Annotated in this window: 49 protein-coding genes, 4 tRNA genes and 1 pseudogene; 21 read left to right on the plus strand and 33 right to left on the minus strand. The window is 70.1% G+C overall.

All coding sequences use genetic code 11. From position 1 onward, the window contains the following. The first annotated feature begins 201 nt into the window (after window positions 1–201). Window positions 202–1,071, plus strand: coding sequence for a peptidoglycan-binding protein (locus tag AQJ58_RS13450; RefSeq protein WP_067249229.1), 870 nt, complete (start codon window positions 202–204; stop codon window positions 1,069–1,071). A 99-nt stretch (window positions 1,072–1,170) separates the two neighbouring features. Here the strand turns inward: AQJ58_RS13450 and AQJ58_RS13455 are convergent, their stop codons facing one another. From AQJ58_RS13455 to AQJ58_RS13500, 10 genes are all read right to left on the minus strand, one after another. Continuing rightward, complete coding sequence (locus tag AQJ58_RS13455; protein WP_067249232.1) at window positions 1,171–5,067, minus strand: DNA-directed RNA polymerase subunit beta'; 3,897 nt, start codon at window positions 5,065–5,067, stop codon at window positions 1,171–1,173. Between the two features lie 94 nt (window positions 5,068–5,161). Next, on the minus strand, window positions 5,162–8,647 hold the full coding sequence (gene rpoB, locus AQJ58_RS13460) for a DNA-directed RNA polymerase subunit beta (RefSeq protein ID WP_067249235.1): 3,486 nt from the start codon (window positions 8,645–8,647) through the stop codon (window positions 5,162–5,164). A gap of 548 nt (window positions 8,648–9,195) precedes the next feature. Next, window positions 9,196–9,579 carry a 50S ribosomal protein L7/L12 gene (gene rplL / locus AQJ58_RS13465; RefSeq protein ID WP_107122032.1) on the minus strand — a complete coding sequence of 128 codons (384 nt, stop codon included), beginning with the start codon at window positions 9,577–9,579 and terminating at the stop codon, window positions 9,196–9,198. 124 nt (window positions 9,580–9,703) lie between these two features. Next, the gene (gene rplJ / locus AQJ58_RS13470) at window positions 9,704–10,234 is read right to left on the minus strand and encodes a 50S ribosomal protein L10 (RefSeq protein ID WP_067249241.1); all 531 of its coding nucleotides are present in this window, start codon (window positions 10,232–10,234) and stop codon (window positions 9,704–9,706) included. A gap of 296 nt (window positions 10,235–10,530) precedes the next feature. Further along, window positions 10,531–11,415, minus strand: a complete 885-nt coding sequence (locus AQJ58_RS13475) for an SCO4651 family lipoprotein (protein ID WP_067249244.1) — start codon at window positions 11,413–11,415, stop codon at window positions 10,531–10,533. Between the two features lie 151 nt (window positions 11,416–11,566). Further along, window positions 11,567–12,292: a 50S ribosomal protein L1 gene (gene rplA / locus AQJ58_RS13480; protein WP_067249246.1), complete on the minus strand. Its 726-nt coding sequence runs from the start codon at window positions 12,290–12,292 to the stop codon at window positions 11,567–11,569. A gap of 82 nt (window positions 12,293–12,374) precedes the next feature. Continuing rightward, window positions 12,375–12,809 carry a 50S ribosomal protein L11 gene (rplK, locus tag AQJ58_RS13485; protein WP_055631380.1) on the minus strand — a complete coding sequence of 145 codons (435 nt, stop codon included), beginning with the start codon at window positions 12,807–12,809 and terminating at the stop codon, window positions 12,375–12,377. A 166-nt stretch (window positions 12,810–12,975) separates the two neighbouring features. After that, window positions 12,976–13,845 (minus strand): transcription termination/antitermination protein NusG, encoded by an 870-nt coding sequence (gene nusG / locus AQJ58_RS13490; protein WP_067249249.1) that lies wholly within the window; start codon window positions 13,843–13,845, stop codon window positions 12,976–12,978. Window positions 13,846–13,925: 80 nt separating this feature from the next. Further along, window positions 13,926–14,213 (minus strand): preprotein translocase subunit SecE, encoded by a 288-nt coding sequence (gene secE / locus AQJ58_RS13495; RefSeq protein WP_067249250.1) that lies wholly within the window; start codon window positions 14,211–14,213, stop codon window positions 13,926–13,928. Window positions 14,214–14,320: 107 nt separating this feature from the next. Further along, window positions 14,321–14,393, minus strand: a tRNA-Trp gene (locus AQJ58_RS13500). Between the two features lie 216 nt (window positions 14,394–14,609). On the opposite strand from AQJ58_RS13500, the gene AQJ58_RS13505 reads away from it, so the two are divergent. Both AQJ58_RS13505 and AQJ58_RS13510 read left to right on the plus strand, forming a co-directional pair. Then, complete coding sequence (locus tag AQJ58_RS13505) at window positions 14,610–15,836, plus strand: pyridoxal phosphate-dependent aminotransferase (protein WP_067249253.1); 1,227 nt, start codon at window positions 14,610–14,612, stop codon at window positions 15,834–15,836. A 129-nt stretch (window positions 15,837–15,965) separates the two neighbouring features. Continuing rightward, window positions 15,966–16,997 (plus strand): adenosine deaminase, encoded by a 1,032-nt coding sequence (locus AQJ58_RS13510; RefSeq protein ID WP_067249256.1) that lies wholly within the window; start codon window positions 15,966–15,968, stop codon window positions 16,995–16,997. 33 nt (window positions 16,998–17,030) lie between these two features. Here the strand turns inward: AQJ58_RS13510 and AQJ58_RS13515 are convergent, their stop codons facing one another. The 6 genes from AQJ58_RS13515 to AQJ58_RS13540 form a co-directional block, all read right to left on the minus strand. Further along, on the minus strand, window positions 17,031–18,086 hold the full coding sequence (locus AQJ58_RS13515) for a UDP-N-acetylmuramate dehydrogenase (protein WP_067249259.1): 1,056 nt from the start codon (window positions 18,084–18,086) through the stop codon (window positions 17,031–17,033). A 66-nt stretch (window positions 18,087–18,152) separates the two neighbouring features. After that, window positions 18,153–18,581 (minus strand): MaoC family dehydratase, encoded by a 429-nt coding sequence (locus tag AQJ58_RS13520; RefSeq protein ID WP_067249261.1) that lies wholly within the window; start codon window positions 18,579–18,581, stop codon window positions 18,153–18,155. A 5-nt stretch (window positions 18,582–18,586) separates the two neighbouring features. After that, window positions 18,587–19,039, minus strand: coding sequence for a MaoC family dehydratase N-terminal domain-containing protein (locus AQJ58_RS13525; protein ID WP_067249263.1), 453 nt, complete (start codon window positions 19,037–19,039; stop codon window positions 18,587–18,589). Between the two features lie 100 nt (window positions 19,040–19,139). Then, window positions 19,140–19,304 carry a 50S ribosomal protein L33 gene (gene rpmG / locus AQJ58_RS13530; protein WP_003948671.1) on the minus strand — a complete coding sequence of 55 codons (165 nt, stop codon included), beginning with the start codon at window positions 19,302–19,304 and terminating at the stop codon, window positions 19,140–19,142. Window positions 19,305–19,393: 89 nt separating this feature from the next. Then, window positions 19,394–19,466: transfer RNA gene (locus AQJ58_RS13535), tRNA-Met, on the minus strand. A gap of 46 nt (window positions 19,467–19,512) precedes the next feature. Further along, window positions 19,513–19,585 (minus strand) — tRNA-Thr (locus AQJ58_RS13540). A 354-nt stretch (window positions 19,586–19,939) separates the two neighbouring features. Between AQJ58_RS13540 and AQJ58_RS13545 the strand changes: the two genes are divergently transcribed. Together AQJ58_RS13545 and AQJ58_RS13550 are read left to right on the plus strand one after the other, a co-directional pair. Next, entirely contained in the window at window positions 19,940–21,241 is a 1,302-nt protein-coding gene (locus AQJ58_RS13545; RefSeq protein ID WP_067249266.1) for an amidohydrolase family protein, read from the plus strand. 77 nt (window positions 21,242–21,318) lie between these two features. Next, on the plus strand, window positions 21,319–21,975 hold the full coding sequence (locus tag AQJ58_RS13550; protein WP_067249269.1) for an SDR family oxidoreductase: 657 nt from the start codon (window positions 21,319–21,321) through the stop codon (window positions 21,973–21,975). A gap of 2 nt (window positions 21,976–21,977) precedes the next feature. Here the strand turns inward: AQJ58_RS13550 and AQJ58_RS40705 are convergent, their stop codons facing one another. Beyond that, complete coding sequence (locus AQJ58_RS40705; RefSeq protein ID WP_079078900.1) at window positions 21,978–22,199, minus strand: hypothetical protein; 222 nt, start codon at window positions 22,197–22,199, stop codon at window positions 21,978–21,980. 98 nt (window positions 22,200–22,297) lie between these two features. Between AQJ58_RS40705 and AQJ58_RS13555 the strand changes: the two genes are divergently transcribed. Beyond that, window positions 22,298–22,570 carry a hypothetical protein gene (locus AQJ58_RS13555; protein ID WP_067249271.1) on the plus strand — a complete coding sequence of 91 codons (273 nt, stop codon included), beginning with the start codon at window positions 22,298–22,300 and terminating at the stop codon, window positions 22,568–22,570. Between the two features lie 23 nt (window positions 22,571–22,593). Here the strand turns inward: AQJ58_RS13555 and AQJ58_RS13560 are convergent, their stop codons facing one another. From AQJ58_RS13560 to AQJ58_RS13575, 4 genes are all read right to left on the minus strand, one after another. Further along, complete coding sequence (locus tag AQJ58_RS13560; protein ID WP_159056243.1) at window positions 22,594–22,989, minus strand: peptidoglycan-binding domain-containing protein; 396 nt, start codon at window positions 22,987–22,989, stop codon at window positions 22,594–22,596. A 91-nt stretch (window positions 22,990–23,080) separates the two neighbouring features. Beyond that, on the minus strand, window positions 23,081–24,280 hold the full coding sequence (locus tag AQJ58_RS13565; RefSeq protein WP_107122033.1) for a calcium-binding protein: 1,200 nt from the start codon (window positions 24,278–24,280) through the stop codon (window positions 23,081–23,083). 304 nt (window positions 24,281–24,584) lie between these two features. Next, complete coding sequence (locus AQJ58_RS13570) at window positions 24,585–25,265, minus strand: P-loop nucleotide/nucleoside kinase family protein (RefSeq protein WP_234360037.1); 681 nt, start codon at window positions 25,263–25,265, stop codon at window positions 24,585–24,587. Next, the gene (locus AQJ58_RS13575; protein WP_067249279.1) at window positions 25,262–26,020 is read right to left on the minus strand and encodes a GntR family transcriptional regulator; all 759 of its coding nucleotides are present in this window, start codon (window positions 26,018–26,020) and stop codon (window positions 25,262–25,264) included. The genes AQJ58_RS13570 and AQJ58_RS13575 overlap by 4 nt, the downstream gene beginning before the upstream one ends. Window positions 26,021–26,441: 421 nt before the next feature. Here AQJ58_RS13575 and AQJ58_RS43290 point away from each other — a divergent pair, with 421 nt between their 5' ends. The 13 genes from AQJ58_RS43290 to AQJ58_RS13635 all read left to right on the plus strand — a co-directional run bounded on the left by AQJ58_RS43290 (window position 26,442) and on the right by AQJ58_RS13635 (window position 36,245). Continuing rightward, entirely contained in the window at window positions 26,442–26,618 is a 177-nt protein-coding gene (locus tag AQJ58_RS43290) for a hypothetical protein (protein ID WP_159056244.1), read from the plus strand. Between the two features lie 84 nt (window positions 26,619–26,702). Further along, entirely contained in the window at window positions 26,703–27,083 is a 381-nt protein-coding gene (locus AQJ58_RS13580; RefSeq protein ID WP_067249282.1) for a RapZ C-terminal domain-containing protein, read from the plus strand. 192 nt (window positions 27,084–27,275) lie between these two features. Continuing rightward, window positions 27,276–27,545, plus strand: a complete 270-nt coding sequence (locus AQJ58_RS13585) for a DUF6284 family protein (RefSeq protein WP_067249284.1) — start codon at window positions 27,276–27,278, stop codon at window positions 27,543–27,545. Then, window positions 27,542–28,402, plus strand: coding sequence for a protein spdB (locus tag AQJ58_RS13590; RefSeq protein WP_067249286.1), 861 nt, complete (start codon window positions 27,542–27,544; stop codon window positions 28,400–28,402). The genes AQJ58_RS13585 and AQJ58_RS13590 overlap by 4 nt, the downstream gene beginning before the upstream one ends. Window positions 28,403–28,445: 43 nt before the next feature. Then, complete coding sequence (locus AQJ58_RS13595; protein WP_067249289.1) at window positions 28,446–28,763, plus strand: hypothetical protein; 318 nt, start codon at window positions 28,446–28,448, stop codon at window positions 28,761–28,763. A gap of 114 nt (window positions 28,764–28,877) precedes the next feature. After that, window positions 28,878–30,983, plus strand: coding sequence for an FtsK/SpoIIIE domain-containing protein (locus AQJ58_RS13600; RefSeq protein ID WP_067249292.1), 2,106 nt, complete (start codon window positions 28,878–28,880; stop codon window positions 30,981–30,983). A gap of 203 nt (window positions 30,984–31,186) precedes the next feature. After that, window positions 31,187–31,651 (plus strand): hypothetical protein, encoded by a 465-nt coding sequence (locus AQJ58_RS13605; RefSeq protein WP_067249294.1) that lies wholly within the window; start codon window positions 31,187–31,189, stop codon window positions 31,649–31,651. 20 nt (window positions 31,652–31,671) lie between these two features. Then, window positions 31,672–31,959, plus strand: a complete 288-nt coding sequence (locus AQJ58_RS13610) for a hypothetical protein (protein WP_107122034.1) — start codon at window positions 31,672–31,674, stop codon at window positions 31,957–31,959. An 89-nt stretch (window positions 31,960–32,048) separates the two neighbouring features. Beyond that, window positions 32,049–32,954 (plus strand): bifunctional DNA primase/polymerase, encoded by a 906-nt coding sequence (locus AQJ58_RS13615; RefSeq protein WP_067249299.1) that lies wholly within the window; start codon window positions 32,049–32,051, stop codon window positions 32,952–32,954. Continuing rightward, the gene (locus AQJ58_RS44380) at window positions 32,951–33,307 is read left to right on the plus strand and encodes a hypothetical protein (protein WP_234360038.1); all 357 of its coding nucleotides are present in this window, start codon (window positions 32,951–32,953) and stop codon (window positions 33,305–33,307) included. Before AQJ58_RS13615 ends, AQJ58_RS44380 begins: the two co-directional genes overlap by 4 nt. Then, a complete protein-coding gene (locus AQJ58_RS13625; protein WP_067249305.1) occupies window positions 33,304–34,449 on the plus strand; it encodes a DUF3631 domain-containing protein in 1,146 nt (381 codons plus the stop codon). Before AQJ58_RS44380 ends, AQJ58_RS13625 begins: the two co-directional genes overlap by 4 nt. Before the next feature lie 166 nt (window positions 34,450–34,615). After that, on the plus strand, window positions 34,616–34,804 hold the full coding sequence (locus AQJ58_RS13630; protein ID WP_067249309.1) for a helix-turn-helix transcriptional regulator: 189 nt from the start codon (window positions 34,616–34,618) through the stop codon (window positions 34,802–34,804). A 61-nt stretch (window positions 34,805–34,865) separates the two neighbouring features. Continuing rightward, window positions 34,866–36,245 (plus strand): tyrosine-type recombinase/integrase, encoded by a 1,380-nt coding sequence (locus tag AQJ58_RS13635; RefSeq protein ID WP_067249312.1) that lies wholly within the window; start codon window positions 34,866–34,868, stop codon window positions 36,243–36,245. A gap of 174 nt (window positions 36,246–36,419) precedes the next feature. On the opposite strand, the gene AQJ58_RS13640 is transcribed toward AQJ58_RS13635, so the two are convergent. After that, window positions 36,420–36,501: transfer RNA gene (locus AQJ58_RS13640), tRNA-Tyr, on the minus strand. A 224-nt stretch (window positions 36,502–36,725) separates the two neighbouring features. Between AQJ58_RS13640 and AQJ58_RS13645 the strand changes: the two genes are divergently transcribed. Beyond that, on the plus strand, window positions 36,726–37,214 hold the full coding sequence (locus tag AQJ58_RS13645; RefSeq protein WP_067249315.1) for a YajQ family cyclic di-GMP-binding protein: 489 nt from the start codon (window positions 36,726–36,728) through the stop codon (window positions 37,212–37,214). An 83-nt stretch (window positions 37,215–37,297) separates the two neighbouring features. On the opposite strand, the gene AQJ58_RS13650 is transcribed toward AQJ58_RS13645, so the two are convergent. Further along, the gene (locus AQJ58_RS13650) at window positions 37,298–37,564 is read right to left on the minus strand and encodes a GlsB/YeaQ/YmgE family stress response membrane protein (protein ID WP_067249318.1); all 267 of its coding nucleotides are present in this window, start codon (window positions 37,562–37,564) and stop codon (window positions 37,298–37,300) included. 251 nt (window positions 37,565–37,815) lie between these two features. On the opposite strand from AQJ58_RS13650, the gene AQJ58_RS13655 reads away from it, so the two are divergent. Continuing rightward, window positions 37,816–39,066 carry an APC family permease gene (locus AQJ58_RS13655; protein ID WP_067249321.1) on the plus strand — a complete coding sequence of 417 codons (1,251 nt, stop codon included), beginning with the start codon at window positions 37,816–37,818 and terminating at the stop codon, window positions 39,064–39,066. Window positions 39,067–39,139: 73 nt separating this feature from the next. Here AQJ58_RS13655 and AQJ58_RS13660 read toward each other — a convergent pair whose 3' ends face one another. The 10 genes and pseudogenes from AQJ58_RS13660 to AQJ58_RS13705 all read right to left on the minus strand — a co-directional run. Beyond that, a complete protein-coding gene (locus tag AQJ58_RS13660) occupies window positions 39,140–39,532 on the minus strand; it encodes a YccF domain-containing protein (RefSeq protein WP_067249323.1) in 393 nt (130 codons plus the stop codon). Beyond that, window positions 39,529–40,392 carry a zinc metalloprotease HtpX gene (gene htpX, locus AQJ58_RS13665; protein WP_067249325.1) on the minus strand — a complete coding sequence of 288 codons (864 nt, stop codon included), beginning with the start codon at window positions 40,390–40,392 and terminating at the stop codon, window positions 39,529–39,531. The genes AQJ58_RS13660 and htpX overlap by 4 nt, the downstream gene beginning before the upstream one ends. Window positions 40,393–40,578: 186 nt before the next feature. Next, window positions 40,579–42,162, minus strand: a complete 1,584-nt coding sequence (locus AQJ58_RS13670) for an NADH-quinone oxidoreductase subunit N (protein WP_067249328.1) — start codon at window positions 42,160–42,162, stop codon at window positions 40,579–40,581. After that, window positions 42,159–43,733 carry a complex I subunit 4 family protein gene (locus tag AQJ58_RS13675; RefSeq protein WP_067249330.1) on the minus strand — a complete coding sequence of 525 codons (1,575 nt, stop codon included), beginning with the start codon at window positions 43,731–43,733 and terminating at the stop codon, window positions 42,159–42,161. The genes AQJ58_RS13670 and AQJ58_RS13675 overlap by 4 nt, the downstream gene beginning before the upstream one ends. A gap of 6 nt (window positions 43,734–43,739) precedes the next feature. Next, window positions 43,740–45,734 carry an NADH-quinone oxidoreductase subunit 5 family protein gene (locus tag AQJ58_RS13680; RefSeq protein WP_067249333.1) on the minus strand — a complete coding sequence of 665 codons (1,995 nt, stop codon included), beginning with the start codon at window positions 45,732–45,734 and terminating at the stop codon, window positions 43,740–43,742. After that, window positions 45,731–46,132 (minus strand): NADH-quinone oxidoreductase subunit NuoK, encoded by a 402-nt coding sequence (gene nuoK, locus AQJ58_RS13685; protein WP_067249336.1) that lies wholly within the window; start codon window positions 46,130–46,132, stop codon window positions 45,731–45,733. Before nuoK ends, AQJ58_RS13680 begins: the two co-directional genes overlap by 4 nt. Next, window positions 46,132–46,824, minus strand: a complete 693-nt coding sequence (locus AQJ58_RS13690; protein ID WP_067249338.1) for an NADH-quinone oxidoreductase subunit J family protein — start codon at window positions 46,822–46,824, stop codon at window positions 46,132–46,134. Before AQJ58_RS13690 ends, nuoK begins: the two co-directional genes overlap by 1 nt. After that, complete coding sequence (locus AQJ58_RS13695) at window positions 46,821–47,405, minus strand: NuoI/complex I 23 kDa subunit family protein (protein ID WP_067249340.1); 585 nt, start codon at window positions 47,403–47,405, stop codon at window positions 46,821–46,823. Before AQJ58_RS13695 ends, AQJ58_RS13690 begins: the two co-directional genes overlap by 4 nt. Continuing rightward, window positions 47,405–48,373 carry a complex I subunit 1/NuoH family protein gene (locus tag AQJ58_RS13700; protein WP_067249343.1) on the minus strand — a complete coding sequence of 323 codons (969 nt, stop codon included), beginning with the start codon at window positions 48,371–48,373 and terminating at the stop codon, window positions 47,405–47,407. Before AQJ58_RS13700 ends, AQJ58_RS13695 begins: the two co-directional genes overlap by 1 nt. Next, window positions 48,370–48,573 (minus strand): annotated as a pseudogene (locus AQJ58_RS13705) (hypothetical protein); the annotation flags it as partial. The pseudogene AQJ58_RS13705 and the gene AQJ58_RS13700, both read right to left, overlap by 4 nt.

The following is a 48,573-nucleotide window of genomic DNA, read 5'->3' on the forward strand; positions in this document are numbered from 1 at the left end:
GGCGGAGCCGGGGCCCGCCGCGTGGATCACACCGAACTTTGCGGCAGCAAAGTCCCGGCCGGGTCACGCCCCTGCCGGAGGGTCCGCGCCCCCGCGAGCCCCGCCCAATGCCCCGAGCCACCCCACCGGCCGGGGTTTTTTCCTGCCCCCAGGGCCCGATATGCCCCACATCGAAACAAGCTCCCCAGGGAGGCACCACCCATGGCCCACCCGCTCTCCGCCGACGCCCTCGTCGCCGCTCTGGACGCCGAGGGCGTCACCGTCGTCGAACACACCGGCTGGCGGACCCACAACCGCAACCACAAGGGCAGTTGGGGCCCGGTCAACGGCGTGATCATCCATCACACCGTCAGCTCCGGGACCACCCGCTCCGTCGAGATGTGCTTCCACGGCTATCCGGCCCTGCCCGGCCCCCTCTGCCACGGCGTGATAGCCAAGGACGGCACGGTCCACCTCGTCGGCAACGGCCGCGCCAACCACGCCGGCAGCGGCGACGGGGCCGTCCTGGAGGCCGTCGTCGCCGAACGGGCCACCCTGCCCGCACCCCATCGCAACGACACCGACGGCAACGTCCACTTCTACGGCTTCGAGTGCGTCAACCTCGGCGACGGCAGGGATCCCTGGCCCGAGGTCCAGCTGGAGGCCATGGTCCGGGCGGCCGCCGCGCTGTGCCGGGCGCACGGCTGGAGCGAGCGCTCGGTGATCGGGCACAAGGAGTGGACGAACACCAAGGTCGACCCCCGGGGCTTCTCGATGGCGAACTTCCGCTCCCGGGTCGCCACCCGGCTCGGACACCCGGTCCCGCCCGGCTCGCCCACCCCCGCCCACCAGCCCTTCCCCGGCACCGACTGGTTCCGCGGGAGCCCGAGGTCGGCGATCGTCACCGCGATGGGCCGGCGCCTGGTCGCCGTCGGCTGCTCCGCCTACACGCACGGCCCCGGCCCGCAGTGGACCGAGGCCGACCGGGCCTCGTACGCCAAGTGGCAGCGCAAGCTCGGGTACACCGGCTCCGCCGCCGACGGCTGGCCGGGCCCCGCCTCCTGGGCCGCGCTGGAAGTCCCCCACGTCTGAGAAGCGAGGCCGCCGCGTCGGAGGCCCCGTGGGAGACGCCGAAGGGCGGTCACCCCGTGGGCAACGGGGTGACCGCCCTTCAACGCGTGCTACTCGTGCTTACTGGTTGTACGGACCGTAGTCGTAGTCCTCCAGCGGGACGGCCTGGCCGGAGCCGGTGCCGAACGGCGAGTAGTCGATGTCGTCGTAGCCGACGGCCGAGTACATCGCGGCCTTGGCCTCCTCGGTCGGCTCCACCCGGATGTTGCGGTAGCGGGACAGACCCGTACCGGCCGGGATGAGCTTACCGATGATGACGTTCTCCTTGAGGCCGATGAGGCTGTCGGACTTGGCGTTGATCGCCGCGTCCGTCAGGACTCGGGTCGTCTCCTGGAAGGAGGCGGCCGACAGCCAGGACTCCGTCGCCAGCGAGGCCTTGGTGATACCCATCAGCTGCGGACGACCGGAGGCCGGGTGACCGCCCTCCTGGACCACACGACGGTTCTCGGTCTCGAACTTCGAGCGCTCGACCAGCTCACCGGGCAGCAGCTCGGCGTCGCCGGACTCGATGATCGTCACGCGGCGGAGCATCTGCCGGATGATGATCTCGATGTGCTTGTCGTGGATCGACACACCCTGCGAGTTGTACACCTTCTGGACCTCGCCGACCAGGTGGACCTGGACGGCACGCTGACCCAGGATGCGCAGCACGTCGTGCGGGTTGGTGGCACCCACGGTGAGCTTCTGGCCCACCTCGACGTGCTCGCCCTCGCTGACCATCAGACGGGCACGCTTGGAGATGGGGTAGGCCATCTCGTCGCTGCCGTCGTCCGGGGTGACGACGATCTTCTTGGTCTTCTCGGTCTCCTCGATCCGCACCCGGCCGGAGGCCTCGGAGATCGGGGCGACACCCTTCGGAGTACGGGCCTCGAAGAGCTCGACGACACGCGGCAGACCCTGGGTGATGTCGTCACCGGCCACACCACCGGTGTGGAAGGTACGCATCGTCAGCTGGGTACCGGGCTCACCGATGGACTGGGCGGCGATGATGCCGACCGCCTCACCGATGTCGACCAGCTTGCCGGTGGCCAGCGAGCGGCCGTAGCACATGGCACAGGTGCCGACGGCGGACTCACACGTCAGGACCGAGCGGGTCTTGACCGTCTCCACGCCGTGCCGGACCAGCTCGTCGATGAGCACGTCGCCGAGGTCGGTACCGGCCGGGGCCAGCACCTTGCCGTCGACCACGATGTCCTCGGCGAGGCAGCGCGCGTACACGGACGTCTCGACGTTGCCCGTCTTGCGCAGGACGCCGTCCTCGCGCTCGGCGATCGCCAGCTTGAGGCCGCGCTCGGTGCCGCAGTCCTCCTCGCGGATGATGACGTCCTGCGAGACGTCCACCAGACGACGGGTGAGGTAACCCGAGTCGGCGGTACGCAGGGCGGTGTCCGCCAGACCCTTACGGGCACCGTGCGTCGAGATGAAGTACTCGAGCACGGACAGGCCCTCACGGAACGAGGCCTTGATCGGACGCGGGATGGTCTCGTTCTTCGCGTTCGACACCAGACCACGCATACCGGCGATCTGCCGCATCTGCATCATGTTTCCTCGGGCACCCGAGTCAACCATCATGAAGATGGGGTTCGTCTTGGGGAAGTTCTCGTTCATCGCCTCGGCGACCTCGTTGGTCGCCTTGGTCCAGATCGCGATGAGCTCCTGCGTGCGCTCTTCCTTGGTGATCAGACCGCGCTCGTACTGCTTCTGGACCTTCTCGTCCTGCGCCTCGTACCCGCGGACGATCTCCTTCTTCGCCTCGGGAACGACGACGTCGGAGATGGCCACGGTGACACCGGAACGGGTCGCCCAGTAGAAGCCGGACGCCTTCAGGTTGTCGAGCGTCGCCGCCACGATGACCTTGGGGTAGCGCTCGGCCAGGTCGTTGACGATCTCGGAGAGCTGCTTCTTGCCCACCGAGTAGTCGACGAACGGGTAGTCCTCGGGCAGCAGCTCGTTGAAGAGCGCACGGCCCAGGGTGGTGCGCAGGCGGAACGTGTCCCCCTGCTGCCACTCGGGCTCGCCCTCCTCCTGCGCCGGCGGGGTCCAGCCGCGCGGCGGGATGGTGCCCACCGGGAAGCGGATGTCGATCGCCGACTGGAGCGCCAGCTCACCGGCGTCGAACGCCATGATCGCCTCGGCCGTGGAGCCGAAGGACCGGCCCTCGCCCTTGGTGTCACGCAGCTCGCCGTCGGTGGTGAGGAAGAACAGACCGAGGACCATGTCCTGGGTCGGCATCGTCACCGGACGGCCGTCGGCGGGCTTGAGGATGTTGTTCGAGGACAGCATCAGGATGCGGGCCTCGGCCTGCGCCTCCGCGGACAGCGGCAGGTGCACGGCCATCTGGTCACCGTCGAAGTCCGCGTTGAACGCGGTGCAGACGAGCGGGTGGATCTGGATGGCCTTGCCCTCGACCAGCTGCGGCTCGAAGGCCTGGATGCCGAGGCGGTGCAGGGTGGGCGCACGGTTCAGCAGCACCGGGTGCTCGGCGATGACCTCTTCGAGGACGTCGTACACCACGGTGCGGCCGCGCTCGACCATCCGCTTGGCGCTCTTGATGTTCTGCGCGTGGTTCAGGTCGACCAGGCGCTTCATCACGAACGGCTTGAAGAGCTCCAGCGCCATCGCCTTCGGCAGACCGCACTGGTGCAGCTTGAGCTGCGGACCGACGACGATCACGGAACGCGCCGAGTAGTCGACACGCTTGCCGAGCAGGTTCTGACGGAAACGGCCCTGCTTGCCCTTCAGCATGTCGCTGAGGGACTTCAGCGGGCGGTTGCCGGGGCCCGTCACCGGGCGGCCGCGACGACCGTTGTCGAAGAGGGCGTCAACAGCCTCCTGAAGCATGCGCTTCTCGTTGTTGACGATGATCTCGGGCGCGCCGAGGTCGAGGAGCCTCTTCAGACGGTTGTTGCGGTTGATCACACGGCGGTACAGGTCGTTCAGGTCGGAGGTCGCGAAGCGGCCACCGTCCAGCTGCACCATCGGACGCAGGTCCGGCGGGATGACCGGCACGCAGTCGAGCACCATGCCCTTGGGGCTGTTGCTGGTCTGCAGGAACGCGGAGACGACCTTCAGGCGCTTGAGCGCACGGGTCTTCTTCTGGCCCTTGCCGGTGCGGATGATCTCGCGGAGCTTCTCGGCCTCCTCGTCGAGGTCGAAGGACTCCAGGCGCTTCTGCAGCGCCGCGGCACCCATCGAACCGTCGAAGTACGTGCCGAAGCGGTCACGCAGCTCGCGGTAGAGCAGCTCGTCGCCCTCGAGGTCCTGGACCTTGAGGTTCTTGAAGCGGGTCCACACCTCGTCGAGACGGTCGATCTCGCGCTGCGAGCGGTCGCGCAGCTGCTTCATCTCGCGCTCGGCGCCTTCGCGCACCTTGCGGCGCACATCGGCCTTGGCGCCCTCGGCCTCCAGCTCGGCCAGGTCGGTCTCGAGCTTCTTGGCGCGGGCCTCCAGGTCGGCGTCCCGGCGGTTCTCGACCTGCTGGCGCTCCACGGAGACGTGCGCCTCCAGGGAGGGCAGGTCGCGGGTACGGCGCTCCTCGTCGACGTACGTGATCATGTACGCCGCGAAGTAGATGACCTTCTCGAGGTCCTTGGGAGCCAGGTCGAGCAGGTAGCCCAGCCGGCTCGGGACACCCTTGAAGTACCAGATGTGCGTGACGGGCGCGGCCAGCTCGATGTGGCCCATCCGCTCACGGCGCACCTTGGCGCGGGTCACCTCGACGCCGCAGCGCTCACAGATGATGCCCTTGAAGCGGACGCGCTTGTACTTGCCGCAGTAGCACTCCCAGTCCCGGGTCGGACCGAAGATCTTCTCGCAGAAGAGTCCGTCCTTTTCGGGCTTGAGGGTGCGGTAGTTGATGGTCTCGGGCTTCTTGACCTCGCCGTGGCTCCACTGACGGATGTCGTCAGCGGTGGCCAGACCGATCCGGAGCTCGTCGAAGAAGTTGACGTCGAGCACTATGCGTCAATCCCTCTCAGGGTTGTAAGTCTTGGGGTCTGAAACGGGGGTCCCGGGGCCGGAGGCCTTCTGGATGAAGGCCTCCGGACTCCCGTCAGACCTCTTCGACGCTGCTCGGCTCGCGCCGGGACAGGTCGATGCCGAGCTCCTCCGCAGCGCGGAAGACGTCCTCGTCGGTGTCACGCATCTCGATGGACATACCGTCGCTGGACAGCACCTCCACGTTCAGGCAGAGCGACTGCATCTCCTTGATGAGCACCTTGAAGGACTCGGGGATGCCGGGCTCGGGGATGTTCTCGCCCTTGACGATGGCCTCGTAGACCTTCACGCGGCCGGTGACGTCGTCGGACTTGATGGTCAGCAGCTCCTGGAGGGCGTACGCGGCGCCGTAGGCCTCGAGGGCCCACACCTCCATCTCACCGAAGCGCTGGCCACCGAACTGCGCCTTACCACCCAGCGGCTGCTGGGTGATCATCGAGTACGGGCCGGTCGAGCGGGCGTGCAGCTTGTCGTCGACCAGGTGGTGCAGCTTCAGGATGTACATGTAGCCGACCGAGATCGGGTCCGGGAACGGCTCACCGCTACGGCCGTCGAACAGCCGCGCCTTGCCGGACGGGAGCACCATGCGCTCGCCGTCGCGGTTGGGGATGGTGTGCTGGAGCAGACCCGCCAGCTCGTCCTCACGGGCGCCGTCGAAGACCGGGGTCGCGACGTTGGTGCCCGGGGCGACCTGGTCGGCGCCGATCGCCTGGAGGCGCTGCGCCCACTCGTCGGCGAGACCGGAGACGTCCCAGCCGCGGCTGGCGAGCCAGCCGAGGTGGATCTCCAGGACCTGTCCCGGGTTCATGCGGGACGGCACGCCGAGCGGGTTGAGGATGATGTCGACCGGGGTCCCGTCCTCGAGGAACGGCATGTCCTCGATGGGCAGGATCTTGGAGATGACACCCTTGTTGCCGTGACGGCCGGCGAGCTTGTCACCGTCGGTGATCTTGCGCTTCTGCGCCACGTACACGCGCACCAGCTGGTTCACACCGGGGGGAAGCTCGTCGCCCTCCTCGCGGTCGAAGACGCGTACGCCGATGACCTTGCCGGTCTCGCCGTGCGGCACCTTCAGCGAGGTGTCACGGACCTCACGGGCCTTCTCACCGAAGATGGCGCGCAGCAGGCGCTCCTCCGGCGTCAGCTCGGTCTCACCCTTCGGGGTGACCTTGCCGACGAGGATGTCACCGGCGATGACCTCGGCACCGATGCGGATGATGCCGCGCTCGTCGAGGTCGGCGAGGACCTCCTCGGAGACGTTCGGGATGTCCCGGGTGATCTCCTCGGGGCCGAGCTTGGTGTCACGGGCGTCGACCTCGTGCTCCTCGATGTGGATCGAGGAGAGGACGTCGTCCTGCACGAGGCGCTGCGACAGGATGATCGCGTCCTCGTAGTTGTGACCCTCCCACGGCATGAACGCGACCAGCAGGTTCTTGCCGAGCGCCATCTCGCCGTTCTGGGTGGCCGGACCGTCGGCGAGGACCTGGCCCTCGATGATCCGGTCGCCCTCGTTGACGATGACCTTCTGGTTGACCGAGGTGCCCTGGTTGGAGCGGGCGAACTTGGCCAGGCGGTACGTGATGTACGTGCCGTCGTCGTTGGCCGTGGTGATGTAGTCCGCGGAGACCTCCTGGACCACACCCGCCTTCTCGGCCTTGACCACGTCGCCGGCGTCGACGGCGGAGCGGTACTCCATGCCGGTGCCGACGAGCGGGGACTCGCTCTTGATCAGCGGCACGGCCTGGCGCATCATGTTCGCGCCCATGAGGGCACGGTTGGCGTCGTCGTGCTCGAGGAACGGGATCATGGCGGTCGCGACCGACACCATCTGGCGCGGCGAGACGTCCATGTAGTCCACGTCGTCACCGGCGACGTAGTCGACCTCGCCGCCACGGCGGCGGACCAGGACGCGGTTCTCGGTGAAGCGCAGGTCGTCGTTGAGCGTGGCGTTGGCCTGCGCGATGACGTAGCGGTCCTCCTCGTCGGCGGTCAGGTAGTCCACCTCGTCGGTGACCTGGCCGTCGACGACCTTGCGGTACGGCGTCTCGACGAAACCGAACGCGTTGACCCGGCCGTAGGAGGCGAGCGAGCCGATCAGACCGATGTTCGGGCCTTCGGGCGTCTCGATCGGGCACATGCGGCCGTAGTGCGAGGGGTGCACGTCACGGACCTCGAAGCCGGCCCGCTCACGGGAGAGACCACCCGGGCCGAGCGCCGACAGACGGCGCTTGTGGGTGAGACCCGACAGCGGGTTGTTCTGGTCCATGAACTGCGACAGCTGGCTGGTGCCGAAGAACTCCTTGATGGAGGCGACGACCGGCCGGATGTTGATCAGGGTCTGCGGCGTGATCGCCTCGACGTCCTGGGTGGTCATGCGCTCACGCACGACGCGCTCCATCCGCGCCAGACCCGTACGGACCTGGTTCTGGATGAGCTCGCCGACGCTGCGCAGACGACGGTTGCCGAAGTGGTCGATGTCGTCGGTCTCGACGACGATCGTCTGACCGCTGTCGCCGACCGTCTCGGTCTCGCCGGCGTGCAGCTTGACCAGGTACTTGATCGTCGCGATGACGTCCTCGACGGTCAGGACACCGGCGTCCAGCGGCGCGTCCGCGGCCAGCTTCTTGTTGACCTTGTAGCGGCCGACCTTGGCGAGGTCGTAGCGCTTGGGGTTGAAGTAGAGGTTCTCGAGCAGCGTCTGCGCGGCCTCACGCGTGGGGGGCTCGCCCGGACGGAGCTTGCGGTAGATGTCGAGCAGCGCGTCGTCCTGGCCCTGGGTGTGGTCCTTCTCCAGGGTGGCGCGCATGGACTCGTACTCGCCGAACTCCTCGAGGATCTGCTCGGTCGTCCAGCCGAGCGCCTTCAGGAGGACGGTCACGGACTGCTTGCGCTTGCGGTCGATGCGGACGCCGACCATGTCGCGCTTGTCGATCTCCATCTCCAGCCAGGCACCCCGGGACGGGATGATCTTGGCGGAGAAGATGTCCTTGTCGGACGTCTTGTCGATCGAGGAGTCGAAGTAGACACCCGGCGAACGGACCAGCTGCGACACGACGACACGCTCGGTGCCGTTGATGACGAAGGTGCCCTTGTTGGTCATGAGCGGGAAGTCGCCCATGAAGACCGTCTGGGACTTGATCTCGCCGGTCTCGTTGTTGGTGAACTCGGCCGTCACGAAGAGCGGAGCCGCGTACGTGAAGTCGCGCTCCTTGCACTCGTCGATGCTGTTCTTCGGCGGCTCGAAACGGTGGTCGCGGAAGGTCAGCGACATCGACCCGGAGAAGTCCTCGATCGGAGAGATCTCCTCGAAGATCTCCTCGAGGCCGGACTTGGTGGGGACGTCCTGACCGTTGTCCAGAGCCTCCTCGACCCGACTCTGCCAAGCGGTGTTGCCGAGCAGCCAGTCGAAGCTCTCGGTCTGCAGCGCGAGCAGGTTCGGAACCTCGAGAGGCTCCTTGATCTTTGCAAAAGAGATGCGCAGCGGGGCGGTGCTGGCGGCGTTGTTCGTATTCGCGGTCGAGGCGTTGCGCGAGGCGGCCAAGAGGGGGTCCTTCCGAGGGCTCGGACTCACTACGCGCGTACCGGCCCCTCTCCTGCACACGGAGACAGAAAATCCCAGGTCAGGGATGATCAAGTCGTCGATGTCAAGTGAGGGCAGACCCCTGGTGACGGACAGGGGACAGCTAACAGGCAGCGCAAAGGGTCAGTGTAGCCAACCGGCACACTGATGTCCAGTCTCGTTTTTCAGAGACCCTTGCTGCCCTCAACGCCTGCGCCACATGCCTGCCTTCAACGCGTTGATACTGCCCTCTTCGCCGTCGATCCATGCCTCGGATTCGGATCCTTGTGACGACGCGTCCTGAGAATTGCGCGCTGCGTGCGGTTCGTCAAGGCCCCCCTGCGTAGAACCCGGGCCGCGGGAGACACGACGAAGATCACCATACCCCCCGCCGTCACGGGTGCAAGGCAACCGTGGCCGACCCCCGGCAACGCCGAAGAGCGACCACCCGGATGGATGATCGCTCTTCGGCGCTTGGGCGTTACAGGCTCGCTGAGCCCGAGTTCCGGGCCTGGTGGGCCCGGAGGGTGTTACTTGACCTCGACGGAGGCGCCGGCACCCTTGAGGGCCTCGGCGGCCTTCTCCGCGGCGTCCTTGGCGACCTTCTCGAGAACGGGCTTCGGGGCGCCGTCCACGAGGTCCTTGGCCTCCTTCAGACCCAGCGAGGTCAGCTCACGCACGACCTTGATGACCTGGATCTTCTTGTCACCCGCGCCGGTCAGGACGACGTCGAACTCGTCCTTCTCCTCCTCGGCCTCGACCGGGGCGCCGGGGACGGCGGGACCGGCGACGGCGACCGCAGCGGCGGCGGTGACGTCGAACTTCTCCTCGAACGCCTTCACGAACTCGGAGAGCTGGATCAGGGTCATGTTCTCGAACTCGGCGAGCAGTTCGTCCTGGGTGAGAGCCATGATGGCTTTCCTTCCACTAATTTCGGCTGGTGCCGGATGTACATGTCTGGCGGGCGTACGATCGGCCCGCTACGACCCCCTGCGTCAGGCGAGCTGCCTGGCGCCGGCGGTCATTACGCGAGCCGAGTTACTCGGCACCGCCCTGCTCGGCCTGCTTGGCACGAAGCGCCTCCGCGGTGCGGACGAACTTCGACGGGAGCGCCTGGAAGACCTGAGCAGCCTGCGTCTGCTTGCCCTTCAGGGCGCCCGCCAGCTTGGCGAGCAGAACCTCGCGGGACTCGAGGTCCGCAAGCTTCTTGATCTCGTCGGCGGACAGCGCCTTGCCGTCAAGGACACCGCCCTTGATGACGAGGTTCGGGTTGTCCTTGGCGAAGTCACGAAGACCCTTCGCCGACACCACCGGGTCACCGGTGACGAAGGCGACCGCCGTCGGACCGTTGAACAGGTCGTCGAGCGTCGTGATCCCGGCCTCGTTGGCCGCAATCTTGGTCAGCGTGTTCTTCACCACGGCGTACTGGGCGTTCTCACCGAGCGAGCGGCGCAGCGTCTTGAGCTGCGCCACGGTGAGACCCCGGTACTCGGTCAGCACGGCGGCGTTCGAGCTACGGAACTGCTCCGTGAGCTCGGCCACCGCGGCAGCCTTGTCGGGCCTTGCCATAGAGCGTCGGCCTCCTTCCGGGTGATGAGGACCGCTCGGAAGGGGCTGGGACAGACGAAACGCCCCGGCGCAGGCGCACGGGGCGTAGCTCGACCGGACGAGAACCGTCGAAGGACGGAATCCGGGCCGGGAGCACTTCCACAGTCACCTGCGCGGGTCGTCCGCATATCAAGCGGATCCTTCGGCCACCGGACCCTCTTTCGAGAGCACGGCAACGACCAGCGGTCTTTGGCTTCGGTGGAAGCGTACGGGAGACGGACGGTGTCAAGCAAATCCGCCCGTACGGGGCCGCCGGCTCAGCCGCCCGACTGCTGCCTCACCAGTTCGGTGAAGTCGGCCGTGTCGCTCGCCGGGGGCTCCTGGACCGCCACCTCGGTGCCGTAGTCGCTGTAGTAGGCGGTCTGGCTGTACGCGCCGGCCGCGGTCTGGCCCTTCTCGACCTTCTTCACCAGCAGGTCCTGGTCGTCGACCCAGATGTCGACGGTCTCGGTGGTGACGCCGGCCTGCTCCAGCGTCTTCCTCAGGTCGTCGAGCTGGCTCCGGCTGAGGCTGGAGTTCTTCTCGGCGAGGTCGGCCACGTCGACCGTCCCGGAGTAGTGCGTGGTCCGCTCTCCGCGCACCTTCTCCTCGCCGACCTTGCGGACGTCCCCGGAGGCCAGGAGGAGCTTCACGGACTGGTTGGGCGTGGTGTTCTGCATCTGGTCCTTCAGATACGCCCCACCGCTGCCGCCGACGGTCTCCAGGTCGTCGTAGGCGTACTTGATCCAGTGCTTGCCGCCGGACTGCTCGGCGAAGGTGTCGCCCATCCGCGCGTAGTAGGCGTCGGGGAGGTAGCGGGCCTCCATCGAGTCACTGCCCATCTGGCGCATGGTGTCGGCCATCGTGCCGCCGGTGTACGTGATGGTCAGCCGGCCGGTGAGCCCGTCGCCCCAGGCGAGGGAGCCGTCGGCCGTCATGGACATCACCGAGCCCATGGTGGTGGTCGACTCGACCTTGGCGGAGTCGGCGCCGTCGGTGGACTTCGCGGCGGTCCTGAGCGCGGCCACGGGGTCGAACCTCGCCCCCTCCGAGCCGCCGGAGGAGCTCCCGGAGTCCCCCGAGGCCTGGCAGGCCGTCACCCCGGCCAGCAGGCCCATCGCCGCGATGGACAGCCCCGCGGTCCGCGCAGCTGTGTGCTTCATCCGCCCCACCCCCATGAGAGTCCCGTGACTGCACGGTAACGCACCGCACCGACAGCCGTAGGGGGAAAAAACCCCTGTGCTCCCAAGGGACGAGCCCCGCACCTCGAAAGGTTGCGGGGCTCGTCGCCGACCGAAAGGGGAACCGTCAGGTTCAGACCGCGGCCGGGTCCTCCTCGACGAGGAGGTTGCGGGTGCGGTTCGGGTCGACCTGGATGCCGGGGCCGATCGTGGTGCTGATCGCGGCCTTCTTGATGTAGCGACCCTTCGCGGCGGACGGCTTGAGACGGGTGATCTCCTCGAGCGCCGCGGCGTAGTTCTCCACCAGCTTGGCGTCGTCGAAGGACGTCTTGCCGATGATGAAGTGCAGGTTCGAGTGCTTGTCGACGCGGAACTCGATCTTGCCGCCCTTGATGTCGGTGACGGCCTTGGCCACGTCGGGGGTGACGGTGCCGGTCTTCGGGTTCGGCATCAGGCCACGGGGACCGAGCACGCGGCCGAGGCGGCCGACCTTGCCCATGAGGTCCGGGGTGGCGACGACGGCGTCGAAGTCCAGACGGCCCTTCGCGACCTCGTCGATCAGTTCGTCGGAGCCGACGATGTCGGCGCCCGCGGCCTCCGCGGCCGCAGCACGGTCACCGGTCGCGAAGACCAGGACCCGGGCGGTCTTGCCGGTGCCGTGCGGCAGGTTCACGGTGCCACGGACCATCTGGTCGGCCTTGCGCGGGTCGACACCCAGACGGAAGGCGACCTCGACGGTGCCGTCGAACTTCGAGGTGGAGGTCTCCTTGGCGAGACGGACGGCCTCGAGCGGGGCGTAGAGCTTCTCCCGGTCGACCTTGGCGTCCGCAGCGCGGAGAGACTTGCTGCGCTTGCTCACTACTGCTCCTGATGTGTCTGAGGAGTCGTGGTACGGGCCGAGCAGGCCCTGCCACTACTGCTGAAGTACGGGGTGGTGAAGGTCAGCCCTCGACCGTGATGCCCATGGAACGGGCGGTGCCGGCGATGATCTTCGCGGCGGCGTCCAGGTCGTTGGCGTTCAGGTCGGGAAGCTTGGTCGTGGCGATCTCACGGACCTGCGCCTCGGTGATCTTGGCGACCTTGGTCTTGTGCGGCTCGCCCGAGCCCTTCTCCACACCGGCGGCCTTGAGGATCATCTTCGCGGCCGGCGGGGTCTTGGTCACGAAGGTGAAGGAGCGGTCCTCGTAGACCGTGATCTCCACCGGGATGACCCAGCCGCGCTGCGACTCGGTCGCCGCGTTGTAGGCCTTGCAGAACTCCATGATGTTGACGCCGTGCTGACCGAGCGCGGGGCCGACCGGCGGGGCCGGGTTCGCCGCACCGGCGTTGATCTGGAGCTTGATGAGCCCCGTGACCTTCTTCTTCTTGGGAGGCATTACTCTCCAGGTCCTTTCATTCGGGTCCATGCCCGCGCCAGGGAACCAACCGAACGCAGGCATACCGCACAACGATAACGGGTACAGATGCGCGGCCAAAAACCGAGCAGGTCAGACAAGCCGTGACAGCCCGCCTGACCTGGTCGGAAGTTCTCTCCGGAAGAAGCTAGTTCTTCTGGATCTGGTCGAACGACAGCTCGACCGGGGTCTCGCGCCCGAAGATCTCCACCAGACCCTTGACCTTCTTCGAGTCGGCGTTGATCTCGTTGATCGTGGCCTGCAGCGTGGCGAACGGGCCGTCGGTGACGGTGACCGAGTCGCCCACCTCGAAGTCCAGCACCTGGACCTCGACCTTGCGCTGCGGAGCCGGCTTGCCCTCGGCCTCGGCGGCCTCGCGGGCGGCCTTCTCCTCGGCCTCCGGGGCGAGCATCTTGACGATCTCGTCCAGGGTCAGCGGGTACGGGTCGTAGGCGTTGCCCACGAAGCCGGTGACACCGGGGGTGTTGCGGACGACGCCCCAGGACTCGTTCGTCAGGTCCATGCGGACCAGGACGTAGCCCGGGAGCTTGTTCTGGCGGATCGTCTTGCGGTCGCCGTTCTTGATCTGGACGACCTCTTCCTGCGGCACCTCGGCCTGGAAGATGTAGTCCTCGACGTTCAGCGAGACGGCGCGCTGCTCCAGGTTGGTCTTCACGCGGTTCTCGTAGCCGGCGTAGGTGTGGATCACGTACCACTCACCGGGAAGGGTGCGCAGCTCCTCGCGCAGGGCGACGACGGGGTCGACGGGCTCGGCCGGCTCTTCTTCCTCGGCCTCGGCGTCGTCCTCGACCTCGTCCTCGACGTCGTCCGCCTCTTCGGTGTCCGCGTCGTCCTCGGCGTCCTCGTCCTCGACGTGGAGCGCTGCTTCCTCCGCGGCCTCGCCCGCCTCATCGTCGGCAGCCTCGAACTCGTCCACCTCGTCCGCGCCCTCGACGATGTCGAGCTCGTCGTCGACCTCGTCGGGCTCGATGGCGTCGTTCAGGTTCTGGTCAGACACGGTGGCTGCTTCTTCCTGGATACAGAGGGGTGGAACATGCGAAAGGGGCGCCGGATACCTCGGCGCCCTTCGCTCTCGGCTCAGCCAAAAACGTACTTGGCGGCGTGGCTGAGTCCATAGTCAATCACGGTCACCAGGCCGATCATGACGACCACGAAGACGATCACCACGGTCGTGTACGTCGTCAGCTGTCCGCGAGTGGGCCAGACGACCTTGCGGAGCTCCGCGATGATCTGGCGGTAGAAGAGAGCGAGACGCTTCAGCGGGCCCTTCTTGGCGCGCTTTCCGCCCTTCCGCCCCTTCTTCTTGGCCTCAGGCAGCTCGTCCTGGGCATCAGGCGTGTCGATGGAGCCCACGGCATCCGCCATTCGTCCTCACCTGTTCCCGGGTCGTGGCCGTGCCGCGCCCGGTCTGAGCCGCACGGCGGTGCATTGCTGTACGTACATGCGCACACATCCTGGCAAGGTGTGTGTAGCAGGGCCGGAGGGACTTGAACCCCCAACCGCTGGTTTTGGAGACCAGTGCTCTACCAATTGAGCTACGACCCTTTGTGTGTCCCCCAACGTACCGCATCCGACCGGATGCTCGGTGTGCACCGGCAGTGGCACGGCTGTTGAAGGCCAACGACGGATGAGTGTACGTGGTCCTGGGCGTGAGGTCGAACGGAAAATGGTCTTGGACGAAATCAGTCTGATGTTCAGCCAGTTGCCCAGTGGGTGAAACCCGTGTGCCGGGCGGGTTTCCGGTCTGAAACCATGGGGCGTATGAGCGCTGCAACCCCTCCCACCGAGCGCCGGGTCTCCGCCCGAGTCGGCGCGATCTCCGAGTCCGCCACCCTCGCCGTGGACGCCAAGGCCAAGGCCCTGAAGGCCGCCGGGCGTCCGGTGATCGGCTTCGGCGCCGGAGAGCCCGACTTCCCGACCCCGGACTACATCGTCGAGGCGGCCGTCGAGGCCTGCAAGGACCCCAAGTACCACCGCTACACGCCGGCCGGTGGTCTGCCCGAGCTGAAGGCCGCGATCGCCGCGAAGACCCTGCGCGACTCCGGCTACGAGGTCGACGCCTCGCAGATCCTGGTCACCAACGGCGGCAAGCAGGCGATCTACAACGCGTTCGCCGCGATCCTCGACCCGGGCGACGAGGTCATCGTCCCGGCGCCGTACTGGACGACGTACCCGGAATCGATCCGTCTCGCCGGCGGTGTCCCGGTGGAGGTCGTCGCCGACGAGACCACCGGCTACCGGGTCTCGGTCGAGCAGCTGGAGGCGGCGCGCACCGAGAAGACCAAGGTCGTGCTGTTCGTCTCCCCGTCCAACCCGACCGGGGCGGTCTACAGCGCCGCCGAGGCCGAGGCGATCGGCCGCTGGGCCGTCGAGCACGGCCTGTGGGTGCTGACGGACGAGATCTACGAGCACCTGGTCTACGGCGACGCGGTGTTCACGTCCCTGCCGGCGCTCCTGCCCGAGCTGCGCGACAAGTGCGTCGTCGTCAACGGGGTCGCCAAGACGTACGCGATGACCGGCTGGCGCGTCGGCTGGATCATCGGCCCGAAGGACGTCGTCAAGGCCGCGACGAACCTCCAGTCGCACGCCACCTCGAACGTCTCGAACGTGGCCCAGGTCGCCGCGATCGCCGCCGTCTCGGGCGACCTGTCGGCGGTGGAGGAGATGAAGGAGGCGTTCGACCGGCGTCGCAGGACGATCGTGCGGATGCTGAACGAGATCGACGGCGTGCTCTGTCCGGAGCCCGAGGGCGCGTTCTACGCGTACCCGTCGGTGAAGGCGCTGCTCGGCAAGGAGATCCGGGGCCGGCGCCCGCGGACCAGCACCGAGCTGGCGGAGATCATCCTGGACGAGGCCGAGGTCGCGGTCGTCCCGGGTGAGGCCTTCGGCACGCCGGGCTACCTGCGGCTGTCGTACGCGCTGGGCGACGAGGACCTCGTCGAGGGCGTGAGCCGCATCCAGAAGCTGCTGGCGGAGGCCAGGGACTGACGTCCGGCTCCTCTGCGGGGGGCTCCGATCCCGGATGCGGGACCGGAGCCCCCCGTTGTTTTGTGCGAGCAAGACCACGTTCGGGCAATCGGCTACCGGGACGACACGGCCGTACGGCAGGATCGGTGGATGGAGCGTGTACGTGATGTCTCTGAGCTGCCCAAGGCCCATCTGCACCTGCACTTCACCGGTTCGATGCGGCCCTCGACCGTACTGGAGCTGGCCGACAAGTACGGCGTGCGGCTGCCCGACGCGCTGACCGAGGCGCTGACCGGCGGGGAGCCTCCGAGGCTGCGGGCCACGGACGAACGGGGCTGGTTCCGCTTCCAGCGCCTGTACGACGCCGCCCGGTCCTGTGTGCGCCGGCCCGAGGACATACAGCGCCTGGTGCGGGAGGCGGCGGAGGAGGACATCAGGGACGGCTCGGGGTGGCTGGAGATCCAGGTCGACCCGACGTCGTACGCGCCGCGGCTGGGCGGGCTGATCCCGGCGCTGGAGATCATCCTGGACGCCGTGGAGTCGGCCTCGCGCGACACCGGGCTCGGCATGCGGGTGCTGGTCGCGGCGAACCGGATGAAGCATCCGCTGGACGCCCGGACGCTGGCCCGTCTGGCGGTGCGCTACGCGGACCGGGGCGTGGTCGGTTTCGGGCTGTCGAACGACGAGCGGCGGGGCATGGCGCGCGACTTCGACCGGGCCTTCACCATCGCGCGCGACGGCGGTCTGCTGTCGGCGCCGCACGGCGGTGAGCTGACCGGTCCGTCGTCGGTACGGGACTGTCTGGACGACCTGCACGCCACCCGGGTGGGGCACGGCGTCCGGGCGGCGGAGGACCCGAGGCTGCTGAAGCGGCTCGCGGAGCGGGGCGTGACGTGCGAGGTGTGCCCGGCGTCGAACGTGGCGCTGGGCGTGTACGAGAAGCCCGAGGACGTACCGCTGCGGACGCTGTTCGAGGCGGGCGTGCCGATGGCGCTGGGCGCCGACGACCCGCTGCTGTTCGGCGCCCGGCTGGCCGCCCAGTACGAGATCGCCCGGCACCACCACGGCTTCACCGACGAGGAACTGGCGGAACTGGCCCGCCAGTCGGTCCGGGGTTCGGCGGCCCCGGAGGACATGAAGGCCAAACTGCTGTCGGGGGTGGACGACTGGCTGGCCTCCTGAGCCGGGTGCGGCCCGGGGCCCGGCGTCCGGGGCCTACAGCTCCGCGCCGACCATCACCGGTTCGTTGACGAGCGTGATCCCGAAGGCCGTCCGGACCCCGGCGACGACCTCGCGGGCCAGTGCCAGCAGGTCCTCCGTGGTGGCGGTGCCGCGGTTGGTGAGGGCGAGGGTGTGCTTGGTGGAGATGCGGGCGGGTCCGTCGCCGTAGCCCTTGGTGAAGCCGGCCTTGTCGATCAGCCAGGCGGCGGACGTCTTGGTGTGCCCGGGGCCCGCGGGGTAGGCGGGCGGCTCCGCGTCCTCGCCCAGCCGCTCCTTCACGCGCGCGTGGAAGGCGGCGAAGTCGGCGTCGGTGAGGATCGGGTTGGTGAAGAACGATCCGGCGGACCAGGTGTCGTGGTCCTCGGGGTCGAGCACCATGCCCTTCCCGGCGCGCAGCTTCAGCACGGTCTCCCGGGCCCGGCCGAGCGGCACCCGGTCGCCCGCCTCCACCCCCAGCGCCCGCGCGGTCTCGGCGTACTTGACCGGCGCCGACAGCCCGCCCACGTCCTCCAGGACGAAACGGACCCGCAGGACGACGTACCGCTCGGGGTCGTCCTTGAAGCGGCTGTGCCGGTAGGCGAAGGCGCACTCCTCGTTGGTGAGGGTGACCGTCTCGCCGGCTCGGCGGTCGTAGGCGACGACCTCGGTGAGGGTGGTGGAGACCTCCTGGCCGTACGCCCCCACGTTCTGGATCGGGGTGGCGCCGGCCGAGCCGGGGATCCCGGCGAGGCATTCGATCCCCGCCAGGCCGGCCTCGACGGTCCGGGCGACGGCGTCGGTCCACACCTCGCCCGCCGCCAGCTCCAGCGTCGTACCGACGAGTTCGAACCCGCGCGTGGCGATGCGCAGGGCGGTGCCCGCGAAGCCCTTGTCCCCGATGACGAGGTTGGACCCGCCGCCGACGACGAGCAGCGGTGTGCCCGCGGCGTCGGCGGCGCGCACGACGTCGATCACCTCGGCGTCGCTGGTCGCGGTCACCAGCCGGGTGGCGGGCCCTCCGAGCCGGAAGGTGGTCAGCGGGGCAAGCGGGGCGTCGTAAGTCTCCAGCACGCGCCCAAGCCTACGAGACCCCTTGCGGGACCCCGGGACCGCGGGACCACCGGACCCGGTGGGCGCCTATCCGAGGCGTACGACCGCCCGGGACATCCCCAGGACCTTCTGCCCGCCGCTGGTGACCAGCAGGTCGACGCGCACGGTGTTGTCGTCGAGCTTGGCCGCCACCTTGCCGGCGACCTCGATCACCGCGCCCTGCTCGTCGTTGGGCACGACGACCGGCTTGGTGAAGCGCACGCCGTAGTCGACGACCGCTCCCGGGTCCCCGACCCAGTCCGTCACGACCCGGATCGCCTCGGCCATGGTGAACATGCCGTGCGCGATGACGTCCGGCAGTCCCACCTCCTTGGCGAACTTCTCGTTCCAGTGGATGGGGTTGAAGTCCCCGGAGGCCCCCGCATACTGCACGAGCGTGGCCCGGTCCACTCTGAAGGTCTGGGCCGGGAGTTCGGTGCCGACCTCGACGTCCGCGTAGGCGATCTTCGCCGTCATGACCCTCACGCCTCCTCGGCCGCGCGCGCGACCAGCTTGGTCCAGGCGGTCACGACGTGCTCGCCCGCCTCGTCGTGCACCTCGCCGCGGATGTCCACGATCTCGTTGCCCGCCATGGACTTGATCGCCTCGATGGTGGAGGTGACCGAGAGCCGGTCACCGGCCCGCACGGGACGGCGGTAGGCGAACTTCTGGTCGCCGTGCACCACGCGGCTGTAGTCCAGGCCGAGCCGGGGGTCCCGGACGACCTCTTCCGCGGCCTTGAAGGTGATGGAGAACACGAAGGTGGGCGGGGCGATCACATCGGCGTACCCGAGCGCCTTGGCGGCCTCCGGGTCGGTGTACACCGGGTTGGTGTCCCCCACGGCCTCGGCGAACTCGCGGATCTTCTCGCGTCCGACCTCATAGGGGTCGGTGGCGGGGTAGGTCCGCCCGACGAAGGACTGGTCGAGCGCCATGGGCTCGGCACCTCCTGCTGCTCTACTGACCGGTACTGGTCACTCAACGACGCGAGGCCGCCCCCGATCACTCGGGGACGGCCTCGCATACGAGCCTGATTTATCGCGTCTCGCGGTGCGCGGTGTGCGCGTTGCAACGCGGGCAGTGCTTCTTCATCTCCAGTCGGTCCGGGTTGTTACGCCGGTTCTTCTTGGTGATGTAGTTCCGCTCCTTGCACTCCACGCAGGCCAGCGTGATCTTCGGGCGGACGTCGGTGGCAGCCACGTGAGTGCTCCTTGACGAACGGATGGGATGGTTTAACGCAAGAAAGAGTAGCCGATCGAAGGACCGACCCCACAATCGGCTACTGCGTGTAGCGGTGACCGGACTTGAACCGGTGACACAGCGATTATGAGCCGCTTGCTCTACCGACTGAGCTACACCGCTTTGATGCGATCCGTTCCCGTCTCGCGACGGGAACCTCTCACACCAGAGCCCCAATACGGAATCGAACCGTAGACCTTCTCCTTACCATGGAGACGCTCTGCCGACTGAGCTATTGGGGCGAGCGATGAAGACATTACACGGTCCGCAGCCGTTCACCCAAATCCGTTTCGCGCCCCTTCGGAGGGGCGCGCGGACCCGCCCGCCGGACGCCCCCACCGCCGGTCCCCGCAGCCCCGCGCGCCGCCCCCGCACCACCGGGACCACCCCGTCACCGCGTCCACGGCAACCCCACCGGTACGACTATTGCGCTCCTCCCCGACCGCACCGGAGCGTCGCCCTAGGCTCGACTCACTCTCCGTGACCTTGCGTCCCGCGCGCGGTCCCGGGTCGCCCTCGCCCCCGCCGAGCAGCACGAAACCACCGACCGCGAGCCCGGGACCCGAGCCGCCGGACCCCGAGCCCTCTGGAGCGCGATGCCCGACAGCCGGCCCGAGCCACCCCCGCCGTCGTCCTCCCCGTCCGGCCCCCCGGGCGGCACGCCGGACGCGGGCGCGCTGCTGCTGTGCGGGGCACGGCTGACGGACGGCCGGACCGTGGACGTACGGCTGGTCCGCGGCCGGATCGAGGCCGTCGGCACGGCCGGGAGCCTCACACCGGGCCCGGCCCGCTCCGGCACGGGCGCCCGCACCGCCCGGGTCGACCTCTCCGGCCACCTCCTCCTCCCGGCCCCCGCCGAGCCGCACGCGCACGTGGACACGGCCCTGACCGCCGACCTGGACGGGCCCGTCCCGTACGGCCCCGAGGACGTGCAGCAGCGCGCGATCGAGGCCGCCCTGCTCCAGCTCGGGCACGGCGCGACCGCGCTGCGCGCCCAGGTGCGGGTGGGCGACGTCCAGGGCCTCGGCGCGCTGACCGCGGTCCTGCGGGCCGGGCGGTCGCTGAGCGGGTTCGCCGAGCTGACGACGGTGGCGATGCCCCGGCTGCTGACCGGGGTGGCCGGGGCGGACGGCCTCGCGATGCTGCGGGACGCGCTGAAGATGGGCGCCTCGGTGGTGGGCGGCTGTCCCGACCTCGACCCCGATCCCACCGGGTACGTGGAGGCCGTCCTGGAGGTCGCCTCCGAGCACGGCTGCCCGGTCGATCTGCACACCGACGGCGCCGACCCGGCCCGCCTCGCCCGGCTCGCCGCGATGGCCGGCGGGCTGCGCCCCGGGGTCACCCTGGCCCCGTGCGGCGGCCTCGGCCGGCTCTCCCCGGGCGTGGCCGCCCGTACCGCCGACCGGCTGGCTGCCGCCGGGGTGACGGTGGTGTGCCTGCCGCAGGGCGGCTGCGGCGCCGCGGAGCACCGCGGCACGGCGCCCGTACGGCTGCTGCGCGCGGCCGGGGTACGGGTGGCGGCCGGCAGCGGGGCCCTGCGCGATGTGTCCAACCCGGTCGGGCGCGGGGACCCGCTGGAGGCCGCCTATCTCCTCGTCTCCCGCCACGGGCTGCGCCCCGAGGACGCCTACGATGCCGTGAGCCGCTCCGCGCGCGCGGCCCTGGGCCTGCCCGAGATCCGGGTCGAGGCCGGTTTCCCCGCCGACCTGCTGGCCGTCCGCGGCGACCGGCTGGCGGGCGCGCTGTCCCTCGGCTACAGCCGTGTCGTGATCCACCGCGGCCGGGTGGTGGCCCGGACCAGCGCGGTCCGGGAGTACGGCGACGCGGCGGCGCCGGCGGCCCCGGCGCCGCCGCTGGACCGGGGGCTGCCCCGGCAGGGGCGGGGGGAGTCGTCGTAGACCCCCCGGTCGCCCGTCGGGTCCGTCGCGCCGGAGCGGCACGGCGGACGGGGTCGCCCGGGCGTACGGTCGGAAGCATGCGCATTGTCATCGCTGGTGGTCATGGTCGGATCGCGCTGCGGCTGGAGCGGTTGCTCGCCGGGCGTGGTGACGAGGTCGCGGGGATCGTCCGCAAGGCCGAGCAGGCGGAGGATCTGCGGGCGGCGGGTGCCGAACCGGTCGTGCTCGACCTGGAGTCGGCGTCGGTCGAGGAGGTCGCCGAGCGGCTGCGGGGCGCGGACGCGGCGGTGTTCGCGGCGGGCGCCGGTCCGGGCAGCGGGGTGGGCCGCAAGAACACCGTGGACAAGGGCGCGGCGGTGCTGTTCGCGGACGCGTCGGTCCGGGCGGGCGTACGGCGTCTCGTGGTGGTGTCGTCGATGGGCGCGGACCCGGACCACCCGGGTCAGGAGGTCTTCGACGTGTACCTGCGCGCCAAGGGCGAGGCGGACGCGTACGTACGGGGGCTGGACTCGCTCGACTGGACGATCCTGCGCCCCGGGCTGCTCACCGACGATCCGGGCACCGGGCTGGTCCGGCTGGAGGCCCGTACGGGACGCGGCTCCGTCCCGCGTGACGACGTGGCGGCCGTGCTGGCCGAACTGGTGGACACCCCGGCCACGGCCGGCCTCACCCTGGAGCTGATCAGCGGCTCGGCACCGGTGTCGGTGGCGGTGAAGTCGGTGGCGGGGAACTGAGGTCAGAAGAGCGGGAGCTGCCCGGGGAACTCGGGCAGGGCGTAGCCGTCCAACGACGGTTGTACGGCGCCCAGTTGAGCCCTGCTGCGGGACCCCGGGCAGGAGACGAGCTCCCCGTTCTCCCGGGCGCCCGGCGGGTCGTGCCGGGCGAACCGTCCGGCGACTACGGCGATCTCGCGACGGCACTCGGGACAGACTCTGCGACGGCTGGATCCGCTGGACATGGGGCAAGTCTGCCGCAGTGGGCCACCCGGGTAGCGGGGCGCGGCACACGGCCCGCTCACCGCGCGGATCGGCCGACACATCCCTAGCATCCGGACATATGGCACATACCTTCGAGGAACTCGTGGCGATGCAGCGTCTGGCCGACGAGACCCACACCCGGGTCGAGGAGCTGCGGGACGCCTACGGCCCTCCGACGGCGACGCCCTGGTCGGAAACCCAGACCGAGACGTACGAGACCGCCTGGAGGGCCTGGCGCGACCTCGCCCGTGACGTCCAGGCCGCGGTGACGGCGTACGCCAAGGACGAGGGCAGACCGCGCAGCGACGTGGAGGCGGAGGTGAAGCAGGCGGCGAAGGCGACCGGCGCCTGACCACCGGCTTCCCGGCCTCTTCGTCAGCAGACGAATTTCGGTGAGTTGGCCCAGAAGACGAGGAACGACCAGGTCTGGGCCCCGATGACGCCGTCCACGCCGATGCCGGCGCAGCGCTGGAAGCGCAGCGTCGCCTGCTGGGTGACAGGCCCGAACTGGCCGTCCACGGCGAGGTCGCGGCCGGTGAGGGAGTGGTTCAGGTAGCACTGGGCCTGCCGGACGGCACTGCCCGAGGAACCGAGTTTCAGGATCGGCCGGGTCTTGGTGAAGTTGCAGACGTCCACGAACCCTTGGGTGACGGCCCGTACGGGCTGGGCCGCACTCTGCCGGGGCGCACTGAGCTGGGGCGCGGCGAGGGCCGGCGTCCCCGCGAGCACGAGCGCGGCGAGCAGGGTCCCACTGGTGAGCATGCGTCGCATGTACAGCACCTCCAAATGAGACATCCCCTGTACCACCGTGCACTCCAGCCCCACGGGTCGCATCTCAGCGCCCGCCGGGGCTGGAGTCAGGTCAGGGAACGTCGGTGACGACCTCGCAGCGCACCGCGTGGTCGGCGTCGCCGGCCTGGCCGTCGCAGGAGTCGGTCTGCGCGCCGCCGTCCAGGAGGTCGTCGGCGGGGCCCGCGAAGAGCGCGTCGTCCCCGGCGCCGGCGCGCAGCAGGTCCCGGCCGCCCGCTGTGCCGACGGCCGTGTCCCCGTCGAAGTCCACGTCGTCGCCGAAGAGTTGGTCGTCCCCGCCGCGCCCCTCGATCACGTCGTCGCCCGCGGCGGTACGCGAGGAGTCGCCGACGGAGCTGTCCCCGACGAGCAGTTCGTCCGCCGCGCCGCCGAGGATCCGGTCGTCGCCCGCCCCGGTGGCCCGCCCGCCCGTGGGGTCACCGATGTTGTGGTCCCCGAGGGCGAAGAGGCCGCCGTCGGCGCCGAGATCGATGAGGTCGTCGCCGCCGTCGCCGTGCACCGCGTCGACGCCTTCGCTGTCCCCGACCGCGCTGTCGGCGGCACCCGGTCCGCAGCGGAGCACGTCGTCACCGGCACCGGTCGCGGAGCCCCGGAAGGGGGCGGCCGAGTCCCCGAGCAGTCCGTCGTCGCCGTCACCGCCCTCCAGCAGGTCCCGGCCGCCGCCCTCGGCGTCCCCGCCGAGCGCCACGCTGTCGCCGGTCAGGTGGGCGTCGTCGCCGTCGCCGCCGTGGAGCCGGTCGTCGCCCCCGCCGCGGGCGTCGCCGTCGGCGTCGGTCTCGGAGTCGCCGACCAGGAAGTCGGAGCCGTCACCGCCGTACAGGACGTCGTCACCGCCGCCCTCGGCGTCCCCACTGCCGGTCTGCGCGTCCCCGACCAGCTCGTCGTCACCCCCACCGCCGTACAGGACGTCGTCACCGCCGCCCTCGGCGTCCCCGCTCTCGACGGACACGTCCCCGCGGAGGGTGTCGCCGCCCTCACCGCCGTCGATCCGGTCGTCGCCGAGCCCGCCGATCAGCCGGTCGTCACCGCCGAGGCCGCAGATGACGTCGTCGCCCCCGCCGCCGTCGATGCTGTCCGCCCCCGGGGAACCGACGATGACGTCACTGCCCGGCGTACCGATGAGCGTGCCCGCGCCGGTGAGGGTGGCGGGCAGGCCGAGACAGGTGGGAGGAGCGGCGACCGCGGCGGTCGCCGGGATGCCCAGCGTGAACAGCGCCGCCGAGACGACGCCCGCCATCAGAAGCCGAGCCATACGGGACCTCCGGGTCCGAGGGATGCGTGAAGGAGATCTCCCCTCGGGGCACCGCAGTTGGGCCACGCCTGACCCGTTTGCCCCACACCGTCCCCCGAACGGCCACTCCCCTCCCCCACCACGACATGACGAAGGGCCCGTCACCTGCTGTGTCAGCAGGTGACGGGCCCTTCGCTCTCAGCGTGGCGGCGCCAGGATTCGAACCTGGGAAGGCTGAGCCGGCAGATTTACAGCGGGACGGGTTCGGGGGTCTTGATCTGCGGTTTCCCCTGCATCTGCCTCTGCTGGGGGACACCTGGGGGAATCAGGCCCCGGGAGCCGTCTCCAGGGCCGCGATTACGGCCGCCGGATCACCGTCGTACGAGAGATGCGGTTCGTCTGCCTCAGGCGGGATGAATCGGGTGCGGTATCGCTGGAGGTCGCTCTCTGAGAAGTAGATCGAGTTGGGATCGTCCGCGTGGCGCTCGTTGCGCTTGCTGACCCTTGCCCAAAGCTCTTCGTGACCCACGGCGAGGTACACGAGCACAGGAGTGGCGCCAACGTCGGTGGCGATCGCGCGCCACGTGGTCCGCACCTCAGGCGTCCAAAAGCCGTGGTCAACCACGACGTCATGCCCCGCCTTGAGGTTCTCTCTGAGTTCCTCCGCCACATCCTCAAGAACCGGCCGCTCAAGCGTGGGGAAGATCCCTCGGGGGAAGTCCACGCCATACACACCGTGCCGACGGAACATCTCTTCGTCCGGGCACAGCCGTACGAACCCACGGGCTGTGAGGGCGCGGGAAAGCGTGGTCTTGCCGGACCCGGGGAGTCCGGCCATGAGGACGCAGAACGGTGGGCGTGGTGACATCGGTCTCGCCATGGTCTGGGAGATGCTGGCCATCTCCGCGTCAGCTTCGAGCGTGGTCGTGCCAGCCCTGCGGGCCGCAAGAAGTGACCCTAGGCGGTCTTCGAGCACGTTCGCGAGCGTGGCATCCACGACCGTCACGGCGAGACCTCCGATTCCGTGCGCCATGTACGGCCGGGACCTCCAAGGTCCACGCCGTATTCCACGATGCTGCCCTCGCTGTCGACGAACTTCGCCGTCATCACGACCACCGGTTCCACCGGCGGCTTTTCGGGATCCAGTTCGAGCAGCCGCGCGTACTCCGGCGTGAGCAGGCGCGCAGAGGCGGTGTCGATGCGGTGACTGATCGGATGGCCCGTCGCCTGGGCAATGAGCTGGAGCGACGTTCCCCCTGTCAGTCGCTCACTCGCCGCGAGTTGAGGAATCAGCTTCCCGTACTTGGCGGGAATCCATGACGTGCTGTGGGCCACGATGCCGTGCCGGTCTCGGTAGACCCGGCTTCGGCGGATCACGTCGGCGCCGGGCCGAATGTCCAACGCCTGGGCCACTTCAGCGGGGGCGGGGACCACACCGGCCTGATGCGAGTCGGACCTTTCGCCCGCTCCCCAACTAGACCCGGTACGGCGTCCCCGGTCCTGGCGCTGGGACCCCGAAGACATCGGAGCCGGCTGGTCCAGAACCTCAGTCCCGATTCCGTGAATCCCTCGGACAAGACCCTCGTTGCGCAGCTTGCGCAGGGCCTTCTCTGCTGTCGCGGTGCTGACTTTCCACTCTTCCGCGAGGTTCTTGATGCTCGGCAAGAGCGTTCCCGGCTCTAGCTGACCAGAGGCAATCAGCTCCGTGTAGTGGGCGGCAATCTTCGCGTATGGGGCCCGATTGTCGGCCTGGCCTGCCATGTCGCCTGCTCCCTGTCGTCACTTCCCTGAGGTTCCCTACCTTACCGCTTGACACCGCAGAGAACCCTAGGGAACCCTAGGGAACCTTAGGGATGTGCCCGAGAGGGCGCCCCGAAGCAAGTTGGGGCGCTATCACGGCTGTTTGACCTGCACGAATGCACGACAACGGGGGCTGCTTGCAGCCTCAAGGGGCCCGGGACAGATCGGGCCGAGGTCCACCGGGATTCCTTTGCAACCGGATGGCTAGGCCGAAAGGCCAACGTCTCCATATGCCTACAAACGGGAGCACGCTCCCGAAGGGGACACCTGCACTACTGCACCACCTCAGCCCCGGCATCCAGCCGTGAAGGGCGCGGGATCGAATCCCGCCCGGGGCACTCCCGCTGACCAGCGGCCACTCACATCCCCAAGGGAGATCGACATGCGTTTCCGTACGAGCACTTCCCCCGCCGCCTCCGACATGAAGAACCGCACCAGCGACGACCTGCAGCGCGAGTACGACCTGATCACCCGCGAGCGCTCCGGGGGTCACAACTCGCTCAGCGCGATCAACGCACAGAACGACATCGCCCGCGAGCTGGAGAGCCGGGACCGCTGACCCGCCCCACAGCCCCGATGGTCGCAGGCTGGGTTCGACTCCCGGCCGGGGCACGCATCACCGGCCACTTCGTCTGGAGTTCGCATGAGCACTGTCGAGATCGTCTCGTTCGGCTACCTGCACGACGCCCCGCCGGCCGCGCACCTCACCATCGACCTGCGGCACCACTTCCGCGACCCGCACGTCTCCCCGGAACTGCGCTACATGACCGCCGAGGACGCCCCGGTCCGCGCGGCGGTGATGGGCACGCCCGGTATCGCCGCCCTGGTCGACGCGACCGCGACGGCGGTGGCTGCGTTCGCGGCCGGTCCCAGCGCCGGAACCGTCACGGTCGCCGATGGGTGCGCCGGGGGACGCCACCGCGCTCCCACCTTCGCCCTCGCCCTGGCCGACCGGCTGACCGCCGACGGTCACACGGTGAGCATCCGGCACCGGGACATGGGCAAGGACGTCGTTCAGCGCTGAGCCCCGCTTCACCAGCCCCGGCATCCAGCCGTGAGGGCGCCGGATCGGATCCGGCCCGGGGCACTGGCCGCCTCTCGCGCGGCCCGCCGCACACCATCTGTGCGGCTCATCCCCGCAACGGCGCGCGGCCCCGGTGCTGGAACACCGGGACCGCTGTTCGGGCCGTTCACCTGCTAGGGAGAACACGACCCAATGAAGAACATCGTCACTGTTCAGGACGCTGTTACCGCGTTCGCCGACTTCATCGAGCCGACGGCCGCCGAGCTGGACGCGATCGAGGAGGAGTCCCCGCTGATCCTGGCGGAGGTCGACCTGCTCGACGCGCAGATCAAGGCCATGGACCACCCCGCGAACGACGTCGACACCCGCCGGATCCGGCGGGCCCGTAACCGGGTCCTCGCCGCCCGTCGCGACCTGGTCAACCGCACGGCCGGCACGCACGCGCCGGGTGGTGTGGCGTGAAGGCCAAGACCGTTCTGCCCGCTGTCGCGATGACGGCGGTGTCGATGGTGCTCACCCTCGCCGTGGTGGTGATGTGGCTGGGCTCCGCGATGCCGTGGATCGTCGCGCTGGTCGTCGGTCTGGGCATCGACGGGGGATGGCTCGCCACCCTCGCCTATGAGCGTCGTCTGTCCGCGCAGGGCGACCACAGCCGCGCGGTGTCCGCCGTCGGGTGGTGCTTCGGCATCGTCGCGACGGGCGTCCTGGTCGCCCACGCCCTGTTGGCGGAGGAGTCGTCCGGGGCGTGGCTGGCCGTGGCGTGGCTGCCGCTCGCGGCCAAGGCGCTGTGGCTGGTGCATGGGCTGTGGGAGCTCACCGCGCTCACCCCGACCGCGCTGGACGCCATCAAGGGCATCCAGCAGGAAGCGCGCGACGAAGCGGCCGTGGCCCGCGCCCGGCTGCGGGCCGAAGCGGCCACGGAGGAGACGCGGCTGACGGCCGTGACGGAGGCAGGGGCGCGCGTCGCACGCGTTCAGGCGAAGACCGCCGCGACCCTCGCCGGGGCGTGGTCGACGCTGGAGAGCGCGCGGCAGGGTGAGGACACCGGCAGGGCGCTGACCAGCGTGACGACCCGCGTCACGCCCGACGTCACACCCGCCTGGGAACTCCCGGTCTGGGGTCCCGTGGAGCCGGTTGCCGCGCTCCCGGCGGGGGACGGCAACGCCCTGACTGACGCGGCCCTTGACGTGCTGGTCGACGAGATCCGGCACAGCGAAACCCCCACCCTGTCCTACCGCGAGATGGCCATCCGCTTCCGCACCGCCGGCCACTCCGCCTCCGAAATGCGCCTGCGCGCCGCCTGGAAGCGCGTCGTCTGACCCTCCCCCCTGCTCCGTCACCTCTGCCTGAGGAGTCCTCACCATGGGCAAGCCCGACACCCGCAGCATCGACCGCGAGATCACCAAGACCAACCGCAAGCTCGAAGCGGTCCGCCGGGGCGAGTTGTGGCCCCTGAACAGCAGCGAGCGGCGCGCCGTCCTCGGCGCGCTCGCCGGCGGCTCGTACCGCGTCCTGCGCGGCAAGAGCACCACCCGGCAGGAGAACCGGCTGGAGTCCGTCTCGGAGCAGGCGGTCACCCGGCTGACGGCCGAGATCACCGCGCTGCACATCGAGCGTCAGCGCATCGTGCGCGAGTACGCCGCCGCCAAGGCCGCCAAGAAGGCGTCCGGCTGGTGGTGACACCCACCCCCGCCACGTGAACCACCTGCCGGGACGGCCCCCACCCGTCCCGGCCTCCCACCTTCCCGCATGCCCTTTCCCGCCCCGCATGGGGGCGTTGAGGAGACGTCACGCATGTCCGAGAACGTCGTTCACCTGCACAAGGACACCACCACCCCCGCCGTGACCACCCTGATCGTGGTCCCCGACCCCGCCCCGCCGGCACCCGTCCCGCTGTGGGTGCGGTCCGGCCGCGCCGTGAAGACGGCCGTCACGCATGAGAACACCAAGACCGCCGCCCGCGCGGTCGCCCGACACGGCCTCTACGTCGTCGGTGGAGCGCGGATCGTGGGCCGCCGCACCTGGGACGGCAAGACCGCCGCCCGCTACGAGCGGTTCATGCGCACGGCGGAAGCCGCGGGAAACATGGACGCGGCCATGGAGTGGGAGGAGCGGGCGCAGCGCTACCGCGACGCCCGCCACCGCCGCCGCATGGACCTGCTCCACTCCCCGGTGGACGCGGCCAAGGGTCTGGCGGTCGGCACGGGGACGGGCATAGGGTCCCTGGTCGCCCTCGGGATCGTCATGGCCATCGCCACCAAGGACGTGTCCGACGTGGTCACGCCGCTGATGGCGGTCGTGAAGTTCATCAACCTGCTGATCACGATCGTGCAGGTGGTGTGGGGGCCGCTCGTGTCCCTGGGCCCGTTCCTCGCCCTGCTCGCGCTGTGGGCGGTCGGCAGCAAGCAGCAGGCCGCACCCCAGTGGGCGCTTCCCGCGCACGTCCGCAGCGGCGAGGGTGAGCCGATCACCCCGTCCATCGTGGTCAAGGCACTGCGTGACCTCGGGGTGCCCGCCCTGCGCAACGCCATCAAGGAGATGGGCGACGCCGGCGCGTCCATGCTCTCCCCGATCGTGATCGCCGGATGCGGGGTGGAGGTCGACGTCACCCTTCCGTCCGGGGTGTCGACGAACGAAGTGCAGGGCAAGCGCCGCAAGCTCGCCGAGAACCTGTCCCGGCACGAGCACGAGGTGTTCATCACGATCCCGACCGCCGCGCGCACGGTGCGGCTGTGGGTGGCCGACTCCGGGGCGCTGGACGAGCCGATCGGGCCGTCCCCGCTGGTCACGGACGACACGCTGACGGCCGACTACGCCAAGGGCCGCGCCCCGTGGGGGCAGGACCTGCGCGGGGACGCCGCCGCCATCAGCCTGTATCAGCGGCACCTGCTCATCACGGGTCTGTCCAACCAGGGCAAGACCGCCGCCCTGCGCGCGCTCGCCCTGTGGCTGGCGCTGGACAAGTCGGTGCAGTTCCTGATGGGCGACCTCAAGGGCGCCGGCGACTGGGCGATGTTCGACGGACTCGCGCAGGTGCTCATCCAGGGCCCGACCGATGAGCACGTGATCGAGGTGACCGAGATGGTCGAGGGCGCCGTCGACGAGATGAACCGCCGTCTCCAGGCCCCGCCCGGCACCGCGTTCCCGCCGCTGATCGTGCTGGTCGACGAGGCGCAGGTGGCGTTCATGTGCCCGGCCGTCGACGACGAGAAGCGCCCCTACGGCGGCTCCAAGGCCAAGTCCCGGTACTTCACCGCCGTCCGTAAGATCCACAACCAGGGCCGTGCGGTCAACGTCCTGATGTGGCAGGGCACCCAGGACCCCACCGACCAGAACCTCCCCAAGCTCGTGCGGGAGGGCGCGCACACCCGCGCGTCGCTCGCGCTGGGCACCGAGTCTCAGGCCCGTATGGCGCTCGGGGACAAGGCCGTCGACGGCGGGGCCGCGCCGAACCTGCTGCGTCCGGGTCTGGACAAGGGCACGGTCGTGGTCGCCTCCGACGGGATCGAGATCCCGGCCGGACAGGCGTCCATCACGGTCCGGACGCACTACATCGACACCGAGGGCGCCCACGCCATCGCCGACCGGGCGAGGGCGCTGCGGGACGGAGTCACCACCCTGCACGCCGTCGAACGGGGCGAGGAGCGTGACCCGCTCGCCGACATCGCGCACGTGATCGGCGACGCGCCGCGCCTGCTCACCCTCGACATCCTCAAGCGGCTCGCCGTGCTGAACGAGGACGCCTACGGCGACTGGACGTTCGGTGACCTCAAGCGCGTGCTGGAGGCCGAGGGCGAGGAGCCGAAGAAGTCCAACGGGCGCATGGCCGTCCACCGCGATCACGTCCTGCGCGCCCTCGCCAACCGCGACGCCGACGGTTCCGCTTCCGCCGACGAGTAGCAGGGAGGCGCACCCTCCCGGGGCGGGGAGGCGGGGATACCCCCCCAACCGCCTCCCCGCCCCGCCTCCCCCGCGTTGATCAGCGAAAACACCGCTTCAGGGAGGCAGGGAGGCACCCCAGCTCAGGCCCCTGAAACCCCCTCCACAAGCCTCCCGGCAGGGGTGTCCCTGCCTCCCTAACCGAGCACCGGAAGGGATTCCGCATGTACCCCGAACGCACCGGCAGCGTGCCCGCCATGCGGGCCGTCGAGGTCCACCAGCCCACCCCAATCACCCCCGCCACGACCTACCCGGCGCCCCTCGTGCCGGTGCAGCCCGGCACCGTCCCGGCGGTCGCGAGCGTCGTCCTCCCGGACGGCCGCGTCGTCACCGGCTACGCCGTCACCCCCATGCAGCCCGAACCGCTCGCCGCCAAGCCGGCCGTCTCCCGGACGGCGGTGAACGTCGCCCTCGGGGGCGTCGGGTTCCTCGCCGTGTGCGGCGGACTGCTGATGCTCACCGCGTTCGTCACCGCACTGGCCGCGCTGGTCACCCAGCTCATCACCCTCGCCGCCGTCATCTTCGGCGGATGGATCGCCGTGCAGGTGCTCGGCTCCAACCGCCACGGCGCCGGAACCACGGTCAACATCCGCAAAGCCGTGATCAAGCGGAACAAGTTCTACACCTGACAGGGAGACAAACACCCGTGATGCGACTGCGTATCCGGCTCACCGCGCTGCCCCGCAACGCGCTGATCCTGACCGACACGCCCCGCCCCGACTGCCGTGACTGCGACGGCGTGGGCGGCATCGAGCACGACTACGGCGACTACGAGACCGGCGAGTACGCCGGAACCGACATCGAGTTCTGCCACTGCTGGACGCCATGGGCCGTGACCCTGCTGCCGCTCCCGCGCCGCCCCCAGTGGCTGCACCGCCGCCACGACGGCCGCGACCCGTGGGGCCCCGTCGGCCACAGCGACGAACCGCCCTTCTAGCTACGCCAAGGGCGGCCCCCGCATCTCGCCAAAGAACCGGGGCCGCCCTTGCCCAGCCAGTCACCATCAAGGAACTGGAGACATCCAGCATGACCCATGACGCCCAGTCCGCGCTGTTACGCGCAGCGCTGGACGCCGCCGAACACGGTTGGTACGTCTTCCCCCTGCGCCCCGGCAGCAAGCGCCCCGCACTGCACGGCGAGCAGTCCTGCCCCGGCACCGGCCCCTGCGCGGGCGGTCACCGCAAGTGGGAGGAGCGCGCCACCTGCGACCCCGACCGTATCCGCGCCACCTGGTCCCACGGCCCGTTCAACGTCGGCATTGCCACCGGCCCCTCGGGGCTGCTGGTCGTCGACCTGGACGTGCCAAAGGACAAGGGCAGTTCGGACGCGCCTACCGGCGCGGCAACCTTTGGGGCGCTCTGCGAGCGCGCCGGCCACGCCGTCCCTACCACCTACCGCACCCGGACCGCGAGCGGCGGAAGCCACCTGTACTTCACCGCCCCGACCGGGATCCGGTTGACCAACACGGCGGGAACCGTGGGCGAGTTGGTCGACACCCGCGCATGGGGCGGATACGTCGTCGCCGCCGGATCCCTCACCCCCGCCGGACGGTACGAGGCGCTGTGCGGCCCTGAGACGGCCGCACTGCCCAGATGGCTGCAAAGCATCCTGCGGCCCGCCCCGAGGGCGCCTCAGGGCCCGTCGACGGCCGTACCGGGGCAATCCAGTCGATATGCGGATGTAGCGCTCACGTCCGAGACACGGAACGTCGCTGCGGCCCAACTCGGGGCGCGGGAGTCGACGTTGTTCCGCGCGGCGCGCGCCCTCGGGCGGTTCGTCGCGTGGGGCGACCTCCCACGGCACGTGGTCGAGCAGGCTCTTCAGGAGGCGGGGGAGGCGGCCGGACTGTCCGCGTCCGAGTGCCGCTCCACCCTCCGCAGCGCCCTGAACTGGTCCATCACTCACAACCAGACCCGCCGGGGTGCGGCATGAGCGCCCCCACCCGCCCCCCTCTGAAGAGCATCACCCCCACCCCGACCGGTCCGCAGGCCGCTCCACCGGCTGTGGACACGACGGCCGTGGGCGGGCCGAAGGTCGCCGCCCGCAAGGGCGTCCCCACTGCTGTTGGTCCTGAGCCGCGCCGTGGCGACGGCCGGTACCCCGTGGCGTGGCTGCACATCAGCGCCCCGCGCGGCACCACCCCCACCGCCACCTCGAAGTGCGAGTGCGGGCGGGACCGCAGCGCCGTCGGCCACACCCGAGTGCTCGCCCTGATCACCGACCACACCGCACACCGGGACGCCTGCCCGCTCCGCAACCCCCAGGAAGGAAGGGCCGCCGCATGACCCCCACCATCGACGGGGCCGCGCTGCTGGACGACGTAGAAGCGTTCCACCGGCGCTTCAACGTCTTCCCACACGAGGCCGCCTACGTGGCCGTGGCGCTGTGGGACGCGCACGCCCATCTGCTCGACTGCTTCGACTCCACCCCGCGTCTGGCGTTCCTGTCCCCGGAACCGGGGTCGGGGAAGTCGCGGGCGCTGGAGATCGTGGAAACCCTCGTGCCGCAGCCCATGACGGCCGTCAACGCGTCCGCCGCCGCCCTGTTCCGGTCCGTGTCCAACCCCAACGGCCGCCCCACGATCCTGTTCGACGAGATCGACACGGTCTTCGGCCCGAAGGCGGGGGACAACGAGGAACTGCGCGGCTTCCTGAACGCAGGTCACCGCCGCACCGGGGTCACCTATCGATGCATCGGCGACGGCGGCAACCAGACCGTTCAGGCGTTCCCCTCGTACGCCGGGGTCGCGGTCGCCGGACTCGGTAACCTGCCGGACACGATCATGACCCGGTCCGTCATCATCCGGATGCGTCGCCGGGCCCGCAACGAGCACATCGAACCCTTCCGCGCCCGCGTCCACGAAGCCGAGGGACACGCCCTGCGCGACCGGCTCGCCCAATGGGCCGACCACATCCGGGGTTTCGTCATGGGTGCCTGGCCGGAGATGCCCGACGGGGTCACCGACCGGCCGGCAGACGTGTGGGAACCCCTGCTCGCCATCGCGGACGCCGCCGGGGGCGACTGGCCCGAGCGGGCCCGCACCGCATGCGTGACGCTGGTGACCGCCTCCAAGGCCAACGACAAAGGCAGTCTCGGCATCCGACTGCTGACCGATCTTCGCGACCACGTCATGGTCGGCATCGACAGGTTGCCCACCGTCGCCATCCTGGACCGGCTGAACGCCCTAGACGACGCCCCGTGGGCCGACCTGCACGGCAAGCCGCTCGACAACCGGCGCCTGTCCAAGATGCTCGCCGAGTACATGACCGGCGACACCGAGCCCATCACGTCCCGCAACATCAAGACCGCCGGGAGCGTCCTCAAGGGCTATTACACCGCCGATCTCCGGGACGCATGGTCCCGCTACTGCCCCCCACCCCCGGAAAGTCCGCTACCTCCGCTACCCGGCACCGAAAACCTGGCCTGACCAGCAACAACGGAGTAGCGGCAAGCAGCATCGTGAGCCGCTACCCATCCGCTACCGCTACCCCTTCCCGCTACCTCCGACGGGCCCCTGACCTGCGAGGTAGCGGCGGTAGCGGAAGTAGCGGCCCTCAGAGAGGCCCCCAGAGGAACGCCCCCAGAGGAGTGCCATGCCCCGCCCCAAGATGCTCAAGCTCCCCGAAGTCCTCGAAGAGATCGAGATGAGCCGCGCCGCCTTCTACCGCATGCGCGCCCGGGGCAAGGCCCCGAAGCTCATCAAGCTCCCCAACGGTCAGCTTCGCTGCCGCCGCACCGACCTCGACGCGTGGTGGTCGTCCATAGAAGACGCTGCCGCCTGACCACCTCCCGCACACACGAGACACGAGGGGCCCGCTTCCGGCGGGCCCCTCTGGAGTTCATATGGCACTGACCTACGACGTTCGCCTCTACTCCATCGAGGTTCGCAAGGATCGCCCGAAGCCCTACCGCCTGCGCTGGCTGGTCGGGGAGCGCAAGCACTCCAAGAGCTACACACTCAAGATCCAGGCCGAGGGGCGCCGCTCGGAACTCATGTCCGCCGTGCGGCGCGGCGACCAGTTCGACGAGGAAACGGGCCTGCCCGTATCCGAATTGCGCGCCAAGCAGGGCTCCATCACGTGGTACGAGCACAGCCGCGCGTACGTCGACCGAAAGTGGGCGCTGGCCCCGGCGAAGTCGCGGAAGAACTACGCCGATGCGCTGGCAACCATCACTCCCGCGCTCGTGAAGAGCAAGGCGGGGATGCCCGACAACGCGCTGATGCGGCGCGCGCTGTACGGGTGGGCGTACAACCGGAACCGCTGGAACGAGACCCCACCGGACGATGTGGCCCGCGCCCTCACCTGGATCTCCAAGCACTCCATGCCAGTCTCGGCACTGGAGGACCCGGCGACCGTACGGATGGCCCTGGACGCACTGTCCCTACGGCTGGACGGGAAGGAGGCAGCGCCGCGCACCGCGAAGCGCAAGCGAGCCTGCCTGAGTGACGTTCTCGGGCTCGCCGTGGAAGAGCAGTACTTCACGATGCCGGTCAACCCGATCACGGCCGTGAAGTGGACCGCCCCGAAGTCGGTGGAAGCGGTGGACCCTGAGAGCGTCGCCAACCCCCGCCAGGTCCGCGCGCTGCTGGCAGGGGTGCGCGAGCAGGGCCCGCGCGGGCGGCACCTGGAAGCGTTCTTCGGATGCCTGTACTACGGGGCCATGCGTCCTGCTGAGGCCGCCGGACTGCGGGTGAGTCAGTGCCACCTCCCGGAGACCGGGTGGGGGATGCTCACCCTGCGGCAAGGAGTTGTCCGGGCCGGACGGAGCTGGACCGACGACGGTACGGCGCATGAGACGCGCCACCTCAAGGCCCGCGCCAAGAAGGACTCCCGGCCGGTGCCGATCCCGCCGCACTTCGTCCGTCTGCTGCGGCAGCACATCGCTACACACGGCACGGCACCCGATGGCCGGCTCTTTCGGACGAACCGCGATGGCCTGCTCCAGGAGACCGGCTACGGGGAGGTGTGGGCCAAGGCCCGGAAGGACGTGCTGAGCGAGGCGGAAACGGCCTCGCTGCTGGCTCGTCGCCCCTACGACCTCCGGCACGCCGGCGTCTCGTTCTGGCTCAGTTCCGGGGTGGATGCGATGGAGTGTGCCCGGCGTGCCGGCCACAGCGTCGCGGTGCTGCACAAGGTGTACGCCAAGGTGCTTGACCAGACGCGAGAGCACGCGAACAGCCGCATCGATGCAGCCCTACGGGAGTGGAACGAGCCGGAGTGACCATGCTCACCGCCGGGGGACACCTGGGGGACACGCACTGATCAAAGGTGGGATAGGGGCGGTACGAGGTGAGACACGTCCACGCCCCATCCACGGCGAATCGAACGATGCGGGACAACTAGAAACCCCCTCTGACCAGGTAAGTAACCTGATCAGAGGGGGCTTCCCTCAGCGTGGCGGCGCCAGGATTCGAACCTGGGAAGGCTGAGCCGGCAGATTTACAGTCTGCTCCCTTTGGCCGCTCGGGCACACCGCCGGGTTTCGCTGCCGTTCGCACCGCTTTTCGGCGGTGCTCCCTGGCAACGACGTAAACAATACCCGATGCCGGGGGGTGCTCCGCCACCCGATTGATCTCCACCCCGACGACCACGGGTGGCTAGGCTTGTCCGGATGCGGTCCGGGATCACACCGGGCTCGGCGGCCGCTCCACGTACGCCGATCCGCAGCTCACACGCACCCCGATACAAGGAGCCACAGGACATGGCCGACTCCAGTTTCGACATCGTCTCGAAGGTCGAGCGGCAGGAGGTCGACAACGCCCTCAACCAGGCCGCCAAGGAGATCTCGCAGCGCTACGACTTCAAGGGCGTGGGCGCCTCCATCTCCTGGTCCGGCGAGAAGATCCTCATGGAGGCGAACTCCGAGGACCGGGTGAACGCCGTCCTCGACGTCTTCCAGTCGAAGCTGATCAAGCGCGGGATCTCACTGAAGGCGCTGGACGCGGGCGAGCCGCAGCTCTCCGGCAAGGAGTACAAGCTCTTCGCGGAGATCAAGGAGGGCATCTCCCAGGAGAACGCCAAGAAGGTGGCGAAGCTCATCCGCGACGAGGGCCCCAAGGGCGTCAAGGCCCAGGTGCAGGGCGACGAACTGCGCGTCAGCTCCAAGAGCCGTGACGACCTCCAGGCCGTCATCTCCCTGCTGAAGGGTCAGGACTTCGACTTCGCCCTGCAGTTCGTGAACTACCGGTAGCTCGGCCGCCGTCCGGCCGCTCCCGGTGACGACGAAGGGCGGGCACCCCACGGTGCCCGCCCTTCTCGCCCGCCGGACCGGGGTCAGTCGCGGGAGTTGCCGAACAGCAGCCGGTAGACGATCAGCAGCACGAGCGAGCCACCGATCGCCGCCACCCAGGTGGCGCCGTCGTAGAAGTCCTTGGAGATCGGGTGGTCCAGCCAGCGGGCCGAGATCCAACCGCCGATGAACGCGCCCGCGATGCCGATGAAGGTCGTTCCGATGAACCCGCCCGGGTCCCGCCCCGGCAGCAGGACCTTGGCGATGACTCCGGCCAACAGTCCCAGGATGATCCAGCTGATGATGCCCATGTCCTGAACCTGCCCTTCCGTGCCGTGCCCGTGCCGCCCGGGCGCTGTGATCTCGCTCGCTCCGCGAGCGCGCGCACGAGGAGCGCCGGCGTCGCGTGCGTGTCGCGTTCACGCGCGTGCGTGTGGCGTTCACGCGCGTGCGTGTGGCGTTCACGCGCGTGCGTGTCGTGTTCGCTCGCGTTCGTGTCGTGTTGTCGTGGACGACGCCCCGACGGCATCCGGTGGTTCCGCCGGTCAGTAGGGTGCGGCCCATGACACCGTCCGGAGCCCCCGCCGCACTGCGGCGGACCCTGGGCGTCGGCGACGCCGTGGTCATCGGCCTCGGCTCGATGATCGGCGCCGGCGTCTTCGCCGCCCTCGCCCCCGCCGCGCGCGCCGCGGGCTCCGGACTGCTGCTCGGACTCGCCCTCGCCGCCCTGGTCGCCTACTGCAACGCCATGGCGTCGGCCCGCCTCGCCGCCCTGTACCCGGCCTCGGGCGGCACCTATGTGTACGGCCGCGAACGCCTGGGCGAGTTCTGGGGCTACCTGGCCGGCTGGTCGTTCGTGGTGGGGAAGACGGCCTCCTGTGCGGCGATGGCGCTGACGGTCGGGGCCTACGTCTGGCCGGCGCAGGCGCACGCGGTGGCGGTCGCCGCCGTGGTGGCCCTGACCGCCGTCAACTACGGCGGCATCCAGAAGTCGGCCTGGCTGACGCGGGCGATCGTGTCGGTGGTCCTCGCGGTCCTCGCCGCCGTGGTCGTGGTGTGCCTGGGCTCCGGCGCCTCGGACGCCGGGCGCCTGGACGCCGGCATCTCGGGCGGCCCGGGCGGTGTGCTCCAGGCCGCGGGTCTGCTCTTCTTCGCGTTCGCCGGGTACGCCCGCATCGCGACCCTCGGCGAAGAGGTACGCGATCCGGCGCGCACCATCCCCCGCGCGATCCCCCTCGCGCTGGGCATCACCCTGGTCGTCTACGCGTGCGTGGCGGTCGCCGTGCTGTCCGTGCTGGGCGCCGGAGCCCTCGGCCGGGCGGAGGCGCCGCTGGCCGACGCCGTGCGGGCGGCGGGCGTGCCGGGGATGGTGCCGGTGGTGCGGGTCGGGGCGGCCGTGGCCGCGCTGGGCTCCCTGCTCGCGCTCATCCTGGGCGTCTCCCGCACCACCCTGGCCATGGCGCGCGACCGCCATCTGCCCGGCGCGCTGGCGGCCGTTCACCCGCGCTTCCAGGTGCCTCACCGGGCCGAGCTGGCCGTCGGCGCGGTGGTGGCGGTGCTGGCCGCCACGGTCGACGTGCGGGGCGCGATCGGCTTCTCGTCCTTCGGCGTGCTCGCCTACTACGCGGTGGCCAACGCCTCGGCCTGGACCCTGGACGGCTCCCCGACCGCACGGGCGCTCCCCGCGCTGGGCCTCCTCGGCTGTGCGACCCTGGCGTTCGCCCTCCCCCTGGCGTCCGTGGTGACCGGGGCGGCCGTACTGACGGCGGGCGCGCTCGCGTACGGGGTCCGGAGGCGGCTCGGCGGGCGGTGAGGGGCCCACGGGCCACAGGGGTCAGGGGTCTCGGGGATCGGGGGTCCCCGGTCCCTGTGCCGCCCGTGACGCGTCAGCGCCCGGCGAACGGCTGGTCCGTGGGCACGATCTCGCGGCCCAGCGGGAACAGCGAGACGGGGATCAGCTTGAAGTTCGCGATGCCGAACGGGATGCCGATGATGGTCACGCACAGGGCGAGCCCGGTGACGATGTGCCCGAGGGCGAGCCACCAGCCGGCGAGGACCAGCCAGAGCACGTTGCCCACGCAGGAGGGCGCGCCGGCGTCCCGCCGTTCGACCGTGGTGTAGCCGAAGGGCCAGAGCGCGTAGACGCCGATACGGAATGCGGCGACGCCGAAAGGTATGCCGATGATCGTGACGCAGAGCAGCAGGCCCGCGAGGAGGTAGGCGAGGAACAGCCAGAACCCGCTCAGGACGAGCCAGATGACGTTCAGGATGGTCTTCACTGGTGGCGACCTGCCATTTTCTCGAGCCGGGCGATGCGTTCCGCCATCGGCGGGTGGGTCGAGAACATCTTGGTGAGGCCCTGGCCCGGTCGGAACGGGTTCGCGATCATCATGTGGCTCGCGGTCTCGATCCGGGGCTCGGGGGGAAGCGGGAGTTGTTTGGTGCCCCTCTCCAGTTTGCGCAGGGCGCCGGCGAGGGCAAGCGGGTCGCCGGTGAGCTGGGCCCCGGAGGCGTCGGCCTCGTACTCCCGGGAGCGGCTGATGGCGAGTTGGATCAGGCTGGCGGCGAGCGGGCCGAGGATCATGATCAGCAGCATGCCCAGGAGACCGGGGCCGTCGTCGTCGTCGGAGCGGCCGATCGGGATCAGCCAGGCGAAGTTGACCAGGAACATGATCACGGAGGCGAGGGCGCCGGCCACCGAGGAGATGAGGATGTCGCGGTTGTAGACGTGGCTGAGCTCGTGGCCGATGACTCCGCGCAGTTCTCGCTCGTCGAGGATGCGCAGGATGCCCTCGGTGCAGCACACCGCGGCGTTGCGCGGGTTGCGGCCGGTGGCGAAGGCGTTGGGTGCCTCGGTCGGGGAGATGTACAGCCGGGGCATGGGCTGGCGGGCCTGGGTGGAGAGGTCGCGGACCATCCGGTACAGGGCGGGCGCCTCGAACTCGCTGACCGGCCGGGCGCGCATCGCGCGTAGCGCCAGCTTGTCGCTGTTCCAGTACGCGTACGCGTTCGTCCCGAGGGCGATCAGGACCGCGATCACCAGTCCCGCCCGGCCGAAGAAGCTGCCGATGACGATGATGAGCGCGGACAGTCCCCCGAGGAGTACTGCCGTCCTGAGCCCGTTGTGCCGGCGGTGCACGGTACGCCCTCCAAATCGTGCGGCAGGGGAACCCTTTGCTTGCTGGTGTTCCGTCTCTCCGGAGCCCACTGGAGTCGTGGTGTCACGTCCAGTGGACCCTCCCGTACTGGTCAACGCCAGGTGGGAGCCACTAGTTCCCTTGTGCGTACGGGCAGGGAGTGGGCCGTAGGGGTGACGGCGGGGCGCTCAGAAGAGGGCGGTGTCGGTGAAGCGCAGGATCAGCTGGGGCGCTCCGGACAGGACGAGGCCGAGGGCGGCGGTGAGGGTGATCGCGACGGTGAGGGGGGCGGGGACCCGGTGCCTGACGGGTGCGCCCTCGGTTCCGGGGTCGGTTCCGCCTGCGGTCTCGGTCTCGGGCTCGCCTTCGGGGGCGCGGAACAGCAGGGCCGTCCACCGGAGGTAGTAGTAGAGGGCGATCACGACGTTGACGGCCATGACGACCGCGAGCCAGCCCAGCCCCGCGTCGACGGCCGCCGAGAAGACGGTGACCTTCGCGAAGAGCCCGATGACGCCCGGCGGCAGTCCGGCCAGGCACAGCAGGAAGAAGGCCAGGAGGAGCGCGGAGAGCGGATGGCGGGCGTGCAGACCCCGGTAGTCGGTGAGGCGGTTGCGCGGGCTCGTACGGCCCACCAGGGCGGCCACCGCGAAGGCGCCGAGGTTCACGGCGGCGTACATGAGGGCGTAGGCGACGGTGGAGCCGACGGCGTGCTCGGCGTCGTCGGTGTACGCGGCGGCGGCGATCGGTACGAGGAGGTAGCCGGCCTGGCCCACGGAGGACCAGGCGAGCAGGCGTACGGCGCTGTACGCGCGCGTGGCCTGCTGGCGCAGGGCGCCGACGTTGCCCACGGTCATGGTGAGGGCGGCCAGCGCGGCCAGGGCGGGGCCCCAGACGTCGGCGTAGGAGGGCAGGCCGACGACGGTGACGAGGATGAGGCCGGAGAAGCCGACGGCCTTGCCGACGACCGACAGGTAGGCGGCGATCGGCAGGGGGGCGCCGATGTAGGTGTCGGGGACCCAGAAGTGGAAGGGGACGGCGGCCGTCTTGAAGGCGAAGCCGACCAGGGTGAGGACGACGCCGGTCTGGGCGAGGGTGTGGAACTGCCCGTCGACGTGCTGGATGCGGTCGGCGATCCGGGTGAGGTAGAGGGTGCCGGTCGTGGCGTAGAGGAAGCTGATGCCCATCAGGCTGACGGCGGTCGCGGTGACCGACGACAGGAAGAACTTCAGCGCCGCCTCGGCGGACCTGCGGTCGCCGTGCCGGATGCCGACGAGGGCGAACGCGGGCAGGGAGGCGACCTCCAGGGCGACGACCAGGGTGGCGAGGTCGCGGGAGGCGGGCAGCAGGGCGGCGCCGGCGGCGGAGGACAGCAGCAGGAACCAGAACTCCCCTTCGGGGAGCCGGCCGCGCGCGTCCTTCAGGGCGGTGACCGACAGGAGGGCGGCCAGCAGGGCTCCGCCGAGGACCAGGAACTGGATGACGAGGGTGAAGCGGTCGGCCGTGTAGCTGCACGCGTGCGCGTCGCCGGTCAGGCAGAACGTGGAGCGGTCGCCGTCCCGGAGGGGCAGCAGGAGGGCGGTGGAGGCGGCGAGTCCGGCGACGGAGAGCCGGCCGAGGAGCGGCTTGCGGGCGTCGGCCAGGAACAGGTCGGCGACCAGGACGACGAGGGCGACGACCGCCGCGAGCAGGGGCGGGGCGATCGCGAGCCAGTCGACGGACTGGACCAGTGACGCGGCCAGGGGCTGGGCGAGGTGCTGGGCCGGGGAGCTCATCGGGTGCCTCCTGCGAGGAGCTGCTGCACGGCCGGGTCGGTCAGGCCGAGGAGGGTCTTCGGCCACAGGCCGGCTACGACGGTGAGGACGACGAGCGGGGTCCAGGCCGCGAACTCGTACGACTGGACGTCGGTGAGCTTCGGCGCGTCCTGCGGGTGGGCGCCCATGCAGACGCGGCGGACGACGACGAGCAGGTAGGCGGCCGTGAGCAGGGTGCCGAACGCGGCGATCGCGGTGAAGGTGAGGAAGGCGGGGCGGCTGAGGCCGGCCGCGGGGTCGAACGCGCCGAACATGGCGAGCATCTCGCCCCAGAATCCGGCGAGGCCGGGCAGGCCCAGGGAGGCGACGGCGGCGAAGGCGAGCAGTCCGCCGAGGCGGGGTGCCTTGCCGTAGAGCGCGGCGCCGGTCTGTTCGGCGAGGGCGTCCAGGTCGGTGCTGCCGGTGCGGTCCTTCAGGGCGCCGACCAGGAAGAAGAGCAGGCCGGTGATGAGGCCGTGGGCGATGTTGGCGAACAGGGCGCCGTTCACGCCGGTCGGGGTGGTGGAGGCGATGCCGAGCAGGACGAAGCCCATGTGGCCGACGGAGGAGTAGGCGATGAGGCGCTTGAGGTCGCCCTTGGCGCCCTGTTTGGCCAGGGCGAGGCAGGCCAGGGAGCCGTAGATGATGCCGACGACGGCGAAGGCCGCGAGGTAGGGCGCGAAGGTGTGGAAGCCGTCGGGCGCGACCGGCAGGAGGATCCGGACGAAACCGTACGTACCCATCTTCAGCAGGACACCGGCCAGCAGGACCGAACCGACCGTCGGGGCGGCGGTGTGGGCGTCGGGGAGCCAGCTGTGCAGGGGCCACATCGGGGTCTTCACGGCGAGCCCGATCCCGATCGCCAGAACCGCGATGACCTGCACGGACGTGCTCAGCGACCGGCCGTTGTCAGTGGCGAGTGCGACCATGTCGAAGGTGCCCGCCTTGATGCCGATCAGGAGCAGGCCGAGCAGCATGACCACGGATCCGAGCAGCGTGAACAGGATGAACTTCATCGCAGCCCAGGCCCGGCCCTCGCCGCCCCAGCGGGCGATGAGGAAGTACATCGGGATCAGGACCGTCTCGAAGGCGAGGAAGAACAGCAGCAGGTCGAGGACGGCGAAGGTCGCGAGGGTGCCGGACTCGAGGACGAGCAGCAGCGCGACGAAGGCCTTCGGGGTCGGCCCCGAGGGTGTCCTGAAGTACGAGTAGAGCGCGCAGAGGAAGGTCAGCAGCGCGGTCAGGACCACGAGGGGGAGGGAGATGCCGTCGATGCCGAGGTGGATGCGCACGTCGAGTGCCGGGATCCAGCTGATGTCCGTGCTCGCCTGCATCGTCGACGGGTGGTCGTGGTCGAAGCCGAGCGCGAGGACGATCGCGGCGAGCAGGATCACGCCAGTGACCGTGACGCCGTGCCGGAGCACGGCCTGCTCGGGTGACTTCCCCTTCAGTCCGGGCGGGGCGGGCAGCAGGGCGGCGGCGGCGCCGAGGAGCGGGCCGACGACGACGAACGCCAGAAGGAACTGCATCACGGACTCGTTGATATCGATCACGCCTGCTCACGCTCCCGAGGCGACGAGAAGGACGGCGACCGCCAGGACGACGGTGCCGGCGAGCAGCGCGCTCACATAGGTCTGGACGTTGCCGGTCTGGGCGCGCCGTACGGCCGCGCCGAGCCAGCGGGGCAGGGCGCCCGCGCCGCGTACGTAGGTGTCGACGACCTCGCGGTCGAGGAACCGCACGAGGTCGGCGCCGCCCTGGACGGGGCGGACGAACAGCGCCGCGTAGACGGCGTCGAGGTGGAAGCCGACGGCCGCGTGCCGGTACAGCGGGCCGAGCAGCAGCCGCCCGGGGTCGGCCGGGTCGGGTGCCGAGGCCAGGTCGCCGTAGGCGGGGGCGTGGGTCGCGATGGCCTCGGCCTCGACCTGGCCCGCGTCGCCCTCGGGGTGCGCGGCGACCGCGCCCAGGGGGGCGACGGCCGTGAGGGGCCTGAGGTGGCGCCAGGCGGCGTACGCGAGGAGCGCGCCGGCCAGGGCCACGCCCGTGCCGACCACGGAGGTGGTGACGGTCGGGGCGAGGCCGTTGCCGTCGAACCAGCCGGGGAGCGTGCTGTAGGCGAGCGCGCCGAGGCCGAGGGAGGGGACGGCGAGGACCCAGAGCACGACGGTCATGCTCAGCGGCTGGCGGCCGTGGTCGGGGGCCTCGGCGCCCCGGCCGTGGAAGGCGAGCAGCCACAGCCGGGTGGCGTAGGCGGCGGTGAGGAGGGCGGTGGTCAGCCCGGCGACGAGGACGAGCCAGCCGGCGGCGCCGGGGGCGTGCTCGGTGTGGCCGGTGGCCACGTGCTCGGCGGCGCCGAGGACGGACTCCTTGGAGAAGAAGCCGCTGAACGGCGGGATCGCGGCGAGCGCGAGGAGAGCCACGGTCATCGTCCAGTAGGCGTCCGGGATGCGCTCGCGCAGCCGGCTCGTCCGGGACATCGCGGCGAGCGAGTTGGTGCCGGCGGCGTGGATGATCACGCCGGCCGCGAGGAACAGCAGGGCCTTGAAGGCGCCGTGCGAGAGGAGGTGGAAGACGGCGGCCGAGCGGTCACCGACGGCGAGGGCGCCGGTCATGTAGCCGAGCTGGCCGATCGTCGAGTAGGCGAGGACGCGTTTGATGTCGTCCTGCGCGAGCGCGGCGAGGCCGGAGCCGACCATGGTGACGGCGGCCATCACGGCGAGGACGACCATCGCGGCCCGGGAGGCCTCGAAGACGGGGAGGAGCCGGGCGATGAAGTAGACACCGGCGGCGACCATCGTCGCGGCGTGGATCAGCGCGGAGACGGGGGTGGGGCCGGCCATCGCGTCGGGGAGCCAGGTGTGCAGCGGGAACTGCGCGGACTTGCCGGCCACGCCCGCGAGGAGCAGCAGGGCGACGACGGTCGGGTGGTCGAGGCCGCCGTGGGCGACGGCGTCGAGGACCTTGGTGATCTCGAAGGAGCCGGCGTCGGTGGCGAGGGCGAACAGGCCGATGAGGAACGGGACGTCGCCGAGTTTGGTGACCAGGAAGGCCTTGAGGGAGGCGGCGCGGGCCTCGGGGGTCTCCCAGTAGTGGCCGACGAGGAAGTAGGAGCAGATGCCCATGACTTCCCAGCCGACCAGCAGCACGATCAGGTCGCCGGTGTAGACGACCAGGAACATCGCGGAGGTGAACAGGGAGACGAGCGCGGCGTACGAGGGGTAGCGCGGGTCCTCGCGGAGGTAGCCGGTCGAGTAGATCTGCACGCAGGTGGCGACGGTGCCGACCAGCACGGCCACCAGGGCGGCGAAGCCGTCGACGTACAGGGAGAGCTCGATGGGGACCGAGCCGGTGGGGGTGAGTTCGGTGGCCGCGGTGAGCGCGGCGTCACCGCCCTGGCGTACGGCGACGACGACGGCCAGGGCCAGGGCGGTCAGGGTCGGCAGGACGGCGAGGGGGCGGACGAACCCGGGGGCGTTGCGCCCGAGGAGCAGTCCGGCGACCGCGCCCAGGAAGGGCACGAGGGGGACGAGCGCGGCGAGGGTGGTCGTGGTCACGCGGCGGCCTCGGCCTTCTCGGTGCCCGGCCCGGTCCCGGCGGCGGTGTCGTCGTCGGTGTCGGGGGTGTCGCCCTCGTGGCCCTCGGCGGTGTCGCGGAGCCGGTCGATGTCCGAGGTGCCGCGAGTGCGGTACACGGCGAGGACGATCGCCAGGCCGATGCCGATCTCGGCGGCGGCGATGGCGATGGTGAACAGGGTCAGGGCCTGGCCGGAGTGCAGGGTCTCCTCGGCGGCCCGGCTGAGCCAGACGTCGAAGGCGACGAGGTTGAGATTGACGGCGTTGAGCATCAGCTCGACGGACATCAGGACGAGGATCGCGTTCCGGCGGGCGAGGACGCCGTACAGGCCGGTGCAGAAGAGGAGTGCGGCGAGGACGGCCGGATAGGCGAGGTGCATCAGCGGCCGCCTTCCTGTTCGGCCGAGGTGCCGGGGATTTTTTCGCCACTTTCCGTGATCGACCGGGAACTCTTGGTGACGCCCCGGGCGTTCATGGAGGGAGAGCCGGCATCGGGCTCGGTCTTCGCTCTGCGGGACAGGACGATCGCGCCGACCAGGGCCGCGAGGAGGAGGACGGAGAGGGCTTCGAAGGGAAGGACCCAGTTCTGGAAGAGGCTCGCGCCGGTGACCTCGGTGGAGCCGGCGGCGGGGCCGTCCAGGTCGATCCAGGTGGTGCGGAAGGCGTCGACGACCACCCAGACGAGGGCGGCGGCCGCGGCGACGGCGACCGTCAGGGCGGCCCAGCGGTTGCCGGAGTCGGCGTCCGGGGAGCGGCCGATGGGGGCCTTGGTGAGCATCAGACCGAAGAGGAGGAGGACGACGACGGAACCGACGTAGATGAGGACCTGCACCCAGGCGATGAACTCGGCGGTGAGCAGGAGGTATTCGACGGCGAGGCCGCCGAGGGCGACCACCAGCCACAGGGCGGCGTGGACCAGCTGCCGGGTGGTGACGGTGACCAGGGCGGCGCCCAGGGTGGCCAGGCCGACGAGCACGAACGCGATCTCGACACCGGTCGGGGACAGGAAGCCGTGCGGCGCCGCCGCCAGGGTGGCCGTGGTGGCGGAGGAGGCGGAGGAGACAGGGGTCACGACTCCCCTCCCTCGGGCTCGGTGGGCACCGCGGGCTCGGGCTCGGTGGGCTGTGCCTGGGCGGCGGCCAGTTTCTCCGCCGTCTTGCGGGCGGCGGCGATCTCCTTCGGCTCCTCGGCGGCGGGGTCGAGGGCGGGCGGCGCCGGGACCGTCCACATCCACTCGCGCAGCTTGTCGCGCTCATGGGTGAGTTCGCGGATGTCGGTCTCGGCGTACTCGAACTCCGGGGACCAGAACAGGGCGTCGAAAGGACAGACCTCGATGCAGATACCGCAGTACATGCACAGGGAGAAGTCGATGGCGAAGCGGTCGAGGACGTTGCGGCTGCGCTCGCGGCCGCCCGGCGCGGCGGGCGGGACCGTCTCCTTGTGGGAGTCGATGTAGATGCACCAGTCGGGGCACTCACGGGCGCAGAGCATGCAGACCGTGCAGTTCTCCTCGAACAGACCGATCACGCCCCGGGTGCGGGGCGGGAGTTCCGGCTGGGCGTCCGGGTACTGCTCGGTGACGGATTTCCTCGTCATCGTGCGCAGGGTGACGGCCAGGCCCTTGGCGAGGCCGGAGCCAGGAATGGGGGCCACTAGGAGATCACCACCTTGACGACGCCGGTGAGGGCGATCTGGGCGAGGGAGAGGGGGACGAGGAGGGTCCAGGACAGCTTCTGGAGCTGGTCCTCGCGCAGCCGGGGATAGGTGACGCGCAGCCAGATGACGACGAAGGCGAGGACGGCCGTCTTCAGCAGGGTCCACACCCAGCCGAGGCCGTCGGCGCCCCAGGGACCGTGCCAGCCGCCCAGGAAGAGGACGGTGGTCAGGCTGCACAGGACGACGATTCCGGCGTACTCGGCGAGGAGGAACAGGGCGAACCGCAGGCCGGTGTACTCGGTGTACGCACCGAAGATGATCTCCGAGTCGGCGACGGGCATGTCGAAGGGAGGGCGCTGGAGCTCGGCGAGGCCGGCGACGAAGAAGACGGTCGCGCCGACGATCTGCCAGGGCAGCCACCACCACTCGAAGGCGTCGACGATGCCGGGCAGGGAGACCGTGCCGGCCGCCATCGCCACCGAGGCGGCGGTGAGCAGCATCGGGAGTTCGTAGGCGAGGAGCTGCGCGGCCGTGCGCAGACCGCCGAGGAGGGAGAACTTGTTGGCGCTGGCCCAGCCGGCCATGAGGGAGCCGAGCACGCCTACGCCCATCACGGCGAGCACGAAGAACACGCCCGCGTCCAGGGCCTGGCCGACGGCGCCCTCACCGGGGCCGATCGGGATCGCGAGGAGGACGAGGAGGTAGGGCAGGAGGGCGACGGCGGGGGCGAGCTGGAAGATACGGCGGTCCGCGCCCGCGGGGACCACGTCCTCCTTCTGCGCGAACTTCACCCCGTCCGCGATGAGCTGGGCCCAGCCGTGGAAGCCGCCCGCGTACATCGGGCCGAGGCGGCCCTGCATATGGGCCATGACCTTGTGCTCGGTCTGACCGACGATCAGGGGGAAGGTGAGGAAGACGACGAAGACGATCAGGAGTCGCAGGGTGACGTCGAGAACGTCGTTCACTGCCGGCCTCCTGACGGGGGTTCGTGGGTGGGGTCTTCGGGGCCGGCCTCACGGTCCGGGCCGGGGGCGGCGCCGGGTTCCGCGGGCGCCTGCTTTGACCTCGCCTCGGGCTGGGGCGCGGGCTCGGGCTTGGCCTCGGGCTCGGGCTTGGCCTCGGGCTTGGGCTTGGCCTCGGGCTCGGGCTTCTGCTCCAGCTCGGG

The sequence above is a fragment of the Streptomyces sp. DSM 15324 genome, assembly GCF_001514285.1.
Taxonomy (GTDB): Bacteria; Actinomycetota; Actinomycetes; order Streptomycetales; family Streptomycetaceae; genus Streptomyces.

Coding starts and splice junctions, on each gene's coding strand:
- AQJ58_RS13450 (WP_067249229.1), top strand. CDS start 202: ATGGCCCACCCGCTCTCCGCCGACGCCCTCGTCGCCGCTCTGGACGCC.
- rplJ (WP_067249241.1), bottom strand. CDS start 10,234: ATGGCAAGGCCCGACAAGGCTGCCGCGGTGGCCGAGCTCACGGAGCAG.
- AQJ58_RS13475 (WP_067249244.1), bottom strand. CDS start 11,415: ATGAAGCACACAGCTGCGCGGACCGCGGGGCTGTCCATCGCGGCGATG.
- rplK (WP_055631380.1), bottom strand. CDS start 12,809: ATGCCTCCCAAGAAGAAGAAGGTCACGGGGCTCATCAAGCTCCAGATC.
- secE (WP_067249250.1), bottom strand. CDS start 14,213: ATGGCGGATGCCGTGGGCTCCATCGACACGCCTGATGCCCAGGACGAG.
- AQJ58_RS13505 (WP_067249253.1), top strand. CDS start 14,610: ATGAGCGCTGCAACCCCTCCCACCGAGCGCCGGGTCTCCGCCCGAGTC.
- AQJ58_RS13510 (WP_067249256.1), top strand. CDS start 15,966: ATGGAGCGTGTACGTGATGTCTCTGAGCTGCCCAAGGCCCATCTGCAC.
- AQJ58_RS13520 (WP_067249261.1), bottom strand. CDS start 18,581: ATGACGGCGAAGATCGCCTACGCGGACGTCGAGGTCGGCACCGAACTC.
- AQJ58_RS13525 (WP_067249263.1), bottom strand. CDS start 19,039: ATGGCGCTCGACCAGTCCTTCGTCGGGCGGACCTACCCCGCCACCGAC.
- AQJ58_RS13545 (WP_067249266.1), top strand. CDS start 19,940: ATGCCCGACAGCCGGCCCGAGCCACCCCCGCCGTCGTCCTCCCCGTCC.
- AQJ58_RS13550 (WP_067249269.1), top strand. CDS start 21,319: ATGCGCATTGTCATCGCTGGTGGTCATGGTCGGATCGCGCTGCGGCTG.
- AQJ58_RS40705 (WP_079078900.1), bottom strand. CDS start 22,199: ATGTCCAGCGGATCCAGCCGTCGCAGAGTCTGTCCCGAGTGCCGTCGC.
- AQJ58_RS13555 (WP_067249271.1), top strand. CDS start 22,298: ATGGCACATACCTTCGAGGAACTCGTGGCGATGCAGCGTCTGGCCGAC.
- AQJ58_RS13560 (WP_159056243.1), bottom strand. CDS start 22,989: ATGCGACGCATGCTCACCAGTGGGACCCTGCTCGCCGCGCTCGTGCTC.
- AQJ58_RS13565 (WP_107122033.1), bottom strand. CDS start 24,280: ATGGCTCGGCTTCTGATGGCGGGCGTCGTCTCGGCGGCGCTGTTCACG.
- AQJ58_RS13575 (WP_067249279.1), bottom strand. CDS start 26,020: ATGGCAGGCCAGGCCGACAATCGGGCCCCATACGCGAAGATTGCCGCC.
- AQJ58_RS43290 (WP_159056244.1), top strand. CDS start 26,442: ATGCGTTTCCGTACGAGCACTTCCCCCGCCGCCTCCGACATGAAGAAC.
- AQJ58_RS13580 (WP_067249282.1), top strand. CDS start 26,703: ATGAGCACTGTCGAGATCGTCTCGTTCGGCTACCTGCACGACGCCCCG.
- AQJ58_RS13585 (WP_067249284.1), top strand. CDS start 27,276: ATGAAGAACATCGTCACTGTTCAGGACGCTGTTACCGCGTTCGCCGAC.
- AQJ58_RS13595 (WP_067249289.1), top strand. CDS start 28,446: ATGGGCAAGCCCGACACCCGCAGCATCGACCGCGAGATCACCAAGACC.
- AQJ58_RS13600 (WP_067249292.1), top strand. CDS start 28,878: ATGTCCGAGAACGTCGTTCACCTGCACAAGGACACCACCACCCCCGCC.
- AQJ58_RS13605 (WP_067249294.1), top strand. CDS start 31,187: ATGTACCCCGAACGCACCGGCAGCGTGCCCGCCATGCGGGCCGTCGAG.
- AQJ58_RS13610 (WP_107122034.1), top strand. CDS start 31,672: ATGCGACTGCGTATCCGGCTCACCGCGCTGCCCCGCAACGCGCTGATC.
- AQJ58_RS13615 (WP_067249299.1), top strand. CDS start 32,049: ATGACCCATGACGCCCAGTCCGCGCTGTTACGCGCAGCGCTGGACGCC.
- AQJ58_RS44380 (WP_234360038.1), top strand. CDS start 32,951: ATGAGCGCCCCCACCCGCCCCCCTCTGAAGAGCATCACCCCCACCCCG.
- AQJ58_RS13625 (WP_067249305.1), top strand. CDS start 33,304: ATGACCCCCACCATCGACGGGGCCGCGCTGCTGGACGACGTAGAAGCG.
- AQJ58_RS13630 (WP_067249309.1), top strand. CDS start 34,616: ATGCCCCGCCCCAAGATGCTCAAGCTCCCCGAAGTCCTCGAAGAGATC.
- AQJ58_RS13635 (WP_067249312.1), top strand. CDS start 34,866: ATGGCACTGACCTACGACGTTCGCCTCTACTCCATCGAGGTTCGCAAG.
- AQJ58_RS13645 (WP_067249315.1), top strand. CDS start 36,726: ATGGCCGACTCCAGTTTCGACATCGTCTCGAAGGTCGAGCGGCAGGAG.
- AQJ58_RS13650 (WP_067249318.1), bottom strand. CDS start 37,564: ATGGGCATCATCAGCTGGATCATCCTGGGACTGTTGGCCGGAGTCATC.
- AQJ58_RS13655 (WP_067249321.1), top strand. CDS start 37,816: ATGACACCGTCCGGAGCCCCCGCCGCACTGCGGCGGACCCTGGGCGTC.
- AQJ58_RS13670 (WP_067249328.1), bottom strand. CDS start 42,162: ATGAGCTCCCCGGCCCAGCACCTCGCCCAGCCCCTGGCCGCGTCACTG.
- nuoK (WP_067249336.1), bottom strand. CDS start 46,132: ATGCACCTCGCCTATCCGGCCGTCCTCGCCGCACTCCTCTTCTGCACC.